Origin of the sequence: Rhizobium sp. YJ-22, assembly GCF_029601685.1 — a bacterium.
In the GTDB taxonomy this organism is placed as follows: Bacteria; Pseudomonadota; Alphaproteobacteria; order Rhizobiales; family Rhizobiaceae; genus Metarhizobium.
The window spans coordinates 655,861-706,154 of sequence record NZ_JARRIR010000002.1; the positions used below are offsets into that span (position 1 = coordinate 655,861).

Below are 50,294 nucleotides of genomic sequence, written 5' to 3' on the forward strand. Positions count from 1 at the left end.
CCAGACGCCGCGCCAGAACAGGATCGTTGCCGTATCCATGGTAATCAGCCGGGTCATCAGGCCGGCCGTGCTGAGCAGCACGGTGGAGACCGCCACCAGAACGAGGCCGAGGGTGTAGCTGGACAATTTCATGCGCGGACCGATACGAGAAAGCAGACAAAGCCCGTCATAGCAGATTGCTGCTGACAACGCGGTGTCAGCAGGGTTTAATCCCAGACGGAATTTGTAGGCCGGGAGGCGGCGATGGCGCGAACGGTGCGGATGTTCGAGATCGTGCAGATGCTGCGCGCCGCGCGCGCGCCGCTGACGGCGCAAAGCATGGCGACGCGGCTGGAAGTCACGCGTCGCACCATCTATCGCGATATTGCCGCACTTCAGGCATCCGGCGTCCCGGTCGAGGGTGAAGCCGGCATCGGCTATCTGCTGCGCGGCGCTCTCGATCTGCCGCCGATGCGCTTCACCGCCGACGAGATGGAGGCGATCGTCGTCGGCCTTTCGCTCGTCGGGCGCACCGGCGATGCGCTGCTGGCGGCGGCCGGCGAAAGCGCGCTCGCCAAGATCGCCGACGCCGCGCCACCGGGCGGTCCCTGCCTCGATCTCGGCGGCACGCTGGTTTCCGGCTGGCACGCGATCCCGCCGGGCGCCACCGAGGCCCGGCTCCTGCGCCGGGCGATCCGCGACGAACGCAAGGTGCGGCTTGCCTATCGCGACGCCGAGGACCGCGTCACGGAACGCATTGTCTGCCCGCTCGCCATGCTCTATTATGTCGATTGCCTGTTGCTGGCGGCTTACTGCGAATTGCGTGGCGACTTCCGGCATTTTCGCCATGATCGGATCGAGCGCTGCGAGCCGCTGGACATGTCGTTCGCGGCCCATGGGCACGCCTTGCGCCGCCGCTGGCGGGCGCAGAACCGGGAAAAGATTCCCGCCATGAGCGGCTGAGCGCCGCTTTCGCGGGCTTGCGAATAACGGCCTTGTGATGCGCCGTGAAACTTGAATCGCTTTTATGCCGTACTTATCTGTACATTGGAAAAGTGCGGGGTCGGATAGACCTGTGCTTGAAAAGGCCTGCTCGGAGAGGATGGATTTTCCGTCCGGAGGGGCCGAAGATCTCGAAAGGGGGGCGCAATCATGGCCCGCAATTCATTGCCGTCGATCACTGCCGGAGAAGGCGGCCTCAACCGCTATCTCGATGAAATTCGTAAATTTCCGATGCTTGAGCCGCAGGAAGAATACATGCTGGCCAAGCGTTACCAGGAGCATGGCGACCGCAACGCCGCCCATAAGCTCGTGACCAGCCACCTGCGCCTCGTGGCGAAGATTGCCATGGGGTATCGCGGCTATGGCCTGCCGATCGGCGAAGTCGTCTCCGAAGGCAATGTCGGCCTGATGCAGGCCGTCAAGAAGTTCGATCCCGAGCGCGGCTTCCGCCTGGCCACCTATGCCATGTGGTGGATCAAGGCGTCGATTCAAGAGTATATCCTGCGATCCTGGTCGCTGGTGAAGATGGGCACGACCGCCAACCAGAAGCGCCTGTTCTTCAACCTGCGCCGCCTCAAGGGCCGCATCCAGGCCATCGACGACGGCGACCTGAAGCCGGAGCACGTCACCGAGATCGCCAACAAGCTGAACGTCAGCGAGGAAGAGGTCGTCTCGATGAATCGCCGCCTCTCCGGCGACGCTTCGCTGAATGCGCCGATCAAGGCTTCGGAAGGTGATTCCGGCCAGTGGCAGGATTGGCTGGTCGACGACCACGACAGCCAGGAAGCCGTGCTGATCGAGCAGGACGAACTGGACACGCGTCGGCGGATGCTGGCCCGCGCCATGGGCGTGCTGAACGACCGCGAACGCCGCATCTTCGAGGCCCGTCGCCTCGCGGAAGACCCGGTGACGCTGGAGGAACTCTCCTCCGAGTTCGACATCAGCCGCGAACGCGTGCGCCAGATCGAGGTCCGCGCCTTCGAAAAGGTCCAGGAGGCCGTGCGCAAGGATGCGCTCGAACGCGCCAATGCGCTGCGCGTGGTGGACGCGACCGCGTAAGGGCTTAGCCGGCATCCATGCCGGCGGCACTCTATTCAAAAAACCCTCGCGGAGCCGGCTTCGCGAGGGTTTTTATCTTATACGGTCAGTGTCAGATCCTTCTCGAAATAGACACGACCGAACCCGTCTTCCACGCGCCGGTCGATCTCGACATAGCCAAGCCGGGGATAGATCGAGAGATTGTCCACCATCTTTTCATTTGTATAGAGACGCACTGCGCCAAAGCCCCGGGCGCGGGCCGTATCCTCGCAGAAAAGGATCAGGGATTTGCCGATCCCCTGCCCGGCCGCCGCCGGCAGCACCGCGACATTTTCGAGAAGGACATGATCGTCCTCGGGAAAGAAGGCGATGAAGCCCTGCAGCCTGTCTTCGGCATCCACCGCCACATGGATGTCTCCAGCGGCGATCTGGGCGGCATAATCGGCGGTCATCGGCGCCGGCTTGCGGCCGATGGCAGCGACATAGCGGGCATAGGCGCATTCGGCGCAGGCCCGGATCGCCGCTTCATCCCTCTTGACGGCGATCCGTATCATGCCGGCGCCTCCGGTTACTGGTCGGCGCTGACGGGACCGAGCGCGTTCCAGGCCTGAATGGCCTTGTTGAACGCGTCCGTGCCGGCCTGGCCTTTTTCCAGGGTCAGCAACGCCCGGCGGCCGTTGCGGTAGGTCACCGGCATGTCGATCCAGTTGCGGGTGCGCAGCAGTTCGAGATTGGTGGCGCGCGCCTCCGGGAAATCGTTGAGGGCGATCATGTGGAAATCGTCGGTGATCTTGGCCGGCACGGCGATCAGCGGATTGCCGCGATCCTGCTCGGTCGTCTTCATGGCGATGCGCTGGACGCTGTCGATGGCGCCGCCCTCGAAATTCGGGGGCAGCGAGAAGACGATCTCCACCAGATGGCTCGCCGGCAGCGACGGATCGGCATTGCGCTTGAAGGTCATCAGCGCCGAAAGGCCGCGCTCCGGCACATTGATCTGCGCCTGCACGGTCGGCTCCGGCTTGCCGTTCTCGCCGGCTTCCTCCTGCAGCGACCAGGTGACGCTGCCGCTGATCGCGGTCGGGACCGACTGGCCGAGACGTTCTTCATAGAGGAACATCTTGCCGCCCTGGCCGGGAACGGCAGGCGGCGTCTGCTGGGCGGGCTGCGTCTGCGGCGCCGTCGGCGTTTGCGTCTGGGCGGTCGGCGTGCCGGCGGTTGCCGGCGGCGGCACATTGGCGGCGACGTTCTGCTCGGCGACCGACTTGCCTTCGGTCGCGGACGGCTGGCCGGCGACCTGCGCCGGGCCGGAATCCTTCTCGCTGCCATCCGCCAGCAGGCGCTGCGTGAATTTGGTGATCTCCGGCTGGGTATTGCCGGCGGAGGCGACTTCCGTGCCGTTCGAGGCACCGGCATTGACGGCAGTGCCGTTGGCCGGCGCGGTGGTCGACGATGCAGTGCCATTGTTGGCAGCCGGCGTCGTCGCCGGCTTCTGCGCGGTTTCCGGCAGCGCCGGACCGGTCTTGACCATGCTCTTGGCCAGTTCGACGATGCGATCGCGATAGAGCCACCCGCCGTAACCGGCGCCACCGAGAAGGGCAACGAGCAGCACGCCGGTGAAAATGCCCTTGTAATTGCGGCGCTTCGGTTCGGCCCGGTAGGAGATCGGCGCAACGGTCGGCGCGCCGACGGCGGCATCGCCAAGCCCGCCAGCATCGGCCGTGCGCGCATGGCTGCGGCCGGTTGGCGACATCAGGTCGTCGAATTCGCTCCAGCCGTCATCCAGCGTCGAGGCCGGCTTTGGCGCGCCGGTCGCTGCCGACTTGGCGGCCGGACTGTCGGGCGCAGCGACTTGCGGTGTTGCGGCCTGCGGCGCGTCAAAGGCGCTCTCATCCCAATCCAGCAGGTCGAGCGCCTGCGGCATCGCCGGTTGCTGCGCCGCCGGCTCAGGGGCCGCAGGCGAGGTTTCGTCCTTGCCGGGAGCCGATTCAGGTTCCGGCTGCGGCGCCGGCTCCGACGGGCTGTCGACGCTGGGGGCAGCGGTCAGCACTTCCGGCTCGAAATGGCCGGAGACGCTGAAATCCCGGCCGGCATGCAGCAGTGGCTCGTGATCGGTCAGCCCGTCGAGAAGCGGATCGGCGAGATAAGGGCGCGGCGCGGTGTCGATCTCGGCCTCGGCGACCGCCGCCGCTTCGGGTTCCGGCTCGACGGGCTGCGGGGCGTCGATGGCCAGCGGCTCCGGCTCGTCCTGCCAGGCCTCGTCGGCGACCGGGGCAGACGGCGTGGCGGCGGCCTCATGGGCAATTTCCCAGGGCTCACGCTGCGGCTCGGCGGCGGCAGGCTCGATCGTTTCCTCGTGCGCCTCGGCATAGACGGTCTCTTCCCGAACCGGTTCGGGCGCGGACACCTCTTCCGGCAGCGGCTCCTGCCACAGGCCGATCTGACGGTCGTCGGGCACCATGCCGGTCGAGGATTGCTCCTCGGCCGGCTCCTGCGGCTGCTCGACGGGTTCGTCCCAGGGCTCGCGGGCTTCTTCGGCCGGTGCAGCCTGTTCCGGCTCTTGCGCATGAACGGGCGGCTCGGGCTGTGGCATGGGCTCGACCGCGACATAGGTCTCGTCCTCGTCCTCCAGAGCCTCGGGCTCGTCGGAGGGCGTTTCCTCGTCCTGCTGTTCGGCCTCGTCCGCCTCGGAAGACGTCTCCTCCCAGGCCGCCGCATCGTCCTGATCGGAAAGGTCTTCCTCGTCCTCGCCGGATGCGGGCAAGGCCTCGGCATGTTCATTCTCGACCTCGGTGATCGCCAGCTCGAGCTTGTCGAGCTGGCGGCGCAACATGTCTTCCGGCGGGCGCGGCTTCATGCTTTCGAGCTGGCGCTGGACGGCTCCGCGCGCCTTTTCGTAAACCTTCACCCGCATCTCTGGAGTATTTTCGGCCAGCCCATCCACGGCGCGCCGAATGACTGCTGCAAAATCTGCCATCAGGTCTTTCTCATGAGTATCGGCGTGCCGCCGACCAAGTTATTCTGACTCGAAGCGCCGCGAGATTATCCCTCAAACGGGTCGGTCACAAGTATCGTGTCCTCGCGCTCGGGGCTGGTCGACAAGAGCGCCACCGGCGCGCCGATCAGTTCCTCGACCTGGCGGACATATTTGATTGCCTGTGCCGGAAGATCGGCCCATTTGCGGGCGCCGACCGTCGATTCCTTCCAGCCTTCGAGCGTGATGTAGATCGGCTCGACGCGGGCCTGCGCGCCCTGGCTCGCCGGCAGGTAGTCGATTTCCTTGCCGTCGAGCCTGTAGCCGACGCAGATTTTCAGTTCGTCCAGCCCGTCGAGGACATCGAGCTTGGTCAGCGCGATGCCGGTGATGCCCGAGGTCTTGACCGTCTGGCGCACCAGCACGGCATCGAACCAGCCGCAACGGCGCGGACGGCCGGTGTTGACGCCGACCTCGCGCCCGACCGTCGAGAGATGCTTGCCGATCTCGTCGTCGAGTTCGCAGGGGAACGGCCCCTCGCCGACGCGGGTGGTATAGGCCTTGGTGATGCCGAGCACGTAGGAAATCGCCGTCGGACCGAGGCCCGAGCCGGCCGAAGCCTGACCGGCGACAGTGTTCGACGAGGTGACGAAAGGATAGGTGCCGTGGTCGTTGTCAAGCAACGCCCCTTGCGCGCCTTCGAACAGGATGCGCGCGCCCGCCTTGCGCTGCTCGGCCAGCAGGTCCCAGACACGGTCGATATACGGAAGGATGTGCGCGGCGACCGAGGTCAGCTCTTCCTCGATCGATTCGACCGAGATTTCGGGCAGGCCCATGCCGCGACGCAGGGCATTGTGATGGGTCAGCAGACGCTCGATCTTCGGGCGCAGGGTTTCCGGCTCGGTCAGGTCGATGACGCGGATGGCGCGGCGGCCGACCTTGTCCTCATAGGCCGGGCCGATGCCGCGGCGCGTGGTGCCGATCTTGGTGCCGTTGCTGGAGGCGGCGTCTTCGCGCAAGCCGTCGAGATCGCGGTGCAGCGACAGGATGAGCGGCGCGTTGTCGGCGATGCGCAGCACCTCCGGCGTCACCGCCACGCCCTGCGCGCGCAGCTTCTCGACCTCGGTGACGAAGTGATGGGGATCGACGACGACGCCGTTGCCGATCACCGAAAGCTTGCCGCGCACCAGGCCGGAGGGCAGCAGCGCCAGCTTGTAGCTGGTGCCGTCGATGACGAGGGTATGGCCCGCATTGTGGCCGCCCTGGTAGCGCACGATCACCTCGGCGCGTTCCGAAAGCCAGTCGACAATCTTGCCCTTGCCTTCGTCTCCCCACTGCGAACCGACAACCACGACACTCGTCATTTACCAATTTCCTGTTGCTGGAGCGCCTCTGCGCCATCTCAAACCCGCGCATCTATACTGGTTTGCGGGACGGAAAGCGACCCTATTTGAATGCGACATTTGGCTTTTTGCGTGACAAAACCGATTGCGCCGCTCTATTTCTGCGCACGCCCCGATACGTCCCCGCTGCAGGAAGTCGCCCCTTGTCCGCCCGCTCCTATGTTTACCTTATCATCGCGACTTTGTGCTGGGGCGCCAATGCCGTGGCCGGCAAAATCGCCATAGGCCACGTCAGCCCGATGATGCTGACCTTCTGGCGCTGGACGCTGGCCTTCGTGATCGCCGTCATCATCTGGTTGCCGCAACTGAAGGAAGATTGGCCGGCCATGAAGCGGCAGTGGGCCTTGCTGATGCTGCTCGGCGTCATCGGCTATACCGGCTTCAACGCCTTTCTCTACAGCGCCGTGCTCTATACCTCCGCGACCAATGTCGCCATCGAGCAGGCGGGCATTCCCGCTCTGATCTTCCTCGGTAATTTCCTGCTGTTTCGCACCCGTGTGTCGCTGGCGCAGATCGCCGGCTTTGCCATGGCGCTGCTCGGCGTGGCGCTGACCGCCACCCATGGCGACCTGCCGCGCATCCTCAGCCTGGAGCTGAATCGCGGCGATGCGCTGATGCTGCTCGCCATCGTCGCCTATGCCGCCTACACGATCCTGCTGCGCTGGCGCCCGGCGGTGCATTGGAAAAGCGTCATGACGCTTTCGGCTTTCGGCGCCATGCTGGCCGCGCTGCCGCTGGTCGGCTGGGAAATCGCCGCCGGCGCGGTGACCTGGCCGGATGCCGAAGGTTGGGCGATCGCGCTGTGGACCAGCATCTTCGCCTCGCTGATCGCCCAAGTGCTGTTCATCCTCGGCGTCGAAGGCATCGGCGCCAATCGCGCCGGGCTGTTCATCAATCTCGTGCCGGTCTTCGGCACGCTGATCTCGCTGATGGTCGGCGAACCGCTGCAACTCTTCCATGTCATCGCGCTGGCGCTGGCGCTCGGCGGCATTGCGATTGCCGAACGCGGGCGGCCACGCTGAACCTGAGATAAACGAAAAAAGGGCACGGTCTTGCGCTCGCCCAAGGGACAAAGGGCGTCGCAGACCGTGCCAGGCTTCAGGCAGTCACTTCAGCAGACCAGCCGCCGAATTCGAGAGGATGAAGAACCATGCGCCGCGGGGCGCTTCGTTCTCCCGTGAAAGAGACAATAGCGCCGGGGCTTTGCAACGCGTTTAAGTAAATCGCTACAATTTTATCGAAGCTGCGTTTTGTACCGTTCCGTGACAGGCGACGCGGCTCATTCCGCCCTGGAAAGCAGGATCTTGTCGATGCGGCGGCCGTCGAGGTCGATGACCTCGAAACGCCAACCGTTCTTGGTGAAATGTTCGCCCAGTTCCGGCAGACGGCGCAATTCGGCCAGCACCAGGCCGGCGACGGTTTCGAATTCCGGGTCTTCGCCGGGATTGAAGCCCATCTGGTCGGCGAATTCGTCGATCGGCATCCAGCCGGCCACCAGATAGGAGCCGTCCTCGCGCGCCACCATCGCCGGCTCCTCGGCTTCGCTTTCCTGGAAGACGCCGGTGATCGCCTCCAGCACGTCGCCCGAGGTGATGATGCCTTCGAAATGACCATATTCGTCATAGACCAGCACCAGATGCACGGTCGATTTTCGCAACGCCTGGATGACGTCGATGGCGCTGGTCAGATCCGAGACGACAGGCACCTCGCGCATCACGGCGCGTACGTCGCGCTCGTTGCGCAGGAAGAAGGCGTCATAGGCGTCCTTGACGAAGATGACACCGAGAATCTCGTCGGAACTGCCGTTGCGCACCGGCAGGCGCGAGCGGTTGGTGGAGCGAAGCTGAGCGCGAATCTCCTCGAAATCGTCCTCGATGTCGATCACCTCGACCTCGCGGCGCGGCGTCATCAGCGCCCGAGCCGTGCGGTCGGCCAGGCGCATGACGCCGGAGATCATCGCCGATTCCTCGGTTTCGATGACGCCGGCGCTATGGGCTTCGGCCAGCACGGTCTTGATTTCCTCGTCAGTGACCTTGTCGCTGGAAGCGCCGCTCTGGCCGAGCAGCAACAGCACCAGCCGGCCGGAGCGATCCAGCAGCCAGACGAGCGGCGCGCCGAATTTCGACATCAGGCTCATGGTCGGAGAGACGCGGGCGGCAATCGCTTCCGGGTCGCGCAACGCGATCTGCTTCGGCACGAGTTCGCCGACGATCAACGACAGATAGGTGATGACGACGACGACCGTGCCGACGCCCAGCGCATCCGACAGGCTGGGGCTGACGCCCTGCGCCAGCAGCCATTGCGAAAAGCGCGAGCCGAGCGTGGCGCCTGAAAAGGCGCCGGAGAGAATGCCGACCAGCGTGATGCCGATCTGAACCGTCGACAGGAAGCGGCCGGGATCCTCCGCCAGCCGGATGGCGATCGCCGCACCGCGATTGCCCTGATCGGCGAGAACCTTCAATCGTGCCGTTCGGGAGGAGACCACCGCCAGCTCGGACATAGCCAGCACACCGTTGAGAACGGTGAGGAAGATGACGATCAGAATCTCGGTAAGCAAAAGGCACTCTTTGAATTGTTGACGGACATGCGCGCAGGCGACATGAACCACACATAACACAGTCTTGCCAAGACGTGTGAAAAACTACGGCGACGAATTTACCGTTCGAACCTACGACGCCTCATCCAGCGAACCGATGGCGCCCCGCGAAAACAGAACTTCCGGCTGACCGCCATCGCCATGCATGCGCCAGGCGGCGGCGCCCGCATAGGTTTCGGCCAGCACCATCGCGGCGCGGATCGCGTGGTCGCGATTTTCCGCCCGGCGCGGTGCAAACATCTGCAACACCTCCCCCGCATCCGTGATTTCGAACGCCACATAACGGAAGGTTTCGATTTCGCCCGGCACCCGCATTCCTCGACCGTTTCGCCCCTGTCGCTTCCGGCCACCCGCAGCCACCGACGACCAGGAGCTTTTCGCAGGAGTTTGGGCAAACAAAGGCGAAAATCCGGCGCATTCACGGAAATTTTCTCTGCCGAAACAAGAGCATCCCGGCGGTCTGGCAACGATTGCGCCCGGTATGCAGGCACATCCCGGGCAGCAAGACGCCAGAGATTTACAGGTGATTTCCTCCAATTGCCGGCATTTAAGGAAAACTTTACAGATTAGCCATGTTCGCCAGTCGATGCGGAGACAGGCGAAGAGGGCCGCGGTTCACGAGGAACCGCGGCCCGTTTTTCAGGTCGCCCCTTTTTTGCGGCTCTCGGCACGCCACGTGCAATTGACAAATGCGCCCGCCAATGCTCGACCCGTAGCGCCGACGAAAATTCGATCCTGCGCGAAGGGAGCTGCTGCCATGAACGACATTCCGGTGCTGCCGATAGGCTTTTCCGCCGTTCCCGCCGGCAAGGTGGCGACCGTCGTCACCTGCCTCGAAATGCATGCCCGTCCCGCGCCACGCGACCTTCGTGCCGGCTCGCTGCGGCTGGAGCGCTGGAAGCCGTCGATCGAGGCCTACCGAGCGCTGTTTCGCCGCATCGGCGCGGAATGGATGTGGGTGTCGCGGCTGGTGATGCCGGATGCCGAGCTGGAAGCGATCCTCAACGACGGGAAGGTCGAGATCTTCATGTTGATAGACGGCGAGCGCCAGGCCGGGCTGCTGGAACTGGATTTCCGGCAGGAGGGGGATTGCGAACTGGCCTTCTTCGGCCTGGTGGCGGATGCGATTGGCCAGGGCGCCGGCCGTTTCCTGATGGAACAGGCGATCACAAAAGCCTGGACCGCGCCGATCCGGCGCTTCTGGGTCCATACCTGCCATCTCGACCATCCCGCTGCGCTCTCTTTCTACCGCCGCTCCGGCTTCGTTCCCTATGCCACGCTGGTGGAGGTGATGGACGATCCGCGCCTGAGCGGGGTCATTGCCCGCGAGGCTGCTCCGCATGTGCCGCTGATCGATCCTTGAGAGGCTGGCCGCCGGGTCATCCGCAGCGCGGATGTGTCCGCGAGGCCGCCCCGCGAAATCGCCATCGGGCCCGATCAGTCGGCACGTCCGACGCTGGTATAGCTGAAACCGTGGCGGGCGACCTCTTCCGGCCGGTAGATATTGCGCAGGTCGATGAGGATCGGCGCCTTCATCACCGTCTTCAGCCGCGTAAAATCCAGCGCCCGGAACTGGTTCCATTCGGTAACGATCACCACCGCATCCGCGCCTTCGCTGGCGTGATAGGCATTGTCGGCGTAATCGACGCCCTCGATCAGCTTGCGGGCATTGTCGATGCCCTCGGGGTCGTAGGCGACGATCGCCGCGCCGGCATCCTGCAGCGCCTGGATGATGGCGATCGCCGGGCTGTCGCGCATGTCGTCGGTGTTCGGCTTGAAAGTGAGGCCGAGCACGGCGATGCGCTTGCCGCGCACGTCGCCGCCGACCGCATGGATGATCTTGCGGCCCATGGCGCGCTTGCGGTTGTCGTTGACGGCGACGGTGGTCTCGATCAGCCGCACCGGCGAATCGTAGTCCTGCGCCGTCTTGACCAGCGCCAGCGTGTCCTTGGGAAAGCAGGAGCCACCGTAGCCCGGCCCGGCATGGAGAAATTTCGGGCCGATGCGCCCATCGAGCCCGATGCCGCGCGCCACTTCCTGCACATTGGCACCGACCTTTTCGCAGAGATCGGCCATCTCGTTGATGAAAGTGATCTTCAGCGCCAGAAAGGCATTGCTGGCATATTTGATCAGTTCCGAGGTGCGGCGCGTGGTGAACAGCAGCGGCGCCTGGTTGAGGTAGAGCGGCCGGTAGGCTTCGGTCATCACCGCCCGCGCCCGCTCGTCGTCCAGACCGACGACGATGCGGTCCGGCCGCTTGAAATCGTCGATCGCAGCGCCCTCGCGCAGGAATTCCGGGTTCGAGACCACGGCGATATCGGCTTCAGGGTTCGTTTCGCGCATGATGCGCTCGACCTCGTCGCCAGTGCCGACCGGCACGGTCGACTTGGTGACGACGACGGTGAAGCCGCTGACATTCTCGGCGATTTCGCGGGCTGCGCCATAGACATAGCTCAGATCCGCATGGCCGTCGCCCCGCCGCGAGGGCGTACCCACCGCGATGAACACCACATCGGCCTCGCGCACGCAGGTGGCGATATCGGTGGAGAAAGCAAGCCGCCCGGCCGCGACATTGGCCGCCACCAGCCCATCGAGGCCGGGTTCGAAGATCGGAATCCGGCCGGCCTTCAACGCCTCGATCTTGCCCGCATCCTTGTCGACGCAGGTGACATCATGGCCGAAATCCGCAAAACAGGCGCCGGAAACCAGGCCGACATAGCCAGAGCCGATCATCGTAATCTTCATCGCAGTCGATACCTTCCAGAGCATTTCCAAGGAAAAGGGCGCAACAGTTTTCCATGCGGAAATGCGATAAAGCATAGGGTCATCCCCATATAGGCTTTCGATTGCGAAATCACGACTGTTGTCGACGACGCTTGCCGCACGGACAAAAGCGCGCATTGTCATGCCGGCCGGCATCGGGCATAGGGGATGTTCACGGCGGGCGGGGCATTCATGCGTTATCTGATCACGGGCACGGCAGGCTTCATCGGTTTCCACCTGGCGAAACGCCTGCTGGACGAGGGCCATTTCGTCGTCGGTTTCGACGGCATGACCAACTATTACGATCCGGCGCTGAAGGAAGAACGCCACGCGCGCCTCGCGCGCTCCAACGGTTTTCGCCCGGTCATCGGCATGCTGGAGGATGCCGGCGCATTGGAACGGGCAGCCGAACTTGCCGAGCCAGACATCATCATCCACCTAGCAGCGCAGGCCGGCGTCCGCTACAGCCTCGAAAATCCGAGGGCCTATGTGGAGTCCAACCTCATCGGCTCCTGGAACATGCTGGAACTGGCGAAGGCGATCGCCCCGCGCCACCTGCTGCTCGCCTCGACCTCGTCGATCTACGGCGCCAACGAGAAGATCCCCTTTGCCGAAAGCGACCGCGCCGACGAGCCGATGACGCTTTATGCGGCCTCGAAGAAATCCATGGAACTGATGGCGCACAGCTATGCGCATCTCTACAAGGTGCCCACGACCGCCTTCCGCTTCTTCACCGTCTACGGCCCCTGGGGACGGCCGGACATGGCGCTGTTCAAGTTCGTCGACGCCATTCTCAACGGACGGCCGATCGACATCTATGGCGAAGGCCGCATGAGCCGCGACTTCACCTATATCGACGATCTCGTGGAAGGCATCCTGCGCCTTGCCGACATCATTCCGAGCGAGGAAACCCGCGTCACCGCCCCCGGCGTCACCGACACGCTTTCCCCACAGGCGCCCTTCCGCATCGTCAACATCGGCGGCGGCCAGCCGGTCGAACTGATGCGCTTCGTCGAAACCGTCGAAGCGGCGCTTGGCCGCCCGGCGCTGCGCAACATGCTGCCTATGCAACAGGGCGACGTCCCCCGCACCTATGCCTCTCCCGACCTCCTGCATGCCCTCACCGGTTTTCACCCGCAGATCGGCCTCGAAGAGGGCGTGGCGAAATTCATCGACTGGTATCGGGAGTTTTACGGGCGGTAAGAGCGCCGTCGCGGCAAGGCTCATACCTTACCAACCCGATGCCGAATTCATGCCCAGAAAAATTGCACGCCGCTGCGACGGAACGCAGCGCGATCCGCCGTCAATCGCGCCGGACGATCGGCCTGGCCGGGTTTCCGGCAACCGTCGTGCCCGCCGCGACATCGCGGGTCACCAGCGAGCCGGCCCCGACGATAGCGCCATCGCCGATGGTGATGCCGCCGAGCAGGATCGCCCCGCCGCCGATCCAGACATCCTGGCCGAGCGTGACCGGTCGCGCCCGTTCCATCCCACGGCTGCGCAACAGCGGATCGCGATGATGATCGGCACAATAGATCTGTACGGCCGGCCCCAGCATCGAACGATCCCCGATCGTCACCCGCGCATTGTCGAGAACCACGCAGCCGGCATTCAGATAGACGCTTTCCCCGAGGAACAGATTGAACCCATAGGCGCAGTGAAACGGAGCCTCCAGATAAGCCCCTTCGCCCACACCTCCCAAAAGCGACCGAAGCCCTGCCGCCATCGCTCCTCGCTCCCCCGGCGGCATCGTGTTCTGCACATGGCAAGCGACCCGCGCCGCATCGCGCAACGCGTCGAGTTCCGGATCGAGGCAGCAATACCACTCCCCCGCCGCCATCTTTTCACGCTCACCCGGCATCACTCTCGCCCTCGCCGCATCCATCGGGAACTGTCATCCAGGCGCACAGCTTCGCCGATCAGACGAGGATCATCAAATGAAATAGAAGGGATACGACCCGGCTCGACCATCCGACGCATGGCGACTTTAAAGACTTGGTAGCGGGAGAGGGACTTGAACCCCCGACACGCGGATTATGATTCCGCTGCTCTAACCACCTGAGCTACCCCGCCAACCTGTCGCTGCGAAGCCGTTGAAGGCGTCGCCGTGGTGCGATGAGCGGCTTATAAGGCGGCTTTCACATTGGTGTCAAGCATGGTTTTCCAGAAAAAATCATGGTTTTTTCCAGGCCTTGGGAACAGGCCCGGAGGAGCGGTCTCAGGCTGCGGCCGGTGTCGAGAGGATGGCCTGCAGCGATGCTTCGGCTTCCATCGAGCGTTCCGAGCGGTCGATGAACCCGCCGCCAAAGACGCGGGCGTCCGGTCCTTCAGCCGAATAGAGCACGCAGGCCTGGCCGGAGGCGACGCCGGCCTCACCGACCGTCAGGTCGACATAGACGCCGCGTTGATCGGCATGCAGGATTGCCGGCGCGGGCGGGCGCGTCGAGCGCACCTTGGCAAAGCAGGCGAAACCTTCGGCCGCATCGATCTCCAGCGCCTCGTCGCCCAGCCAGTTGACGTCGCGCAGGTAGACGCGATGGGTTTCCAGCGCCTCCTTCGGACCGACGATGACGCGGCGCGAGCGGGCGTCGAGATAGACGACATAGAGCGGCTCACCAGTGGCGATGCCGATGCCGCGCCGTTGGCCGATGGTGTAATGCAAAATGCCGTCATGGCGGCCGAGCACGCGGCCGTCGAGATGGACGATCTCGCCCGAGAGCGCCGCGTTCGGCTTCAGCTTGGCGACGATATCGGAATATTTGCCCTGCGGCACAAAACAGATGTCCTGGCTGTCGGCCTTTTTGGCGACGACCAGCCCCATCTCTTCGGCCAGTTCCCGCGTTTCGGCCTTGGAGAGATGTCCCAACGGAAAGCGCAGGTAATCGATCTGCTCCTGCGTGGTCGCGAACAGGAAATAGCTCTGGTCGCGATCACTATCGATCGGCCGGTGCAGGCTGCGCCGGCCCGGCGCATTCGCTGTCGGGTTGGGGCGCGAACGGATGTAATGGCCGGTCGCCAGCGCGTCAGCCCCAAGCTCCTTCGCCGTCGCCAGCAGATCGGCGAACTTGACGGTCTGGTTGCAGGCGACGCAGGGGATCGGGGTTTCGCCGGCAATATAGCTTTCGGCGAAAGGATTGATCACGGTTTCGCGGAAGCGCGCCTCGTAATCCAGCACGTAGTGGGGAATGCCGAGCGTTTCGCAGACGCGGCGGGCATCGTCGATATCCTGCCCCGCGCAGCAGGAGCCGGCGCGATGCACGGCCGCGCCGTGATCGTAGAGCTGCAGCGTGATGCCGAGAACGTCATAGCCCTCGCGCTTGAGAATACCGGCGACAACGGAACTGTCCACGCCGCCGGACATGGCGACGACGACGCGCGTATCCTCCGGCCTCTTGTCGAAATCGAGCGTATTCACGGGGCTTTCCGCCAATCCTTGTCTTCGTGGTCGGCAATGGGCCTTTTCCACGGGATGTCATGAGGAAATCATAACCGGCCCTCGGGCCGGAGGCAAATTGTCGCCCGGATATAGAAAGGAAGGGGCGACGGCGCAAGAGCAACCGGCTTTCAACGACAAAACCCGGCCGTCCTGACGGACGACCGGGCTTCGATGCAAAGGACTTCGACCGATCAATCGATGTTGAAGCTCAACAGCTTCGCCTGGCGGATCGCCGGATTGGCGCGCAGCTTTTCCAGCACCTCCTCGGAGACCGGACCGTCGACATAAAGAAGCGCGATGGCGTCGCCGCCTTCCTTTTCGCGGCCGAGCTGGAAGTTGGCGATGTTGACCTTGGCTTCGCCGAGCGTGGTGCCCATGAAGCCGATCATACCGGGCACGTCGGTATTGGTGATGTAGATCATGTGCGGACCGACATCGGCATCCATGTTGATGCCCTTGATCTGGATGAAGCGCGGCTTGCCATCAGAGAACACGGTGCCGGCAACCGAACGGGTCTGGTTGGCGGTCTTCACCGTCAACTTGATGTAGCCGTCATAGACGCCGGTCTTGTCGCGCTTGACCTCGGAAAGGATGACCCCCTTTTCCTTGATCATCACCGGGGCCGAAACCATGTTGACGTCCGCCACCTGCGGGCGGATGAGGCCGGCGAGCAGCGCCGACGTCAGCGCCTTGGTGTTCATGCCGGCGGTGGCGCCGTCATAGAGGATCTCGATTTCCTTGATCGCGCTTTCCGTCACCTGGCCGACGAAGGCGCCGAGCACGTCCGCAAGCCTGATGAACGGCTTCAGGCGCGGCGCTTCGTCCGCAGTGATCGAGGGCATGTTGATGGCGTTGGAAACCGCGCCCTTCATCAGGTAATCCGACATCTGCTCGGCGACCTGAAGCGCGACGTTTTCCTGGGCTTCCGTGGTGGAGGCGCCGAGATGCGGCGTGCAGACGACGTTGGCCAAGCCGAAAAGCGGGCTTTCGGTGGCAGGCTCGACCTCGAAGACGTCGAAACCGGCGCCGGCGACATGACCGGACTTGATGGCATCGGCCAGAGCCGCCTCATCGACGAGACCGCCGCGGGCGCAATTGACGATGCGCACGCCGGGCTTGGTCTTGGCCAGCGCCTCGCGGGAGAGAATGCCGCGCGTCTTGTCGGTCATCGGCACATGCAGGGTGATGAAATCGGCCTGGGCGAGCAGCTCGTCCAGTTCCACCTTGGTGACGCCCATTTCCTCGGCGCGCTCGGCCGAAAGGAAGGGGTCATAGGCCAGAACGTTCATGCGCAACCCGATGGCGCGCGAGCAGACGATGGAGCCGATATTGCCGGCGCCGATGACGCCGAGCGTCTTGCCGGTGATTTCGACACCCATGAACTTCGACTTTTCCCACTTGCCGGCCTGCGTCGAGGTATCGGCGGCCGGAAGCTGGCGAGCGACGGCGAACATCAGCGCGATGGCGTGTTCGGCGGTCGTGATCGAATTGCCGAAGGGCGTGTTCATGACGATGATACCGCGGCGCGAGGCGGCGGGGATATCGACATTGTCGACGCCGATGCCGGCGCGGCCGATGACCTTGAGATTGGTCGCCGCCGCAATCAGTTTCTCGGTCGCCTTGGTGGCGGAGCGGATGGCGAGACCATCGTAATTGCCGATGATTTCGGCGAGCTTGTCCTTGTCCTTGCCGAGCTTCGGCTGGAAATCGACTTCGACGCCGCGATCGCGGAAAATCTGGACGGCGGTTTCCGACAGTTCGTCGGACACGAGTACGCGCGGTGCCATGACGGCCTCCTCAAGAATTCTATCGATTGGAAAAGAAGATCAAAGGCTTCGCCCTATCAGGGCGAAGCAGGAGAGGCTCAGGCCGCAGCCTTGCCCAAGGTCGCCTTCTGGGTCTCGAAGGCCCAGGTCAGCCAGGGCATCAGCGCCTGCATGTCCGATGTCTCGATCGTGGCGCCGGCCCAGATGCGCAGACCCGAGGGAGCGTCGCGATAGGCGCCGATATCGAAGGCCACGCCTTCCTTTTCGAGAAGGGCGACGACGCCCTTGGCGAAATCGGCCTGGCCGGCGGCGTCGAGAGCGGTGACGTCCGTGTCGACGATCTTCAGGCAGACCGAGGTGTTGGACCGCGTCGCCGGATCGACGGCCAGATTGGCGATCCAGTCATTGGCTTCGACGAAATCGAAGATGACCTTGGCATTGGCATCGGCACGGGAGAACAGGGCCTTGAGGCCGCCAATCGACTTCGCCCATTGCAGCGCATCGATATAGTCCTCGACGCAGAGCATGGAGGGCGTGTTGATGGTTTCGCCGGCAAAAATGCCTTCGATCAGCTTGCCGCCCTTGGTCAGGCGGAAGATCTTCGGCAGCGGCCAGGCCGGCTCGTAGGATTGCAGGCGCTCGACGGCGCGGGGGCTGAGGATGAGAATGCCATGCGCGCCCTCGCCGCCCAGAACCTTCTGCCAGGAGAAGGTGACGACATCGAGCTTGGCAAAGTCCATGTCCTGGGCAAAAGCGGCCGAGGTGGCGTCGCAGATCGTCAGGCCCTGGCGTTCCGCGGGAATGAAATCGCCGTTCGGCACACGCACGCCGGAGGTGGTGCCGTTCCAGGTGAAGACCACGTCGCGGTCGAAATCGATCTTGGCAAGGTCCGGAAGCTGGCCGTAGTCGGCGGAGAGCTTGCGAACATCGGGAAGTTTCAATTCCTTGACGACATCGGAAACCCAGCCGGAGCCGAAGCTTTCCCAGGCGACCATGTCGACGCCGCGCTGGCCCAGCAACGACCAAAGCGCCATTTCGACGGCGCCGGTGTCGGAAGCCGGCACGATGCCGATGCGATAATCGGCAGGCACGTTCAGAACCTCACGGGTGAGGTCGATCGCCAGCTTGAGCTTGGTCTTGCCGATTTTTGCGCGGTGGGAGCGGCCCAGTGCTGCATCTTGCAGGGCTTCGAGCGACCAACCGGGACGCTTCGAGCAGGGGCCAGAAGAAAAATGGGTATTGCCCGGACGGATGTCCGGCTTCACTGTCGTCGTCATGATCTATCCTTCCAGATAGTAGCTCCTCGTTAGGGAGGAGTGTCCTGACGCCGTTGCTATAGAAAATGGCGCAGAGGCGCAAGTGAAATTCGCAGCGCCTGCGAAAATTTCGCAAGAGGCCCGGCACCGGCAGGAAAGCTCGGCATGCCCCGGAAAGGCCGCAGACGCGTCATGCTTGCGCCGCCTTGATCGCATCAAAAGGTGACAGGGATAATCGACTCTTTGGAGACAGGGATGCAGATCGCGCTGATTGCCATGACGATTCTCGGCTGCGACGACGCCGTCACGCAATGCCACTACATCGCCACCGCCCCGAAGCAATATGCGTCGGTGGAACTGTGCGACGCCGCCTCGCAAAAGGAGTTGTCGCGCGTCGGCAATGTCAATTATCCAAGCGTGGTCGCCGTTTGCGAGAAGCGCGAGGCGAAGGCGGCCCAAGAGACCGCAGCGGCAAAACCGGCCCCTGCGCCGCAGCCGCTGGCTGCAAACGCCCCGCAGCCAGTGGCGCAGGCGGAAGAGCCCGGGCTGATCGCCCATGCGATGACGCTGGTCTCCGGCGCCGGCAGCAGCGCCGCCTCGATAGGCGGCGCGGTGGTGCGCTGGCCGACGCATGTGGTGTCGAAAAGCTATTCCTGGTTGATCGAGCGCGTGACGCCGTAAGAAGCAACTCTTACCAGAGCGCGACGCGCACGCCGGCGCGGAATTCGTGACGGGCAAAGCCGTCATCCTCGCCACGGGCAGCGCCTGCCCGGAACATATCGCCGCCGGCCATGTCGGAGTAGCGGTAGCCCAGATCCAGTTTGACCCGGTCGGTCAGCGCATAGGAAACGCCGGCCATCAGCGCGTAGGTGAAGCGCCAGTCGGCATTGCCGTCGAAGGACTCGCCGCCGCAATTTACCGCGCCGCAGGTATAGGTCGCCTCGGCATCCGACCATTTCAGCCGCGTCGCACCCAGGCCGGCGCCGAGATAGGGCGTGAAGCCGGCAATGGTGGCCAGATCGACATAGCCATTGGCCATGACGCCGATGCCGCGATAATCTGCGCCATAGCTTGCCGAGCAGGCCACGCCGCAACTGCCCTCCGCGCCGAACCGGTCCTTGAACGTATCGACGGTGACATCGGCGCGCAGCACGTCGGTCACCTGGTAACCGATGCCGACTCCATAGGAGACGGGATGGGAGAAGCGTCCTTCGTCGAAGCCGCGATAAGTGCCGGCGCCATCGACGAGACCGGCATCCTCGTCGGCGGTCCAGCCGGCAAAGCCGAGATCGGCGCGCAGGTAAGGCCCGGTGCCGGCGCTGACCGTGCCGGCTTCGGCAAGGGTGATTTCCGGGGCTAGGTCCGCCGCCGATGCGCCATGGCAGAAGCCGACGGCACATGCCGCCGCCAGAGAAATCGTCGCCAACCGGACCATCGAAACACCCCGCACCGTTTCAGGAATGGCTTCAGTATCGGCGCAAATGGTTAACGATGCGTTAACCATATTTCTTAAGCCTATGGAAACCACGATCCCGACGCGAAACGGCCGCCCGGAGGAACCTCCGGACGGCCGTTTCGGACAGTCGAATGCGCAGGATTTACTTGTAGACCGGCGGCTGCATGGGGATTTCCGCCGGCGGCACATAGGCCTGCTGGTCGCAGCCGTTGAAGATATAGCGCATGCCGACGCGGCCTTCATGCGAGGAAATGCTCTTGTCGTAGCCCGGCCCGCCGCTCTCGGCATAACCGAACATGTTGCCGCCGTTGATGTGGCGGTAGCGATAACCGACATCGGCCTTCAGATTGCAGGTGACGTCGATGGAGGCGCCCGCCATCAGCGCATAGGTGAAGCGCCAGCCGCCCTTGCCGTCATGCGAGACGGAATCGTCGCAATTGGTGGGATCGCCGTCGGCGCAGGACGTGTTGTTGAGGTTGCTCCACTTGACATAGGTGCCGCCGATGCCGGCGCCGACATAAGGCGTGACCGAACCATAGGTGCCGATATCGACATAAGCGTTGGCCAGCAGGCTGTAGGCGGTCAGCGAGGCATAGTCGCGCGAGGTGCAGCGATCGAAGCAGGCGCCGAAATCGGCGCCGCCGCCGCTGGTCGAGCCTTCGAACTTCGACCGCGACAGGTAGTCGAAGGTCAGATCGGTGCGCAGGTAGGAATTGACCTGGTAACCGACACCGGCGCCGACCGTGAAGGCATTGCGCAGCTTGACGTGATCGAAATCACGCTCATAGCCGTTGCTGCCCTGGAAGAAGCGGGCGCCGCGAAGGCGGTTGAAGGAATAACCGGCATCGCCGCGCAGATACCAGCCCGATGTCGAGGCGACCTGGACCGGCTCCTCGATCGGCTGCATGGGAACGGGTTCCGGCTGGTACAGATCGGCTGAAAGCGCCGGGCTGCTGGCAAGAAGAGCGGCAAAAATGCCGATCAGGCTTTTCTTCATGGCTTCGACTCCAAGACGATGTGTGGATTGGCAAAGCCGCGGCCAGCCAACTGTCCCATTTGTCTTGGATAATGAAATGAAAAGGTTAAGACCCGATTAACTACGCTCGTTTACCGAGAATCTTCCCTGCCACCAGGCATGGCGGCGGCCTTATTCAATCATTCGAATGCTGGCCACGGCCGCGATGAAGTCGGCTTGTCGGTTCAAACCGGACTTGGTCAGAATGGATTTGACCTGGCTTCGAACCGTTTCGCGGCTGACGCCGATCTGTGCCGCGGCAGCATTCACATCGACACCGCCGGCCAGCAGTCTGGCGACCCGCGCTTCTGCCGGCGACAAGTCGAAAAGCCCCTGGATAGTTTCGGCCGTCGGCACGAGCGAACGGTCCACCGGCGTAATGATCACGAAGAAAACCGCGTGTGTGAAAATATCCCGGGCATTGCCGCGCACAGGTACGAGGTGAACGACAGCCGGCATTTGCGTTTCATGGGCCGGTAAGGGAAAGGACAGGCTGCGGTAATCCTTGCTGGCAATCCCCTCCTTCGAGCGCAGAAGAGCGGTCTTGAGCAGATCGTTGGCCGGCGCGTGACGAAAATACAGGCGATCGGAGGCTCCGATCTGCACTTGCGCAAAATTCTCCATCAATGCGTTACAAGCCATCAGCTTGCCGTCCATACCGAGAACCGCCGATGGCAAGCCGGTCATGGCAAGTGTTTCGACCGCAGCTCGAACCCTTTCGAATTCCAGGCGACTGGACATCATCGCCGCTCGCGCCAAATGTGGACGGATACCGTCCAGAAACGCAATGGCGGAGGCTTCGACGGGGCCTGTCACGCTCTTCTTTTCCAAAGCGAAAATGATCTTATCGCCGCTGGGCACATTGATGACCGTCGATGTGCCGAAACCGTAACCCAGGGGTCGAAAAACCTCCATGATGATGGGATGCCGTTGGCATTCCTCTTCGGTGAAATGTCTGGCCTCATCGACAAAACCGTCATGCTCGATATTGAGCAGATGTGCCGCCCGCGTATTCCGCGTCATCCAGCCCTCGGCCAGGATTTTCTGGGTGATGTCGTCAAGCGATCTCGATGCCAAGGCGCGGCTACCGCGCGCACTGGCATTGAAAAGCGCCGTGCCGTGAAAGCCATTCATCCGGGCCATGTCATCGAGAATGGAAAGCCAGTTTTCGGGAAAGAAAGCGGCTTCATAGATGGCATCGATGAGATCGGCAGCAGTCTCTGTACTCATTCCGGATCCGGAGATATTCCAATCACAGTGTCTTTACCACAAATTTGCCATATTCGGATAACTTCGCAAGCATCGACAACGACGATTTGCGGTTCGTCAGCGAAAGAATTCCTGCACCTTGTTAATTTGCTGCAGAGCCATTCCCTTATGCTGCCCCGCCCGCCGGTTTGGTCCTGTTTCGACTGCAACTGGCCGCCCGAGAGCATTTCCAGCCGAGGCGTGATCGCTTCGGCGTCGGACAATGCGGCAAAAGGAAAAAGTTAGAGCATTTCCGGGAAACCAGTGTTCACCGGAATGCTCTAGGGGCAGCCATCGAAAAGATCTACGCGATGAATTTCGCGATCAGGCTGCGGTGCGGACGTTGGCGATGATGCCGACGAGGTCGTTGACGATGCGTTCGATCTGGTTGCGATCGTCGCCCTCGGCCATGACGCGGATCAGCGGCTCGGTCCCGGATGGGCGGATCACCAGGCGGCCGTGGCGGGAAAGCTCCTGCTCGGCATCGGCGATCGCCTGGCGCACGATCGTATCCTCCAGCGGCTTGCCGCCGGAATAGCGCACGTTCTTGAGCAGTTGCGGAACCGGCTCGAAGCGGCGGCAGACCTCGCTGACCGTTTTTCCGGTGCGCTTGACGCAGGCGAGAATCTGCAAGGCGGCCACAAGGCCATCGCCGGTTGTGCCGAAATCGGACAGCACGATATGGCCGGACTGCTCGCCGCCGATATTGTAACCGTGCTGGCGCATATGCTCGACCACATAGCGGTCGCCGACCTTGGTGCGGGCGAGATTGAGGCCCTTGGATTGCAGGAAGCGCTCCAGCCCGAGATTGGACATGATGGTAGCGACGATGCCGTCGCCCTTCAGCGTCTCGTCCTCGGCCCAGCTTTCGGCGACGACGGCCATCAACTGGTCGCCGTCGATGATGTCGCCGTTCTCGTCGATAATGATGACGCGGTCGGCGTCGCCATCGAGCGCGATGCCGATATCGGCGCGCACCTCATCCACCTTTTTCTGCAAGGCGGCGGGATGGGTCGAGCCGCAATTCAGGTTGATGTTGGTGCCGTTGGGCTCATTGCCGATGGTCACGACGTCGGCGCCCAGCTCCCAGAGCACGGCAGGCGCCACCTTGTAGGCGGCGCCGTTGGCGCAATCGATGGCGACGCGCAGGCCCTGCAGCGTCACGTCGCGCGGCAGCGTGCGCTTGGCGAATTCGATATAGCGGTCATGCACGCCGTCGATGCGCTTGGCGCGGCCGATATTGTCGGCGGTGGCGAGTTGCGGCCCGAGATCCCTTTCCAGCAGATCCTCGATCTGCATTTCGAGATCGTCGGAAAGCTTGTAACCGTCAGGGCCGAACAGCTTGATGCCGTTGTCTTCGTAAGGATTGTGCGAGGCGGAGATCATCACGCCGATATCGGCGCGCAGCGAACGCGTCAGCATGGCGACGGCCGGCGTCGGGATCGGGCCGAGAACGAATGCATCGATACCGGCGGCGGTGAAGCCGGCGACCATGGCGTTCTCCAGCATATAGCCGGACAGGCGCGTATCCTTGCCGATGACGACGCGGTGGCGATGCGAGCCGCGGCGGAAAATCGTACCGACGGCGATGCCGACCCGCATGGCGAGATCAGGCGTCATCGGGAACGTGTTGGATTGTCCCCGGATGCCATCGGTCCCGAAATAACGTCTTTTCATGAAGGCCCCCGAAAAGGAGCAGCGCAACGGCGCCGCAAAAGGTCACAAATCCGGCGTCACGACGGTAAAAAGCCGGAGCATGGATGCGAAATCGAAAAAAGGGCGACGCAGTACCTGCGCCCCTCAGACATGCTCTCATGCCACAAAGCACCGGAGCCGGCACGTAAAATAACGTCAATCCCGCTTACATCCCGTTACCCAGGGAACAGCAGAGCAGAAAAAAAACGCCCGCCGGGAAGGCGGGCGTCCGGGAGAACCGGGGATCAACGTGGTTGCGGCTCGAAACCGCCTTCGGGCTCGTCTCCCTTGGCGACCGGGCCGTCCTTCTTGGCGCCGGTCTTCGGCACGGCTGAGCCACGGCTGGGCGGGGCGTCGTCGCCAAGATCGCGCGCCGGCTTTTCGCCGCGGATCAGCGCCTTGATCTCGTCGCCGGTCAGGGTTTCGTATTCGAGCAGGCCTTCGGCGATGGCAACGAACGCATCGTGGTCATCGGTGAGAATGCGGCGCGCCTCTGAATAGGCTTCGTCGATGAGACGGCGCACTTCGATGTCGATCTTCTGGGCCGTAGCTTCGGAGACGTTCTTCGACTGCGAAACCGAATGACCGAGGAAGACTTCCTGCTGGTTTTCACCATAGGCGACCTGGCCGAGTTCGTCGGAGAAGCCCCATTGCGTGACCATGGCGCGGGCAAGCTTGGTGGCCTGCTCGATATCCGAGGAGGCGCCGGAGGTGATGTTCTCCTTGCCGAAGGTCAGTTCCTCGGCAACGCGGCCGCCCATCATGATGACGAGGCGCGAGACCATCCACTTGTAGCTCATCGAGTAGCGGTCGCCTTCCGGCAACTGCATGACCATGCCCAGCGCGCGACCGCGCGGAATGATCGTCGCCTTGTGCAGGGGATCGGCGACCGGCACCTTCAGCGCGGTGATCGCATGGCCGGCCTCGTGATAGGCGGTCAGCTTCTTCTCGGCTTCGGTCATGGCGGTGGTGCGGCGCTCCGCACCCATCATGATCTTGTCCTTGGCGTCCTCGAATTCCTGCATGGTGACGACGCGCTTGTTGCGCCGCGCCGCCGTCAGGGCCGCCTCGTTGACGAGGTTCATCAGGTCCGCGCCGGAAAAGCCGGGCGTGCCGCGTGCCAGAACCTTGAGGTCGACATTCGGGGCAAGCGGCACGTTGCGGACATGCACCTTGAGGATGCGCTCGCGGCCGACGATGTCGGGGTTCGGCACCACGACCTGGCGGTCGAAACGGCCGGGACGCAAGAGCGCCGGATCGAGCACATCGGGACGGTTGGTGGCGGCGATGAGGATGATGCCCTCGTTCGCCTCGAAGCCGTCCATTTCGACCAGCAGCTGGTTCAGCGTCTGCTCGCGCTCGTCATTGCCGCCGCCGAGACCGGCGCCGCGATGACGGCCGACCGCATCGATTTCGTCGATGAAGATGATGCAGGGCGCGTTCTTCTTGGCCTGCTCGAACATGTCGCGGACACGGGATGCGCCGACGCCGACGAACATTTCGACGAAATCCGAACCGGAAATGGTGAAGAATGGCACATTGGCCTCGCCCGCGACCGAACGCGCCAGGAGGGTCTTACCCGTGCCCGGAGGGCCGACAAGCAGCACGCCGCGCGGAATGCGGCCGCCAAGGCGCTGGAATTTCTGCGGATCGCGCAGGAATTCGACGATTTCCTCGAGATCCTGCTTGGCCTCGTCGACACCGGCGACGTCGTCGAAGGTGACGCGGCCATGCGCCTCGGTCAAAAGCTTGGCCTTGGACTTGCCGAAGCCCATGGCGCCGCGCGAACCACCCTGCATCTGCCGCATGAAGAACAGCCAGACGCCGAGGATCAGGAGCATCGGCAACAGCGTGCCGATATAGCTCAGGAATCCGGAAGAACCGTCGCTTTCCGGCCGGGCGGCAATGGTCACACCCTTGTTCTGCAGGCGATCGATCAGCGAATCGTCGATGACAGGCGAATAGGTCTGGAAGGTCGTGCCGTTCTCGACATAGCTGCCGACGACGCGGTTGCCGGTGACGGTCACATCGCGGACGCGGCCGGAATCGACTTCGCGGAGGAACTGCGAATAGGGAATTTCACGAGAACCCGTTTGCGCCGGCGCGGTCTGAAACATGCTGAAAAGCGCAATCAGCAAGAGGGCGATGATCGCCCATAATGCGATATTTCTGAAATTTGGGTTCATCGAACTCCCCAAAGCGTGAAACGTCGGCCTGTGTCAGGCACAATACTTGGCCCTTAACATAGGGTGCCGGCGAGGTATTGCCAAGGATAAGCGGATGTCAACATTCGTTTTCCGTCGACAGGCCGCGAAACGGTATGCCGGCGCATGGCCGGGCGAATTTCAAGGCAATCTCGCGGGCGAGCATCGCATCGAACAATGGCAAAAAGCGGTCGAAGGGGGCGAGAAAATAACCGACCGTCAACCATGACGGCCGGGGCGGCCCGGTGAGCGGAACGGGCCCGGCCGCGCTGGAACAGGCAGGAAGCGCCGCTGCGGCGCGGAGGGCGACGCCGGAAGGCACGTCCGGAAACAGGCTCGGCGCGATCCTTTGCCCTGGGCTGCCGGCGGCAAGGACGGTGACGGGAGAATCGCCTGCATTTTCGACACGGTAGCGTCCGTCCCAGATGCCGCTGCCCCCTGCCGCCAGCGTCAGCGACAAAATACCGCGCGCCTCGCGGGTCAGGAACAGCGCCTCGCGGCGCTGGTCGAAGACGACGCGGCCGATGTTGAGACGGGTCAGTTCCTCCGTGCGGCAGAGGCCGACGACCTGCAACATGCGGTTCGCCGACAGCGGATGCGGCCGGCCGCCGATGACGGCGGCAAGGGCGGCAAGACCATAGGCCAGCACATCGTCGTCCACATCTTGCAAGGCCGTGCGCTCCACCACCGCGACCGCGCCGCCATGCACCGTCACGCCATCGCGAATGAAAGAAGCCGCCGCCGCCGACAGCGCGTAGCGGCGCCGTTGCGCACGGCGGATGTCGTCCAGCGCGGCCGCCATGTCGGCGCCCCGAAGGCGGCGGCGCTGGCGGGGACGCTCATAGGCGGCATTGTCGTTGGAGGGGTCGTCGAACCAGCCGATGCCGCTGTCTTCGAGCAGCGCGCGAATATGGGCACGGCGGCAATCGAGCAGCGGGCGCACGAGCCAGACGCGGCCGCCGAGCAGCACGGCCGGGGCCATGCCGGCAAGGCCGGGGCTCAAGGCATCGCCGTTGCGCTCGGCCCGCATCGCGGCCGTCTCGACCTGGTCGTCAGCGGTGTGGGCGGAGAGGATCAGGCCGGCGCCAAAGACCTCGGCGGCATCGGCCAGCAGGCCGTAGCGCGCCTCGCGCGCGGCGGCGGCAAGGCCGCTGACCGGTTTCGGCCCTTCCCAGACGAGGATGCGATGCTGAATGGCGCGTTCTTCGCAGAAGGCAGCGACGGCGGCGGCTTCCGCCGACGATTCCGGCCGCAGGCCGTGATCGACCGTTGCCGCGCAGAGCGAGACATGCGGATGGCGGCCGTCGCGCATCGCTTCATGCAGGAAAAACAGCAGTCCGATCGAATCGCCGCCGCCGGAAACGGCGACCATCAGGCGAGCGGGTTCGGTGAGGCTGGAGAGAAAGCGGTCGACCGCCGCTTGCGGCGTGACGGAAAACGTCACCGGAAATCAGCAGGCAAGGCGTTTCTGCTCGGCCGCGACCTTGCCGATGACGGCGCGCGATGCCTTCGGATAACGCTTGGGCACTTCGCGCAGCGTGGCGCAGGCCATGTCCTTGTTGTCGAGCGCGGCCAGCGACATGCCGAGTTTCAGCAGCATTTCCGGCGCCTTGGGCGATTTGCCGTAGCTCTTGTGAGCGTTGAGGAAGGTCTTTGCCGCCTCGTTGTATTTGCCCTGGCTGTAGAAAGCCTCGCCCAGCCAGAAATTGGCGTCCGCCGCCTTGGCGCTGGAGGGGTAGCTGGCGATATAATCCTGGAATTCCTTCTCGGCGACCGAATAATCGCCCGAGAGCACATGGCCATAGGCGGCCTGATAATCCTGGCCTTCCTTGCCGCTGAGTGACGCAACCTCACCGCTCGACGCCGAACCGCTGTCGCTCAGCGGAGCCGAGGCATTTTCGCCGCTCTTGTTGATCGTCGCGCCGACCGGGTTTCCACCGGCATCCATCTCGATGGAGCCGAGTTCCATGGCCGGCTTGCCGCCGGCAGTGCCGGTTGCGGCCGTCGTGTTGCCGTCGGTCGCGGGCGCCTGGCCGGAGCCGGACGCGGCGCCCGGCTCCTCGATGATGCGGGCAACGTCGTCCGCCGGCTTCTGGGAGGGCGTCTCCAGCGAACCCGACTTCTTGTTGGCATTGCCACCTTTGCGTTCGATTTCCTGGAAGCGGAACTCGTTGTCCTCCTGGAACTTGCGGATCTGCTCCTGCATCTGCAGGAGCTGGTAGCTCATTTCCTCGATGCGGCCGTTGAGCGAACGGATCTGCTCCTGAAGCTGCTGCACCTCCATGGTGGCGCTCTGGACGCGGATGACCGGCAGATTGCTCTCTCCAGCTTTTACCGGTGCGCCAGGCACCCAGAGCGGCGCGGAATGGGCCACGGCCTGAAAACCGCAGGAGGCCGCCAGAGCCATCATTCCCGCCACGACAAGTCTTTTCATGTCCCTCTTTCCTGTCATCGTGAATCGGCGCGCCATCGATGGCGCGGCTGGAGAGTTTTCCAATTACCGCCAAAAAGCAACGGAGTTCGGCCAAAGTATGGTAAAAAATGCGGTTTTTGGAGGTCCCGCCGCCGGAAAGAGAAAACCCCGCCGCGCGGAACGCGGCGGGGTCTTTCGAAAAGATAAAATCGCTTCTTGGCGATTACATGCCGGCGCCGCCGAGGACGGTGACGGCGCGACGGTTCTGCGACCAGCAGGAGATGTCGTCGCAGACGGCGACCGGACGTTCCTTGCCGTAGGAGATCGTCTTCATGCGGTTGGCCGGAACGCCGCGCGAGGACAGATACTGCTTGGCGGCGGCCGCACGGCGGGCGCCGAGCGCCAGGTTGTATTCGCGCGTGCCGCGTTCGTCGGCATGGCCTTCGACCGTGATCGCATATTTCGGATACTGGGCGAGCCATTGGGCCTGACGGTCGAGCGTCTGGGCGGCGCTGGCATTGATCGAGGACGAGTCGGTATCGAAGAAGATGCGGTCGCCGACATTGACGGTGAAGTCCTGCGGCGAGCCGGGGGTGGCGGAGCCCGCGCCGTTCAGGCCATTGGCGCCGTTGAGGCCGAGCTCGTTGGCGTTGTTCGGCAGGTTCTTCTTCGATGCACAGCCGGCAAGAGCCAGAGACAGCGCCAGGGCGACGAAAGCGGGGCTGCGGGCGATGGACTGCATGCGGCTGTATGCCGGGGTAATCGTTCGGCTCATGGCCTCGGGTCTCCTTGAAAACTTCAAATTCAGCGTTGCCAGACTTTAACCAATCTCGGTTAACCGGCCCTCAACGAGTATGGTTAACGAACTGACAATTTGATTTTTCGACGCTGCCAGTTCCGGTTTTTTCACGTCAGAAGGCGCGGCCATGCCGGCCCCGCCTCCGCATTGTTTCATTCTGGCCGCATCACGCGCCAAGGTGTCAGGCCGCGCATCACTCCAGGAGCGGCGACCAGGCAGGGTCGGATGCATAACCCGGGGTCTTGACCGGCTGCTCGTTATAGCCGGTGATGTCGATGGAGTAGATCTGCGGACCGCCCGCGCCCGCCGACTGGCGGAAGAACATCAACACGCGGCCATTCGGCGCCCAGGTCGGGCCCTCGTTGTGGAAACCCGTGGTCAGGATGCGTTCGCCCGAACCGTCCGGCTTCATCACGCCGATGGAGAATTTTCCGCCCGCCTGCTTGGTGAAGGCGATGAGGTCGCCGCGCGGCGACCAGACCGGCGTCGAATAGGAGCCGTCGCCGAAAGAGATGCGGTGCTGGTTGGAGCCGTTGGCGCCCATGACATAGAGCTGCGGCTTGCCGCCCCGGTCGCTCTCGAACACCACCTGGCTGCCATCGGGTGAATAGGAAGGCGAGGTATCGATCGCCGCCGTCGAGGTCAGGCGCGTCGTGGTGCGCGAGCGCAGATCCATGGTGTAGATGTTGGCGTTGCCTTCCTGCTGCAGGCTCATGATGACCCGTTGGCCATCCGGCGAGAAGCGCGGCGAAAACGTCATGCCCGGAAAGTTGCCGACGACCTCGCGCTGGCCGGTTTCGAGCTGCAGGAGGTAGACACGCGGCTGGTCGCCTTCGAAGGACATGTAGGTCACTTCCTGGCGGTTCGGTGAAAACCGCGGCGTCAGCACGATGGAGTTGGAATTGGTGAGCGTGCGAACGTTGAAGCCGTCCTGATCCATGATGGCGAGCTGGCGCTTGCGGTCTGTCTTCGGGCCGCTTTCGGACACGAAGACGACGCGGGTATCGAAATAGCCGTCCTCACCGGTGATCTGCTTGTAGATGGCATCGGCGATGATATGGGCGACGCGGCGCCAGTTCTCCGGCTGGGTGTAGAATTGCTGGCCGGCCATCTGCTTGCCGGCAAACGTATCCCACAGGCGGAATTCGGCACGCAGGCGACCATCACCTTCACGCGTGACGCGGCCGGTGACCAGCGCCTGCGCATTGATGACCTTCCAGTCCTCGAAGCGCGGCACCTGGCCCGGATCGGCGATCTTTTCGATGAAGGCCTGTTTGTTGATCGGCGCGAACAGGCCGGAGCGCTTCAGGTCGGCGGCAACGACGGCCGACACCTGGGCGCCGAGATCGCCGTTCGACAGGAAATCCGTGATCGCGATCGGCAGGGGCTCGACATTGCCCTTGTTGATATTGATCTCGACGACCGCATAAGCGGGCGCGACATATGCCGCCATCAAGCCCGCCACGAGGGCGAAAAGACGGATCAGGTTGGTTTTGAACATCATCCTTGGCCTTCACTCAAAGCAATTGGCTGGGGTCGAAGTTGACGACGACTTCGCTCCAGGCATCATATTTGTCTCGCGGCAGGCCCTTGAAGGGCCGCGACTTCATGATCGCGCGCAGGGCGCTGCCTTCCAGTGTGCGGCGGGCCGTATCCGAGCCGCCGGAGGCGACCACTTGCGGATCGCCGATGATATCGCCGTTCTCGTCGAGGCGCATGGTGACCTTGATGGTCACGCCCTGGGCGCCGTCGATCCCCGAGATGATCGACCAGTTGTTCTCGATCTGGCCGCGCAACGCATCCATTTCGCTCTGGCTGAGCTTGGAGCCGCCATTGCTCTTCTTGGTGCCGAGCGCGGCCGTCTGCGTCGACCGCTTGGCGCCGCTCGACTTCGCATCGGTCTTGTTGAGAAGCGCGGAAATATCGTCGGCGTTGAAATCGCTCTCCTTGGAGGATTTCGACTTGGCCGTTTCCTGCTTCTTCTTGTCGTCCTTGCTCTTGCTGTCGCTCTTGATCGAAGCGGTCTTGGTCGGCTCGACCTTCTTGTCGACCGGCTTTTCCTCGACCTTCTTTTCCGGCGGCTTCTCGACCGGCTTTTCCTGCGGTTTCGTCTCGGGCTTGGCTTCCGCCTGCTTCGGCTTGAATTCCGGCACCGGCACGTTGGTCGGCAGCGCTTCCTCCGCCGGCTTTTCCGGCGCGGGCTCGGGCTTGGCCTCCGGCGTCACTTCCGGCTTGGGCTCGGGCTTCACCACCGGCTCGGCTTTCGCCATTTCCTGCGGCGGCGGCGGTTCGGAAGCGGCTTCCTGCTCCTGCTGGACGTCCTTGACGTCGTTGGTCTCGTTGTCCTGCTTGGGCTGGACCTTCTCGACCTTTTCGGGGGCGGCAGCCTGCTCGACATTGGTCGGCTTGGTTATCGGCGTCGGCGCGCTCTTCAGGTCGACGTCGTTGTCGCCGATGTTCTGGGCATTGTCGACGGTCTGCGGGCGGGTCGTCGGGATCGGCGCGGAAACGTCCTTCTTCTCGGCCTTTTCCGCGCCCTGCTGCGTCTGGGTCAGCTCTTCCACCGGCACGATATCGACCGGCAGCGCCTCGACATCGGCGACTTCGAACGATGCCGGAGCACTGATCGAAAGTATCGCCCATGCCAGCACCACGCAGTGCAATATGGTGGATGTGATGACACTACTTCTCATGACGCCCTGACTTGCCCCGACCCTTATCCCGACCTTCGTCCTTGTTTTGTTACTTGCTCTGTTCCTGCAGCGTCACCAGGCCGATATTCTTGAAACCGGCGGCCGAGATGCGCGCCATCACCTGCATCACCGTGCCGTAGCCGGCATTGGTGTCGCCGCGCACATAGATGCGCTCGTTGTAGCCGGTGGTGGCGATGGCTTCGAGCTTCGGCACGACCTCCTCGATGGCGATCTTGCTTTCCTGCAGGTAGATTTCGCCGGCCGGATTGACCGAGACGGTGATCGGCTGCGTATCCGAATTCATCGGCTTGGCCTGCGTTTCCGGCAGGTCGATCGGCACGCCGACCGTCATCATCGGCGCCGCCACCATGAAGATGATGAGCAGCACCAGCATGACGTCGACGAGCGGCGTCACGTTGATTTCGCTGATGGCCCCGCCATGCCGCGAGCCGCGACGGCGTCGTCCGCCGCCCGAGCCGCCGCCCTGTCCACCGAGATTCATACCCATGCGCGTTACTCCCCGTAACCAGTTCTTACTGGGCAGCCGCGCGCGGCTGCAACTTCTCGTCGATCTGGCGCGACAGGATCGCGGAGAATTCGTCGGCGAAGCCTTCCATGCGTGCCGTCAGCTTGCCGGCATCGCCCGAGAACTTGTTGTAGGCGATAACCGCGGGAATAGCGGCGACGAGGCCGATGGCGGTGGCGAGCAGCGCTTCGGCGATACCGGGGGCGACGACCGCGAGATTGGTCGACTTCGAGCCGGCGATCGCCTGGAACGAGGTCATGATACCGATGACGGTGCCGAACAGGCCGACGAAGGGACCGGCCGAGCCGATGGTTGCCAAGGACGACAGCCGCGCGATCAGGTGCTCCGATTCACGCGCAAGCGTCACGTCCATCGCCCGGTCGATACGCATCTGCAGGCCGATGGGCGAACGCGCGCCGCGCTCGAAGCTCTTCTTCCATTCGCGCATCGCCGAAACGAAGATCGCGGCAAGCCCGTGGTTCTGGCGCTCGGACAGCGTGCGATACAGCTCTTCCAGCGACTGGCCCGACCAGAAGACCTGCTCGAACTGGTCGAACTGCCGCCGCGCGCGGCCGAAATTCACATATTTGTCGATGGCGATCGCCCACGTCCAGACCGACGCACCGAGCAGCCCGATCATCACCAGCTTCACGACAAAGCCGGCCTGCATGAAGAGGCCCAAGAGGCTCACGTCGTGCGTCGCTGCTTCCAATGCAACCTGTTCCATAGATGTAAAATCCCCGAATCCAAACGCCCGGCGCTTGACCGGGCGGCTCCAAAGTAAACCTGCAAGAAAGCACCCGGCCGCGACTTGTGGTCACCTTGGTTTCCAAGCGAAAGCTTCAGCCTCGCCTTCTTGCTGTCAAATTTGGTTAAAGGAAGGCGTGCGGCGCACAATATCCTTACAGGGCCAGTAAGACACTATTATCGTTAAAAGAGTGTTAGTGTCCGCGACAGCAGGGCCGGCCGGCGCCTTTTCCGGGCGCGGCCGGCGGATCCAGAAATGTCCACATCGCTGCGGATGCGGCTTGCGCCACAAAACTTTACTTTCACGGTTTAGTTTTATTTGCAAGAGCCGCAACGCCGCAGGCTTTCGCTGCAACGCAAAAAATATGCGGCTCAGAGCGTGGCGCGGGCCAGAAACTGGGCGGAAAGCCCTTCCGGCAGGCGGCGCGGGCGGCCGCTGGCATTGATGACGGCGATGGTCACGCGGGCGGCAATGAGCAGCGTCTCGCCGCGTAAAATCTGCTGGCCGAGCACCAGCTTCGCCCCGCCGGCCTTCTCGGTCCAGGTCAGCACGGTGACGATGTCGTCCATGCGCGCCGGGCTCTTGAAATCGATCTCCATGCGATGGACGACGAAGACCAGCCCCTCCTCGTCGATGCTGACGAGCCGGCTCTGTTCCACACCGAGACAGCGCAGGTAATCGGTGCGGCCGCGTTCGAGGAAATGCAGGTAGCGGGCATGGTAAACGAGGCCGGAGAAATCCGTGTCTTCATAATACACCCGCTGCACCAGCCGGTGGCCGGCCTCGGACATCTCGCCGCTGAGATGGGTCGGAATTTCCGTCATGCGTACTCCTTGGGACGCGTCGCCCCTGACTTTCCAAGCCGCCAGATTCCACGGGGATTGGCCGACTTTATGGCAGCTTGCCGTCGTCCCAGACGAGATGGCGCGTCTCCTGCGGCAGGTTCTCGATCTCGGCGGCAATGAAATAGGGCGGAATATCCAAGGCTTCGAGGGCGGCGCGCGTCGCCGGCACCCATTTGAATTCGAGATCGTTGTCGCCGTCCTGCACCCGATGCACGATGCCCTCGGGCGCGAAAGGAAAACTCTCCGGCACGGTCATCAGGTAATAGAAGCCGAGTTCGTGCCAGCGGCGCTTTTCGAAATGGAAGAAATTCTCGACCACCCAAAGCAGCCGCCCGACTTCGACGTCGACGCCGAGTTCCTCGACCATCTCGCGCTGCAGCGTCTCGGCGGAGGTCTCGCCGATCTCGGCCCGGCCGCCGGGAAAGGTCCAGAAGGTCTCGTGGGTGGCGCGGTGGACGAGCACATGGCGATCGCGAAAACCGAGGCCGGCGATGCGATAGTTGAAGCGGCGCCTGCCGCTGGTCAGGCGGATCAGCGTTCTCTTCGCCATGGGGTCACTCATCGTCCTGCTGGAACAGGCGGAACTGCGCCGCCTCCAGATCCTTGGGCGGCTGCAGGCCGAGATGCTTCCAGGCATTGGCGGTCAGCACGCGCCCGCGCGGGGTGCGCTGGATCAGGCCCTGCTGGATCATGTAGGGCTCGATGATGTCCTCGATGGCGTCGCGCGGCTCCGAAAGACCGGCGGCGATGGTCTCGATGCCGACCGGGCCGCCGCCGAAATTGACGGCGATCATCTTGAGGTAGCGGGTGTCGAGCTGGTCGAGGCCGATATTGTCGACCAGCAGCCGCGTCAGCGCCTCGTCGGCGATCTCGCGGGTCACCGCCTCGGCGCGCGCCACCTCGGCGAAATCGCGCACGCGGCGCAGCAGGCGGCCGGCGATGCGCGGCGTGCCGCGCGCCCGGCGGGCGATCTCGCGGGCGCCGCCATCGGTGATCGGCAGGTTCATCAACCGCGCCCCGCGCCGCACGATCAGTTCCAGCTCATCGACGGTATAGAAGCTGAGCCGCACCGGAATGCCGAACCGGTCGCGCAGTGGCGTGGTCAGCAGGCCAAGGCGGGTGGTGGCGGCGACCAGCGTGAATTTCGACAGGTCGATCTTCACCGAACGCGCCGCCGGCCCCTCGCCGATGATCAGGTCGAGTTGAAAGTCCTCCATCGCCGGATAGAGGATTTCCTCGACCGCCGGATTGAGGCGATGGATTTCGTCGATGAACAGCACGTCGCGTTCTTCGAGATTGGTGAGCAGCGCTGCGAGATCGCCGGCCTTGGCGATGACCGGGCCGGAGGTCGAGCGAAAATTGACGCCGAGTTCCTTGGCCATGATCTGCGCCAGCGTCGTCTTGCCGAGGCCGGGCGGGCCAACGAACAGCACATGGTCGAGCGCCTCGCCACGGTTCTTCGCCGCCTCGATGAAGATCTTCAGGTTGGCGCGCGCCTCCGCCTGGCCGGTGAAATCGTCCAGCGTCTGCGGCCTCAGCGCCGTATCCAGATCCTCGCCGCGCTTTTCCGGCGAAATGAGCCGGTCTGCATCACTCATGGCATTCACTTTCCCTAGCGATCACGGCATTCGTTGCTCATAGCAACTGGCAGAGCAAAAGCAAAACGCCTTACGAGATCGACGACAACCTGCCCTCCGCACGACGTCATCCTCGGCCTTGTGCCGAGGATCTGCCGACCTATCGTCAAATCGGCCGTTTGCAGATGCTTGGGGCACAAGCCCGAGCATGACGAAGGAGAAGTTTTCGACTTGGAAATCATCAAGCTGTCTACCGCGACAATTCCTTCAGGCCAAGGCGGATGAGCTTGGCGCTATCCGCCCCCTCACCCGCATTTTTCAACGCGGCGGCGACCGCATTGGCGGCCTGGTCGCGCGAATAGCCGAGATTGGTGAGCGCCGAGACGGCATCGGCGACCGGCGCGGGGGCGACGCCCTCGCCCAGTTCCTGCTTCAGCCCGATATTCTGCGCCGCCTCGCCACCAAAGGCCGGGGCCTTGTTCTTAAGTTCCGTGACGATGCGGGTCGCGACCTTGGGGCCGACGCCCGGCGCACGCGCCACCGACGCCTTGTCCTGCAACGCAATGGCATTGGCAAGCTCGGAGGGCGTCAGCGTCGACAGGATCGCCAGCGCCACCTTGGAGCCGACCCCCTGCACGCTCTGCAGCAGGTTGAACCATTCCCGCTCCAGCCCCGAGAGGAAGCCGAACAGTTTCAGTTGGTCCTCGCGCACATAGGTCTCGATGAACAGCACCACCGCCTCGCCCGGCGAGCCCAGCCGCGACAGGGTGCGGCTGGAGCAATGAGCGACGTAACAGACGCCATGGACATCGACCAGCACATAATCGTCGCCGATCTCCTCGATCGTGCCCTTTAGCTTGCCGATCATCGCGAAATGCCCCCAACAGAAATCAAGGAATAGGTCTCATCATGCGCTCGCCGCCAGCGCCGCCATGCGCAGGCGTGCGGCGCCGCGATTATGGGCGTGGCAGATGGCGATCGCCAGCGCGTCGGCGGCGTCGTTGCCCTTGAAGGTGGCCTTCGGCATCAGGATCTTCAGCATCATATGGATCTGCTGCTTCTCACCATGACCGACGCCGATCACCGCCTTCTTGACCGCATTCGGCGCATATTCGGCCACCGGCAGGCCGGCGCGGGCCGGGACCAGCATGGCGACGCCGCGCGCCTGGCCGAGCTTCAGCGTTGCCACCGCATCCTTGTTGACGAAGGTCTGCTCCACCGCCGCCTCGTCGGGCTTGTGCGCGTGGATGATATCGGCAAGGCCGTCATGGAGCTGGCAGAGCCGCGAGGCGAGATCAGCGTCCCCATCCGACGTCACCGTGCCCGAAGCGACGAAACGCAGGGAATTGCCGAGCGCCTCGATCACCCCCCAGCCGGTGCGCCGCAAGCCGGGATCGATCCCGATGATTCGAATCGTGTTCTGCATGGCCAATCCTATCCGTCCTTATCGAGCAGTGCCAGACAAATGTGAACAAACCAGAAACACCCTTCTCGACCCCCACCATTTACGGGGAATTAAGGATGCGCACCCAACATGACAGCCAAAGTCCGGCTCCGATGCGGAACAGTTGGGAACCATGCACAAGACACGACATTCTCTGGCCTTCAAGGTCACGGCGATCTTCCTGCTCCTGACCGTGGTTTCGGTCGGCGTGTTGAACGTCACCGCCTATATCGGCAGCAGCGGGATCTTTCAGAGCGAGAAGCTGCAAGCGATGAAGGGCGTGCTGACCTTCCGCGGCGACATGCTGCGCGACCAGCTGGCGCAGATGGAAGGCCAGGCCGTCTCCATCGCCCGCATCGAATCGCTGCAGATGGCGATCACCTCCTTCCGCAGCGGCTGGAAAACCATCGAGAAGAATTCCGGCAATGCCGGCAAGGAACTGATCGACGTCTTCATCACCAAAAACACCAATGCCGACCGCGCCGCGCTGGTGAAACCGGAGGGGCCGAGCGGCTTCTACTATTCGACGCATGAGAAGGCGCAGCCGGAAGTGGCTGGCTACCTCAAGGGCTCCGCCTTCAGCGACCTGATGATCGCCGACATGGACGGCAACATCATCTATTCCTACCGCAAGAGCGACGTTTTCGCCCGCAATGTCGCCTCCGGCGAACTGGCCTCCACCGCGCTCGGCAACGCCTTCCGCCGCGCCGCCGACAATGCCGCCAAGGCCGGCGAAGACCAGGCCCCGGCCGGCTTTTCCGGCCTGACGGCCGAGGCCACCGGCAAGGAGCCCGGTATCTTCTTCGGCGTCCCGGTCCTCAAGATGGGCGCGCCGAAAGGCGTCATCCTGTTCCAGGTGCGCAACGACCTGATCGCCGCCATCCTCGCCAAGGGCATCGATCCGCAAAGCTCGGAACGCTCCGCCATCGTCGGCACCGGCGGCAGCGCCATCGGCCTCGACGGTCAGGGCCGCCTGACCGGCATCAAGGCGCCCGCCGTCGCTACGGCCAGCGAAGCGATGACCGTCACCGATTTCACCCGCGCCGATGGCGCGGCGCGCAGCTATGCCCGTTCGGTCGGCTATGGCGGCGAAACCATGCTGGTGGTCGAAAGCATCCTGCTTTCGGAGCTGGAAGCCGGCTCGCTGCAACTCGCCGGCCTGCTGGTTGTCAGCGGCCTGATCGGGCTGGCGCTGCTGTCGCTGGTGGTCAGCGTCTTTTCGAACCGCATGTTCGCGCCGCTGGCGCGTCTTGCCGGGCTGACGGAAACCGTCGCCGCCGGCAAGCTCGACGTCGAGATCGGCGCCCAGAGCCGCAAGGACGAGATCGGCACGCTGGCGCGGGCATTGGAAAGTTTCCGCCGCTCGCTGACCGAGCAGCGCCAACTCGAAGCCGCCGGCATCGAAAACCGCGAACGCGCCGAGGCCGAGCGCCTGCAACGCCTCGCCGAACGCGAGGCCGAGGCGCGCCAATTGCAAGACGTCGTCGCCGAACTCGACAAGGGCCTTGGCAACCTCGCCGGCGGCAATCTCGTTTATCGCATCGATGGCCAGTTCCCGGCCGCACTCGAACCGCTGCGGGTCAATTTCAACCATGCCATCGAGACGCTGCGCCAGACGTTGTCGGCCATCGGCGGAAATTCTCTGGCCGTACATCGCGATTCCGAGGAGATGCGCGGCGGCGCCGACCAACTCGCCCAGCGCACCGAACGCCAGGCCGCCTCGATCACCGAGACGGTGACCGCCATCGGCACGATTTCGCAGGCCGTGCGCTCGCAGATCGAGCGCGGCAGCCAGGCGGAAAAGATCGCCGCCGCCGCCAGGGCCGATACGCTGCACAGCGGCAAGATCATGACCGACACCATCTCGGCCATGGAAGCCATCCAGTCCTCGTCGCGACAGATCAACCAGATCATCGACGTCATCGACGACATCGCCTTTCAGACGAATCTTCTGGCGCTGAATGCCGGGGTCGAGGCGGCGCGCGCCGGCGAAAGCGGCAAGGGTTTCGCCGTCGTCGCGCAGGAAGTGCGCGAACTGGCGCAACGCTCCTCCGCCGCCGCCCAGCAGATTTCCGAGCTCTTAAAGAAATCGACTGCCGAGGTCGAAACCGGCGTGTCGCTGGTCGAAAAGGCTGGCAGCGCGCTGAAAAACATCGGCGATCAGGTGGAAGCGATCGACGCCCGCATCCGCGAGATCATGGCCTCGACCCGCGACGAAGCTGAAACGCTGCGCGCCGTCAACGGCGTCGTTTCCGAGCTCGATGGCATGACCCGCCAGAACGCCGCCATGGTGCAGGATACCACCAGCGCCATCCATCGCCTCGCCAGCGAAGCCGGCGAGATGGACCGCCAGCTCGGCCAGTTCGTGCTCGCCGAAGAGCGCTGGCGTATGGCGGGATAAGCCTCCGCCCTCCCCTTTTCTATCCAAATCGCCGTGCGGAGTGAAAAACTTTGCGCGGCAATTTTGTTTTGCGGGCTGACGCTCCCTAGATAGGAAGCAACGCTTATTTTTTTCAGGAACATCCTCATGGTCAGCCTTTCCATTCTCGATCTCTCGCCGGTTGCCGAAGGCAGCACGCTGACGAAGGCGCTGGACGACACGCGCCGCATGGCCCGCAAGGCGGAAGAGCTGGGTTATGCCCGCTTCTGGCTGGCCGAGCATCACGGCATGCCGGGCATCGCCAGCGCCGCGACCGCCGTCGTCATCGCCCATGTCGGCCAGGCGACGTCGAAAATCCGCATCGGCTCGGGCGGCATCATGCTGCCGAACCATTCGCCGCTGGTCATCGCCGAGCAGTTCGGCACGCTGGAAGCGCTGTTTCCGGGACGCATCGATCTCGGCATCGGCCGCGCGCCCGGCACCGACATGCGCACCGCCCAGGCGCTGCGCCGCAATCTCGAAGCCGGCGCCCAGAGTTTCCCGCAGGATATTCTCGAGCTGAAGCAGTTGCTCGGCGCGCCGGTCGAAAACCAGGCGATCCTCGCCGTGCCCGGCGCGAATTCCAATGTGCCGATCTGGCTGCTCGGATCGAGCATGTACAGCGCCCATCTCGCCGCCATGCTCGGCCTGCCTTACGCCTTCGCCTCGCATTTCGCGCCCGATCTGCTGCTCGATGCGATCTCCGTCTATCGCGAACGCTTCACGCCGTCAGACGAACTCGACCGACCCTATGTGATGGCCGGCGTCATGGGCGTCGCGGCGGAAACCGACGAGGAGGCGCGCTATCTCTTCACCTCGTCGCAGCAGCAATTCGTCAACCTGCGCCGCAACATCCGCACGCAGTTCCCCAGACCCGTGCGTGACATGAACGCGATCTGGAGCGAGCAGGAGCGGATCAATGTCGAGCATACGTTGCGTTATGCGGCGGTGGGCTCGAAGGCGACAATATCGGACCATCTCGACCGCTTTACCGCCGCCACGGGCGCAGACGAGATCATCGTCTCGATGCCGATCCACGACGTCGAGGCGCGGCTGCGCTCGCTGGAGCTGTTTGCAGACGTGCGCGACGCCTCTAAGGCTGCGGCCTGAAACGAGAAAAGCCCGGCGGTCGTGAGACAGCCGGGCCTTTTGGAAAAATGGCGAGGTCGGCTCAGGCCGAAAGCTTCGCCATGACTTCGTCGGAGACTTCGAAGTTGGAATAGACGTTCTGGACGTCGTCGTCGTCCTCGAGGCTGTCGATCAGCTTCATCAGCGACTGGGCCTTTTCCTCGTCGACCGGCACGGTGTTCTGCGCCTTCCAGATGGCCTTGACGGTTTCGGCTTCGCCGAGGGTGGCTTCCAGCGCCTTGGAGACTTCGCCGATGGCTTCGAAACCGCAGATGATCGTGTGGCCGTCCTCGTCGGTGGTCACATCATCGGCGCCGGCTTCGATGGCCGCTTCCATCACCGCATCGGCGCTGCCGGCAGCGAGCTTGTAGACGATTTCGCCGACATGATCGAAGGAGAAGGATACCGAGCCGGTTTCGCCGAGCGCGCCGCCGGCCTTGGTGAAGGTCGAGCGGACGTTGGAGGCGGTGCGGTTGCGGTTGTCGGTCAGGGCCTCGACGATGACGGCGACGCCACCCGGGCCGTAGCCTTCGTAGCGGACTTCATCGTAGTTCTCGCTGTCGGCGCCGGCGGCCTTCTTGATGGCGCGCTCGATATTGTCCTTCGGCATCGACTGGGCCTTGGCGTTCTGGATCGCCAGGCGCAGACGCGCGTTCATCGTCGGGTCGGGCAGGCCCGTCTTGGCGGCGACGGTGATTTCGCGCGCCAGCTTGGAGAACATTTTCGACCGCACGGCATCCTGACGGCCCTTGCGGTGCATGATGTTTTTAAACTGTGAATGGCCAGCCATGGCACCTTTGATCCAGGTCTTCTTGGTTTGGGAATGGCGCCTTATAGAGCAATTCCGGCGAAGCTGTGAAGCCGTTTTGCCGGCAATTGCGACAAACAACCGGTGAAAACCACGCCATTGCCGCAAAATTCGCTCAAAAACGGCGGGTTGCGGCGTCGGCGACGGCCGGAACATTTTCCGTTTTCGCCACGTTTGAGAGCGCGACGCCAATGGGAAAGGACCACGCACATGGCCAGTTTTACCGACGCACGGGAAGCGCCCGCCACACAGCTCTGGGATGAAATCGACAAGATCCATGCCGGCATGCTCGGCATCGAGAATTCCGGCCTTCTGATGCAGCCCATGGCGCCGCAGACCGACCGCAAGACCAACACCATCTGGTTCTATACCAAGACGGACGCCGAGATCGTCAAGGCAATCAAGCCGGGCGCGCGCGCCACCTTCTGCATCGTCGGCAAGGATCACGATTACCATGCCTGCCTCGCCGGCCAGATCGAGCAGCGCAGGGATCCGGCCCGCATCGATGAATTCTGGAATTCCGTCGTCGCCGCCTGGTACGAGGACGGCAAGAACGATCCGCGCCTCACCATGCTCGCCATGCATGTCGACGACGCCGAGATCTGGGCCTCGACCGACAGCACCCTGAAATTCGGCTGGGAAATCGCCAAGGCCAATCTGGAAGATCACAAGACGCCGGATGTCGGCGTCCACAACCGCCTGCGCTTCGCCTGACAGGCGCCTAGAACCCGCGCGGGATGAGGATCAGCGGCCGTTTCGGCAGGCTGTTCAGCGAGACGGTGACGACATCCGTCTCGCTGCGCGCCACGTCGAAGCGGCCGTCGAACATGTCGAGGAAGCGGTCGAGCAGGCCGGGACGGTGCATGGGCAGGATGATGGACGCGTTCAGGCGCTTCACCACTCGGCTCATGCTGTCGAGCCCCATGGTCAGCCCGCCGTCGACCGGCACCATCAGGATGTCGAGCCGGCCGATTTCGGCATAATGGGCATCGGTCAGCTCGTGATGCAGATGGCCGAGATGGCCGATGCACAGACCGGCGGTCTCGAAAATGAAGATCGAATTGCCGTCATGCTCCATCGCGCCGCTGCCGAAGGCGCGGATATCGGTGGTGACGTTGCGGATATAGGTATCGCCGACAACCACGTCATGATCGGCCTTTTCGCCGGGCACGTCGCTCCAGCCCTTCAGCACGTAACGGATCGCCGGGTCCGGCGTCAGCGTGTAATGGGTCGAATGCGCCTTGTTCATGGTCACCACGACGGGCGTCACTGGCGGCTGGTACCAGCCGTTGTAATCGGTGGCGATGGTGACGCCGCCGGGCGTTTCGAGGAAAAAGGTGGAATGGCCGAGATAGGAGATCTTCACCGGCTCGTCCTTCACCGCAGCCGGGGAAAAGCGGGCGAAGACGACATGCGGCAGGCCTTGCGCGATCGCCTGGCACTGGCTGACGGGCTGATTCGCCCCACCCGACTGGGCAAGGGCGGTGCCGGTCATGGCAAGGATCGAAAAGATCAGGGCGAGCATTCGCAGCATCATGCCGTCTCCCCAGCCGTTATCCGCGCCGAGGATGCGCCTCACATGCCGCGCGGTCCAGCCGCCCGGAGCTTCACAATTGCGTTAGCGGTCTCTCAGCGCCAGAAATCCGGGATGGTTTCGGCAAGGCGCGGACCGAGCCGCAACGGGGCGATCTTTTCCGCAAGACCGGTCGAGTCGGAAATCTCGACGCCGACGCCGCAGATGGTCGCCGGGCCGGAGGCTGCCTCGAAGCGGCCCTTCGGCATCTTCGAGATGAACCGGTTCAGCGGCTCTTCCTTGTCCATGCCGAGGGAGGAGTCGTAATCGCCGCACATGCCGGCATCCGAGAGATAGGCGGTGCCGCCATTGAGGATCTGGTGATCGGCCGTCGGCACATGCGTGTGCGTGCCGACCACGAAACTGGCGCGGCCATCGACGAAATGGCCGAAGCATTGCTTCTCGCTGGTGGCTTCCGCATGGAAATCGAAGACGATGGCGTCGGCCTGTTCCTTCAGCGGCGCGGCGTCGAGAATGGCTTCGGCCGCCTTGAACGGGTCGTCGAGTTCCGGGTGCATGAACACGCGGCCCATGACATTGGCGACCAGCACGCGGGCGCCGTTGCGGGCGTAATAAAGGCCCGAGCCGCGCCCCGGCGTGCCCGCGGGGTAATTCGCCGGGCGCAGGAACTGATCGTGGCGCTCGCAGAAAACGACCGCTTCCTTCTGGTCCCAGACATGGTTGCCGGTGGTGACGACATCGGCGCCGGCATTGATGGTTTCGAGGAAGATATCCTCGGTGATGCCGAAGCCGCCGGCGGCGTTCTCGCCGTTGACGATGACGAAGTCGAGCTTCAGATCGGAGACGAGGCCCGGCAGGCGGTCCCAGACCGCCGTGCGTCCGGTTTTGCCGACCATGTCCCCGAGAAAAAGCAGTCGCATTCTATTCCACCCGCCTGTTGAACCGCCGGACCCCGCTTTCGGTGAGCACGGCGTTCAGGCCGATATCATGCGGTTCCGCGGGCACAAATGCCACTTCCTGGCAATCGAAGGCAATGCCGATCAGCTGCGGGTCCATATCTTTTTTGTGAAGGCGGTCGATGGCGCGGTCGTAATAACCGCCGCCGTAGCCGATGCGGTTGCCGAGGCGGTCGAAGGCCGAGAGCGGCACCAGCATGATGTCGGGATCGAGTTCGGGAGCATCAGCCCCGGGGGCCAAAGTGCCAAAACCGTTGCCGACGAGCTCGGCGCCGGCCAGCAGCTCGCGAAACACGATGGTTTCCTTGTCGAGGATGACGGGCACGCAGAGCCGCGCCCCCCGCTCGCGCAACAGCGCCATCAGCGGGCGCAGATCCGGCTCGGAGCGGATCGGCAGGAAGGCGGAGAGGATCGTGCCCGGCACGAAACGCAACTCGGTCTCGGCATGCGCGGCCATATCGAGGCTTTTCTCGATGCGCATATCGACGGCGAGCGCATCGCGCGCCTCCAGTCTTTCCTTGCGTATCCGGCCTTTTTCGTCTTTCAGCGTCATTCACCTGCCCCCCACACCGGGCGACATTCTAACCACGCGGACGCAGAGGAAAAGGCGTTGATGCGACGCCTTTGCGGACAAAATGCTCAATCAGCGCTGCTGGATGCGCGAGAAGCTGCGGGCATCGATGCCGAGGATGTCGAGATCGCGGCCGCTGGGGCTGCGATGAGCTTCGACGGCGGCGGCTGCCGAGGCGGCAGCGCCGAAAACGGCGATCGCACGACCGAGGAAGCCGCCGCGAACGGGACGTTGACGATTGGTCATGACAGGTCTCCTTGCTGTGTATGGCTGCATACTCGCGGATGCGTGAAAATTGTGCAACGCACAATACCAGAGGGGAGCCATGCAGCAAGCGGGAGGCCGGTTAACGCCCAAAGCAATTCCAGCAAAAGTGTGGAGCGGTTCTGCTGCCGGGATTGCGAAAAACTAAAACTAGAACTGCAATTTTCCCAGCCTGCCCATCACGAGGAACACGGCGGCGATGTGCATCGCATTGGCCATGGCGCCCGACACGGCGGCACGCCCCACCGCCTCCACCGACATCAGCTCGACCGCCACTTCCTCCCCCGCTTCCGGGGCGGGTTCACCGATGCGGACCGCATTGCGCAGCAGCGTCACATGCACGTAATTGGTCTGTAGCGCCGGATTGGCGGCGAAGCGGCCGAGATAGTCCGCCTCGTCGGAATCGTATCCAGTCTCCTCGCGCAATTCGCGGCGAGAGGCGAGCAGCGGCGTGGCGTCTTCCGGGTCGACGCAGCCGCCCGGCAGTTCCAGGTCGATCAGCGCCGCCGCATGGCGATACTGGCGGATCATCACCACCTGCCCCTCCGGCGTCAGCGCGAAGGCGACGGCCCAGTCGGGATAGGCCAGCGTATAATAGGGATCGAGCACCGCGCCGGTCGCCGTCGTCACCCGCTCGGCCGACAGATCCACCCAGCGATCCCGGTGAATCGTCCGCCTGCCGTCCGCAGTCCAGGGCCGGATCACCATGCTCGCCTCTTCGAATGGATGGTTTCGGGGCACCCACGGCCCGAAAGAAGATGAAGTGCGATCCGTGGCATCCGATGGATGTTTACGATCCTGGGCGCCTACAAAAGTAGGTGGGCAAAATGCGAAAAAATCCAATGACTTCAATCACAACTTCGACAGAAGTGTGGCATAAAGTGTCGCAAGAAGCAATGCAAAAAGCGTGTCTGTAAGCCTGCAGAAGACTCAATGAAAATGCGTAGCTGGATTACTGGGCGGCTCAGATGAAACCGTTATCACGCGGTGAATCGATATTTCGATAGCGGTGTGCCGAGAAGGAAATTCACGCGAGAATACGCACCGCTGGCTCCCAAGGTTTGCAAATGTGAAATGGCGTTGAAATCACCGCGTGTACTGGTTGTTTGTCAACGACCTCCAAATTTCCAACTGGAATACCGCGTCCTACTATTCTCCATTTAGCATCGGAGAATTCCGTTTCGTATCGCCGATTTTACAGTCCGTCCGCCTCATTACCTTTCATCACAAGCTTTCGCAATAACGCGATCCGAGCATAGTCTCGATGTCCAAAAATTGAAAATATTCATATTTTCAGTTGCTTAATGGGAGAACGCAAAGGGGATGCCTTGCTTTCACGCTAAGCTATGCTATGCAAGCATACCGAGTATTTGGGAGCAATAGGTGAGATATGGCGAAACGACAAAAGCCGAAAACGCTGAAGCAGGTAAAATCCGAAATTATTGATGAGGAATATGAAGCTGTAGACGACAAACGCGGTTTGGGTTGGCTGCTATTTCGCGCACCTGGACAACTTTTTTTGTGGTTGCAATACCTTAATCCGTCGAATGGCCGCGTGCTTGTCTCAGCACGTCAAAAGGGCCATGTGGTGATGGAGGTGTGGTACTCGCTTGTCTTTTGGGCTGTATTGGCTTTCGCCTTTTACTTTTTATTCATTAAAGAGCGCGCCCTCGGCTAAGCCTTTGAACCATATTGTTTTTCGAAATTTCTCCAATTTGAATTTCGAATAATAAGCGAATGGACCAGCACCCCAATTCTTCGAATTGGGGTGCTGGTCCATTTAAAATAGAGCTATTGTGCAAAAAAATAAATATTGATTTTCAAACTTAAAAAATATTTGAAAACATAGAACAGCCAAGAAGCAAAAGATCAATTTGTAATTTGCAAACTCACTTAATATTTAAATGAAATTTGAGAGCACATTACGCGCAACTTTAGCAAGCCGCCAAAGCGCTGGGTAAACAAGCTGTGAGCAGCCATCTTTATTACAGCCCCATTGGCACCTGCTATCAACGATAATGCTGAAGGGCACGCATAACCGTCGCCCGGCTTACGCCCAAACGTCTTGCCAGTTCTGAGTTCGTTACGCCTTCTGCTGATCCCGCGATCAGTTCGTCGCATTCCCGTTTTGAGAGAGCCTTTGGCCTTCCGAGTGTCTTTCCCTCCGCTTAAGCTCTTTTCAAACCAGTATGCGTTCTTTCGACAAGCAATTCCCTTTCGAACTGGGCAAATGCCATGATTACGTTGAGCATCATCTTGCCGATAGCCGTCTGCAATTCGAAGCCAGATAGGGCAAGGCAATGGACTTCAATACCCAAATCGGAAAGATGGCTCATTGTCCGGTTGACGTCTGCAACATCCCTTCCAAGGCGGTCGAGCTTGGTAACGATTAAGCGATCACCCTTCTCAAGCTTCAACAGCAGCGTTTTAAAGCCTGCGCGCTCCAACGCGGATTATGAACCGTAAACCGTTTCCGTGACAATCCTGTGCTTCTCAATTTGGAAACCCTTGGCTTCGATTTCCCTGACTTGGTTCTCAGTTGTCTGCTCGTTTGTAGAAACACGGCAATAGGCAAAAGTGCGGCTCATCAATTCACCCGTTCAAAATCGATGGGCAAAATGTACCCGTGTTCAAAACCAAAGTAAATGGTTTTTGAACAGTGAAATACTGCACATTTCCACTGTTCAAATACGTTCGTTATTGGACATTGTTCCAATTGAGCATAGACGCCAGGAAAGCAATTTCTACGGAACATTTAACCAGCGCGTTTAATCTGATCCAGGCCTAGGTGTAATCCGCTGGCTTCTGAAGGACACGCCAATTTTCAAGGGCACAGCAATTCCCATGCCGCGGTCCTGGCGCACCACCGATTATTTAGATGCTACGCATCCTGTTGTTCTTATATATGACCCATATGGTTTATGCGGAAATGACCTGTCGCACATACCCTTAATAATATATAAGCCCTTTGCGACAATTCATTTTCTGAACCGTTATTCGCAACAAGAAAGCACAAGAAGCACATCCAAAGACGAAACGTCGTAATGCGTGTATTTTATGAGCGAAGCGAAGAAAATACAAAGCATTATGCGTTTCGCCGTCGATGTCAGCCGCGAAGCGATGCTGACGTCGCGCAATTCGATTTATCTTGAGTTTTCCACAAAATTTATGATAAATAAACATATATGGACAGCAGCCTGATGTACTGACTTGTTCCAATCAAGTCAACAATGGTTGCTCATCCATTTATTCCGAATACTTAGGATCAAATGGTGCTCATCAGGCCGCTATTTGATCCTATTTATTTTGGAGATAACAATGTTGAATATAAATTATATAGATAGCCCAATCGGTTCAGGAAAAACTCATTTCATTATCGACACGATTGAGCAGTCGCCTGAAAAAACAACAGTAGGAACGCAAACTAACGCGTTGAGCAACGAATATCAGAGACGCCTGGGGCAGGTGGAGAACAAAATAATCTCGACCGAGACCGTCGAAAAAGTCAATCACTCTTACCAAAAGAGCCTCAACACAAAGCGTGTCATCATCGCGAACCAGAACGTCGTTTTCAATACTCCGAGCACCAATCGAGCGGTATTTCTTGACGAAATTCCAGACCCCTATAGCTTCATCAAGATCAACAAAATGAATGCCACAGCAGCCTACTGGGCTTCTGCATTTTCATATGCCAGTACAAGCAACTCTGGATATTATCGCCTTGCACCAACAGATAAAATGCGCAGTCTCGCTACAGCGCGAGATGATGAACATATTAGCCGTACGGCATTGCAAAATTTGTTTCAGAAAATCTGCAATGAATACAACCACGTTTACGTCAATGCAGCGCATTTTAACGAGTTGCAGCAAGGCAAGAGAGAACAGCTCCAAGCTCACGTCGTCATGCAGCCTACAATGTTGCAATACCGATCACTGACCGTCGCTGGCGCAAATTTCACCGACTCCATTTTCTACCAGCTGTGGTCACGTCAAGTTGGATTTACTCAACTTGCTGCTCCGCTGCGTTATGGCAACTTGAGCCATAAAGCCGCTCTCACGAGCATCTTCTATCTGTCGGAGGTCGATATGAGCCGACGATTGATGGACGCAATTGGATATCAAAAGTTTCTCGACGAAGCAGCCAAAGCAATCAGGCACAAGTTCGGAGAACAGCCTCATATCTATTGCTTAAACAATGAGAAGGGAGATGATGGAGAGCTCGTTTGGCCCCTACCGAGCGGAACACGAATTTCGCCTGATCCTCGGGGCGAGGACAAATACAGTCACTTCAATATGGCCGTACATCTCGCCAATCTGAATGACGACCCAGCTTCGTTCTCCTTCTTGGCGGACTTCTACAATTTAGATAGCCGAACAGTGAAAATTGCTAGGACATATGAGCGCCAGCACCAATTTCTCGGGCGTACTTCGTTGCGCGACATGAGTTGCCAGAAGCCTGTTGTACTTATTTTTCTCGACAAGGCCGCAGCCTTTCATCAACGCGATCTAATTGGTTGCGCCGATCCCGAGTTCATCGACCTCTCCATTCCAGAACTTTACGCAATTGAAGAGAAGAAAGTACGCACCGCAACGGAAAAGAAGGAATATAATAGACTACGGCAAAAAGCACTGCGCGAAAGGAAGAGAGAGATTGCAAATGATCACGGTACAACATTTCAGTATACCGATTTCGATTTAAGGATATGGACGAATTTTAATGACGTCAAGCCCACGACATACACATGCAAATGGAATGACATTGTCAATTTGCTTTTATATTATTCAAAAATCAAAGTACATTCGAATTTAAATAACGCAAAACACAGTGACCATAAGAAAGCGTGCCAACTGTTTCGGGAGGGTCATTTTGTGGACGTGAACAAACCCACTTTAAAAGATAATATTCTTTCTTCCAATTTGTTAATTCTCGACATCGACGATGCAGAGGGAAGTCCGGAGCAGCTGTCGATCTTTCTAAAGAAAAAAAATATAACTCATCTTATCGTGCATTCGTTTTCACGAAAAAATAACTACAACAGCTTCAGAGTGATCATTCCCATGGACGAGGCTGCTAATAAAAATAACTACAAGCAGATATTGAATAATTTGGAATTAGATATAAATGCGACCTATCCCTATCAATATCCAATTGACTACAACTGCAGGAACATAACTAAGTGGTTTTTTCTGCCTTCACGATCTCATTTCGAATGCGATATATTTATTGACGGTACTGTTAAGGTCAATGAATTCGTCGATATGCCGAAATTTCTCAGTGTCTCGAGGGAACTTTCGCGGAATATAAAAGTATCAACCAAGATAACGAAGCCAAAACAATTTACCGGCAGTCCAAATACGCAATGCGCTGACGATATTCTCAATTACTGGGCTGTTTCGCCAGGGCAAGGAAAAGGAAACCAAAATTTCTTCCTTGCTGGCCGCCATCTGAAGAATGCCGGCTATTCTGAAGAAGACATAAGGTTTCTCTTGGAGAGCAATAAGAGCATGTTTGGTAATGGCAACGACCGCGATACGAGTTCTGTTATTAAAACATTGTTTTATAAGTAATTTTGGGGGGCCAGTGCCCCCATTTTCCCTGCTCCTAGAAGCGGCTTCAGTTCTCTGTAGCCATCATTGTCTAAAGAGCTGCATGACGTTCTCGGCGTATCCATCCGGCGAAGGCCGCGGGGCTTATGATTTCGGCTCGTCTGCCATGATGCGTTTGATGACTTCCGGGTCAC

General features: G+C 61.6%; 45 protein-coding genes, 1 tRNA gene and 2 pseudogenes (1 of these 48 running past the window's edge). 11 read left to right on the forward strand and 37 right to left on the reverse strand.

All coding sequences use genetic code 11. The features are described from left to right. Window positions 1-132, reverse strand: the 5' portion of a protein-coding gene (locus P7F60_RS07825) for a DMT family transporter (protein ID WP_277917141.1). 768 nt of this gene lie to the left of the window's left edge; the window shows 132 of its 900 coding nt (coding positions 1-132); it begins with the start codon at window positions 130-132; its stop codon lies off the left edge, out of view. A 111-nt stretch (window positions 133-243) separates the two neighbouring features. Here P7F60_RS07825 and P7F60_RS07830 point away from each other — a divergent pair, with 111 nt between their 5' ends. Both P7F60_RS07830 and rpoH read left to right on the forward strand, forming a co-directional pair. Then, window positions 244-942 carry a YafY family protein gene (locus P7F60_RS07830; protein WP_277917142.1) on the forward strand — a complete coding sequence of 233 codons (699 nt, stop codon included), beginning with the start codon at window positions 244-246 and terminating at the stop codon, window positions 940-942. 189 nt (window positions 943-1,131) lie between these two features. Continuing rightward, complete coding sequence (rpoH, locus tag P7F60_RS07835; protein ID WP_277917143.1) at window positions 1,132-2,040, forward strand: RNA polymerase sigma factor RpoH; 909 nt, start codon at window positions 1,132-1,134, stop codon at window positions 2,038-2,040. A gap of 77 nt (window positions 2,041-2,117) precedes the next feature. On the opposite strand, the gene P7F60_RS07840 is transcribed toward rpoH, so the two are convergent. The 3 genes from P7F60_RS07840 to P7F60_RS07850 all read right to left on the reverse strand — a co-directional run bounded on the left by P7F60_RS07840 (window position 2,118) and on the right by P7F60_RS07850 (window position 6,354). Beyond that, entirely contained in the window at window positions 2,118-2,573 is a 456-nt protein-coding gene (locus P7F60_RS07840; RefSeq protein ID WP_277917144.1) for a GNAT family N-acetyltransferase, read from the reverse strand. A gap of 14 nt (window positions 2,574-2,587) precedes the next feature. Continuing rightward, on the reverse strand, window positions 2,588-4,993 hold the full coding sequence (locus tag P7F60_RS07845) for a hypothetical protein (protein WP_277917145.1): 2,406 nt from the start codon (window positions 4,991-4,993) through the stop codon (window positions 2,588-2,590). Between the two features lie 65 nt (window positions 4,994-5,058). Continuing rightward, complete coding sequence (locus P7F60_RS07850) at window positions 5,059-6,354, reverse strand: adenylosuccinate synthase (protein ID WP_277917146.1); 1,296 nt, start codon at window positions 6,352-6,354, stop codon at window positions 5,059-5,061. Window positions 6,355-6,536: 182 nt separating this feature from the next. Between P7F60_RS07850 and P7F60_RS07855 the strand changes: the two genes are divergently transcribed. Then, on the forward strand, window positions 6,537-7,415 hold the full coding sequence (locus tag P7F60_RS07855; RefSeq protein WP_277917147.1) for a DMT family transporter: 879 nt from the start codon (window positions 6,537-6,539) through the stop codon (window positions 7,413-7,415). A 257-nt stretch (window positions 7,416-7,672) separates the two neighbouring features. Here P7F60_RS07855 and P7F60_RS07860 read toward each other — a convergent pair whose 3' ends face one another. Together P7F60_RS07860 and P7F60_RS07865 are read right to left on the reverse strand one after the other, a co-directional pair. Beyond that, window positions 7,673-8,935, reverse strand: a complete 1,263-nt coding sequence (locus tag P7F60_RS07860; protein ID WP_347276857.1) for a hemolysin family protein — start codon at window positions 8,933-8,935, stop codon at window positions 7,673-7,675. Window positions 8,936-9,061: 126 nt separating this feature from the next. Further along, complete coding sequence (locus tag P7F60_RS07865; RefSeq protein WP_277917149.1) at window positions 9,062-9,298, reverse strand: hypothetical protein; 237 nt, start codon at window positions 9,296-9,298, stop codon at window positions 9,062-9,064. A 448-nt stretch (window positions 9,299-9,746) separates the two neighbouring features. Between P7F60_RS07865 and P7F60_RS07870 the strand changes: the two genes are divergently transcribed. Beyond that, a complete protein-coding gene (locus tag P7F60_RS07870; protein ID WP_277917150.1) occupies window positions 9,747-10,352 on the forward strand; it encodes a GNAT family N-acetyltransferase in 606 nt (201 codons plus the stop codon). Between the two features lie 74 nt (window positions 10,353-10,426). On the opposite strand, the gene P7F60_RS07875 is transcribed toward P7F60_RS07870, so the two are convergent. Next, on the reverse strand, window positions 10,427-11,734 hold the full coding sequence (locus P7F60_RS07875; protein WP_277917151.1) for a UDP-glucose/GDP-mannose dehydrogenase family protein: 1,308 nt from the start codon (window positions 11,732-11,734) through the stop codon (window positions 10,427-10,429). A gap of 210 nt (window positions 11,735-11,944) precedes the next feature. Between P7F60_RS07875 and P7F60_RS07880 the strand changes: the two genes are divergently transcribed. Then, a complete protein-coding gene (locus tag P7F60_RS07880) occupies window positions 11,945-12,955 on the forward strand; it encodes an NAD-dependent epimerase (protein ID WP_277917152.1) in 1,011 nt (336 codons plus the stop codon). Between the two features lie 100 nt (window positions 12,956-13,055). Here P7F60_RS07880 and P7F60_RS07885 read toward each other — a convergent pair whose 3' ends face one another. The 5 genes from P7F60_RS07885 to P7F60_RS07905 form a co-directional block, all read right to left on the reverse strand. Then, window positions 13,056-13,613 carry a sugar O-acetyltransferase gene (locus P7F60_RS07885; protein WP_277917153.1) on the reverse strand — a complete coding sequence of 186 codons (558 nt, stop codon included), beginning with the start codon at window positions 13,611-13,613 and terminating at the stop codon, window positions 13,056-13,058. 135 nt (window positions 13,614-13,748) lie between these two features. Next, window positions 13,749-13,825, reverse strand: a tRNA-Met gene (locus P7F60_RS07890). A 145-nt stretch (window positions 13,826-13,970) separates the two neighbouring features. Beyond that, window positions 13,971-15,167, reverse strand: coding sequence for a tRNA 2-thiouridine(34) synthase MnmA (gene mnmA / locus P7F60_RS07895; RefSeq protein ID WP_277917154.1), 1,197 nt, complete (start codon window positions 15,165-15,167; stop codon window positions 13,971-13,973). Window positions 15,168-15,379: 212 nt separating this feature from the next. Next, a complete protein-coding gene (gene serA / locus P7F60_RS07900; RefSeq protein WP_277917155.1) occupies window positions 15,380-16,975 on the reverse strand; it encodes a phosphoglycerate dehydrogenase in 1,596 nt (531 codons plus the stop codon). 77 nt (window positions 16,976-17,052) lie between these two features. Next, complete coding sequence (locus P7F60_RS07905; RefSeq protein WP_277917156.1) at window positions 17,053-18,231, reverse strand: phosphoserine transaminase; 1,179 nt, start codon at window positions 18,229-18,231, stop codon at window positions 17,053-17,055. A gap of 234 nt (window positions 18,232-18,465) precedes the next feature. On the opposite strand from P7F60_RS07905, the gene P7F60_RS07910 reads away from it, so the two are divergent. Next, window positions 18,466-18,891, forward strand: a complete 426-nt coding sequence (locus P7F60_RS07910; protein WP_277917157.1) for a hypothetical protein — start codon at window positions 18,466-18,468, stop codon at window positions 18,889-18,891. A 10-nt stretch (window positions 18,892-18,901) separates the two neighbouring features. On the opposite strand, the gene P7F60_RS07915 is transcribed toward P7F60_RS07910, so the two are convergent. The 17 genes from P7F60_RS07915 to ruvC all read right to left on the reverse strand — a co-directional run bounded on the left by P7F60_RS07915 (window position 18,902) and on the right by ruvC (window position 36,855). Continuing rightward, window positions 18,902-19,636 carry an outer membrane protein gene (locus P7F60_RS07915; RefSeq protein ID WP_277917158.1) on the reverse strand — a complete coding sequence of 245 codons (735 nt, stop codon included), beginning with the start codon at window positions 19,634-19,636 and terminating at the stop codon, window positions 18,902-18,904. Window positions 19,637-19,808: 172 nt separating this feature from the next. Continuing rightward, window positions 19,809-20,663: an outer membrane protein gene (locus P7F60_RS07920; RefSeq protein ID WP_277917159.1), complete on the reverse strand. Its 855-nt coding sequence runs from the start codon at window positions 20,661-20,663 to the stop codon at window positions 19,809-19,811. 150 nt (window positions 20,664-20,813) lie between these two features. Beyond that, a complete protein-coding gene (locus tag P7F60_RS07925) occupies window positions 20,814-21,911 on the reverse strand; it encodes a helix-turn-helix transcriptional regulator (RefSeq protein ID WP_277917160.1) in 1,098 nt (365 codons plus the stop codon). Window positions 21,912-22,253: 342 nt separating this feature from the next. After that, window positions 22,254-23,606 (reverse strand): phosphoglucosamine mutase, encoded by a 1,353-nt coding sequence (glmM, locus tag P7F60_RS07930; protein ID WP_277917161.1) that lies wholly within the window; start codon window positions 23,604-23,606, stop codon window positions 22,254-22,256. A gap of 263 nt (window positions 23,607-23,869) precedes the next feature. After that, window positions 23,870-25,810, reverse strand: coding sequence for an ATP-dependent zinc metalloprotease FtsH (gene ftsH / locus P7F60_RS07935; RefSeq protein ID WP_277917162.1), 1,941 nt, complete (start codon window positions 25,808-25,810; stop codon window positions 23,870-23,872). Between the two features lie 97 nt (window positions 25,811-25,907). Continuing rightward, window positions 25,908-27,272, reverse strand: coding sequence for a tRNA lysidine(34) synthetase TilS (gene tilS, locus P7F60_RS07940; protein WP_277917163.1), 1,365 nt, complete (start codon window positions 27,270-27,272; stop codon window positions 25,908-25,910). Between the two features lie 6 nt (window positions 27,273-27,278). After that, window positions 27,279-28,262 (reverse strand): tol-pal system protein YbgF, encoded by a 984-nt coding sequence (gene ybgF / locus P7F60_RS07945; protein WP_277917164.1) that lies wholly within the window; start codon window positions 28,260-28,262, stop codon window positions 27,279-27,281. A gap of 202 nt (window positions 28,263-28,464) precedes the next feature. Further along, complete coding sequence (pal, locus tag P7F60_RS07950; RefSeq protein ID WP_277917165.1) at window positions 28,465-29,016, reverse strand: peptidoglycan-associated lipoprotein Pal; 552 nt, start codon at window positions 29,014-29,016, stop codon at window positions 28,465-28,467. Between the two features lie 217 nt (window positions 29,017-29,233). Further along, the gene (tolB, locus tag P7F60_RS07955; protein ID WP_277917216.1) at window positions 29,234-30,541 is read right to left on the reverse strand and encodes a Tol-Pal system beta propeller repeat protein TolB; all 1,308 of its coding nucleotides are present in this window, start codon (window positions 30,539-30,541) and stop codon (window positions 29,234-29,236) included. 16 nt (window positions 30,542-30,557) lie between these two features. Further along, entirely contained in the window at window positions 30,558-31,733 is a 1,176-nt protein-coding gene (locus tag P7F60_RS07960) for a hypothetical protein (RefSeq protein WP_277917166.1), read from the reverse strand. Window positions 31,734-31,782: 49 nt separating this feature from the next. Continuing rightward, a complete protein-coding gene (gene tolR / locus P7F60_RS07965) occupies window positions 31,783-32,241 on the reverse strand; it encodes a protein TolR (RefSeq protein WP_277917167.1) in 459 nt (152 codons plus the stop codon). Between the two features lie 25 nt (window positions 32,242-32,266). Then, complete coding sequence (gene tolQ / locus P7F60_RS07970) at window positions 32,267-32,986, reverse strand: protein TolQ (RefSeq protein WP_277917168.1); 720 nt, start codon at window positions 32,984-32,986, stop codon at window positions 32,267-32,269. Window positions 32,987-33,378: 392 nt separating this feature from the next. After that, window positions 33,379-33,831: a tol-pal system-associated acyl-CoA thioesterase gene (gene ybgC / locus P7F60_RS07975; protein ID WP_277917169.1), complete on the reverse strand. Its 453-nt coding sequence runs from the start codon at window positions 33,829-33,831 to the stop codon at window positions 33,379-33,381. Between the two features lie 67 nt (window positions 33,832-33,898). Beyond that, entirely contained in the window at window positions 33,899-34,402 is a 504-nt protein-coding gene (locus P7F60_RS07980; protein ID WP_277917170.1) for an NUDIX hydrolase, read from the reverse strand. A gap of 4 nt (window positions 34,403-34,406) precedes the next feature. Continuing rightward, on the reverse strand, window positions 34,407-35,450 hold the full coding sequence (gene ruvB, locus P7F60_RS07985; protein ID WP_277917171.1) for a Holliday junction branch migration DNA helicase RuvB: 1,044 nt from the start codon (window positions 35,448-35,450) through the stop codon (window positions 34,407-34,409). Window positions 35,451-35,679: 229 nt separating this feature from the next. Beyond that, complete coding sequence (ruvA, locus tag P7F60_RS07990) at window positions 35,680-36,297, reverse strand: Holliday junction branch migration protein RuvA (protein ID WP_277917172.1); 618 nt, start codon at window positions 36,295-36,297, stop codon at window positions 35,680-35,682. Window positions 36,298-36,336: 39 nt separating this feature from the next. Further along, window positions 36,337-36,855: a crossover junction endodeoxyribonuclease RuvC gene (gene ruvC / locus P7F60_RS07995; RefSeq protein WP_277917173.1), complete on the reverse strand. Its 519-nt coding sequence runs from the start codon at window positions 36,853-36,855 to the stop codon at window positions 36,337-36,339. A gap of 151 nt (window positions 36,856-37,006) precedes the next feature. Between ruvC and P7F60_RS08000 the strand changes: the two genes are divergently transcribed. Further along, the gene (locus tag P7F60_RS08000; protein ID WP_277917174.1) at window positions 37,007-39,274 is read left to right on the forward strand and encodes a methyl-accepting chemotaxis protein; all 2,268 of its coding nucleotides are present in this window, start codon (window positions 37,007-37,009) and stop codon (window positions 39,272-39,274) included. 126 nt (window positions 39,275-39,400) lie between these two features. After that, window positions 39,401-40,402, forward strand: coding sequence for an LLM class flavin-dependent oxidoreductase (locus P7F60_RS08005; protein ID WP_277917175.1), 1,002 nt, complete (start codon window positions 39,401-39,403; stop codon window positions 40,400-40,402). A 61-nt stretch (window positions 40,403-40,463) separates the two neighbouring features. Here P7F60_RS08005 and P7F60_RS08010 read toward each other — a convergent pair whose 3' ends face one another. Further along, a complete protein-coding gene (locus tag P7F60_RS08010) occupies window positions 40,464-41,210 on the reverse strand; it encodes a YebC/PmpR family DNA-binding transcriptional regulator (protein WP_277917176.1) in 747 nt (248 codons plus the stop codon). Between the two features lie 228 nt (window positions 41,211-41,438). Here P7F60_RS08010 and P7F60_RS08015 point away from each other — a divergent pair, with 228 nt between their 5' ends. Then, window positions 41,439-41,942 (forward strand): pyridoxamine 5'-phosphate oxidase family protein, encoded by a 504-nt coding sequence (locus P7F60_RS08015; protein ID WP_277917177.1) that lies wholly within the window; start codon window positions 41,439-41,441, stop codon window positions 41,940-41,942. A gap of 7 nt (window positions 41,943-41,949) precedes the next feature. Here P7F60_RS08015 and P7F60_RS08020 read toward each other — a convergent pair whose 3' ends face one another. The 5 genes from P7F60_RS08020 to P7F60_RS08040 form a co-directional block, all read right to left on the reverse strand. Further along, window positions 41,950-42,723 carry an MBL fold metallo-hydrolase gene (locus P7F60_RS08020; RefSeq protein ID WP_277917217.1) on the reverse strand — a complete coding sequence of 258 codons (774 nt, stop codon included), beginning with the start codon at window positions 42,721-42,723 and terminating at the stop codon, window positions 41,950-41,952. Between the two features lie 134 nt (window positions 42,724-42,857). After that, complete coding sequence (locus tag P7F60_RS08025; protein WP_277917178.1) at window positions 42,858-43,682, reverse strand: TIGR00282 family metallophosphoesterase; 825 nt, start codon at window positions 43,680-43,682, stop codon at window positions 42,858-42,860. 1 nt (window position 43,683) lies between these two features. Then, window positions 43,684-44,271, reverse strand: coding sequence for a 5-formyltetrahydrofolate cyclo-ligase (locus tag P7F60_RS08030; RefSeq protein WP_166096674.1), 588 nt, complete (start codon window positions 44,269-44,271; stop codon window positions 43,684-43,686). Between the two features lie 90 nt (window positions 44,272-44,361). Continuing rightward, window positions 44,362-44,535, reverse strand: coding sequence for a hypothetical protein (locus tag P7F60_RS08035; protein ID WP_166096672.1), 174 nt, complete (start codon window positions 44,533-44,535; stop codon window positions 44,362-44,364). A gap of 168 nt (window positions 44,536-44,703) precedes the next feature. Continuing rightward, the gene (locus P7F60_RS08040; protein WP_277917179.1) at window positions 44,704-45,261 is read right to left on the reverse strand and encodes an NUDIX hydrolase; all 558 of its coding nucleotides are present in this window, start codon (window positions 45,259-45,261) and stop codon (window positions 44,704-44,706) included. A gap of 682 nt (window positions 45,262-45,943) precedes the next feature. Here P7F60_RS08040 and P7F60_RS08045 point away from each other — a divergent pair. After that, window positions 45,944-46,231 (forward strand): hypothetical protein, encoded by a 288-nt coding sequence (locus P7F60_RS08045; RefSeq protein WP_166096669.1) that lies wholly within the window; start codon window positions 45,944-45,946, stop codon window positions 46,229-46,231. Between the two features lie 331 nt (window positions 46,232-46,562). Here the strand turns inward: P7F60_RS08045 and P7F60_RS30815 are convergent. Together P7F60_RS30815 and P7F60_RS08050 are read right to left on the reverse strand one after the other, a co-directional pair. Further along, a pseudogene (locus tag P7F60_RS30815) lies at window positions 46,563-46,691 on the reverse strand (helix-turn-helix domain-containing protein); the annotation flags it as partial. A gap of 30 nt (window positions 46,692-46,721) precedes the next feature. Beyond that, window positions 46,722-47,141 (reverse strand): annotated as a pseudogene (locus P7F60_RS08050) (recombinase family protein). 730 nt (window positions 47,142-47,871) lie between these two features. Between P7F60_RS08050 and P7F60_RS08055 the strand changes: the two are divergent. Continuing rightward, window positions 47,872-50,121, forward strand: coding sequence for a hypothetical protein (locus P7F60_RS08055; RefSeq protein WP_166096668.1), 2,250 nt, complete (start codon window positions 47,872-47,874; stop codon window positions 50,119-50,121). The last annotated feature ends 173 nt before the right edge of the window (window positions 50,122-50,294 follow it).

What these genes read in the sequence shown, in the direction of transcription:
- P7F60_RS07980 (WP_277917170.1), bottom strand. Translation starts at nt 34,402, where the DNA reads ATGGCGAAGAGAACGCTGATCCGCCTGACCAGCGGCAGGCGCCGCTTC.
- pal (WP_277917165.1), bottom strand. Translation starts at nt 29,016, where the DNA reads ATGAGCCGAACGATTACCCCGGCATACAGCCGCATGCAGTCCATCGCC.
- P7F60_RS08035 (WP_166096672.1), bottom strand. Translation starts at nt 44,535, where the DNA reads ATGACCAATCGTCAACGTCCCGTTCGCGGCGGCTTCCTCGGTCGTGCG.
- P7F60_RS08045 (WP_166096669.1), top strand. Translation starts at nt 45,944, where the DNA reads ATGGCGAAACGACAAAAGCCGAAAACGCTGAAGCAGGTAAAATCCGAA.
- P7F60_RS07880 (WP_277917152.1), top strand. Translation starts at nt 11,945, where the DNA reads ATGCGTTATCTGATCACGGGCACGGCAGGCTTCATCGGTTTCCACCTG.
- P7F60_RS08055 (WP_166096668.1), top strand. Translation starts at nt 47,872, where the DNA reads ATGTTGAATATAAATTATATAGATAGCCCAATCGGTTCAGGAAAAACT.
- P7F60_RS07920 (WP_277917159.1), bottom strand. Translation starts at nt 20,663, where the DNA reads ATGAAGAAAAGCCTGATCGGCATTTTTGCCGCTCTTCTTGCCAGCAGC.
- P7F60_RS07925 (WP_277917160.1), bottom strand. Translation starts at nt 21,911, where the DNA reads ATGAGTACAGAGACTGCTGCCGATCTCATCGATGCCATCTATGAAGCC.
- P7F60_RS08005 (WP_277917175.1), top strand. Translation starts at nt 39,401, where the DNA reads ATGGTCAGCCTTTCCATTCTCGATCTCTCGCCGGTTGCCGAAGGCAGC.
- ruvC (WP_277917173.1), bottom strand. Translation starts at nt 36,855, where the DNA reads ATGCAGAACACGATTCGAATCATCGGGATCGATCCCGGCTTGCGGCGC.
- tolB (WP_277917216.1), bottom strand. Translation starts at nt 30,541, where the DNA reads ATGTTCAAAACCAACCTGATCCGTCTTTTCGCCCTCGTGGCGGGCTTG.
- P7F60_RS08015 (WP_277917177.1), top strand. Translation starts at nt 41,439, where the DNA reads ATGGCCAGTTTTACCGACGCACGGGAAGCGCCCGCCACACAGCTCTGG.
- P7F60_RS07885 (WP_277917153.1), bottom strand. Translation starts at nt 13,613, where the DNA reads ATGCCGGGTGAGCGTGAAAAGATGGCGGCGGGGGAGTGGTATTGCTGC.
- P7F60_RS08010 (WP_277917176.1), bottom strand. Translation starts at nt 41,210, where the DNA reads ATGGCTGGCCATTCACAGTTTAAAAACATCATGCACCGCAAGGGCCGT.
- P7F60_RS07960 (WP_277917166.1), bottom strand. Translation starts at nt 31,733, where the DNA reads ATGAGAAGTAGTGTCATCACATCCACCATATTGCACTGCGTGGTGCTG.
- ybgF (WP_277917164.1), bottom strand. Translation starts at nt 28,262, where the DNA reads ATGAAAAGACTTGTCGTGGCGGGAATGATGGCTCTGGCGGCCTCCTGC.
- P7F60_RS07875 (WP_277917151.1), bottom strand. Translation starts at nt 11,734, where the DNA reads ATGAAGATTACGATGATCGGCTCTGGCTATGTCGGCCTGGTTTCCGGC.
- P7F60_RS07870 (WP_277917150.1), top strand. Translation starts at nt 9,747, where the DNA reads ATGAACGACATTCCGGTGCTGCCGATAGGCTTTTCCGCCGTTCCCGCC.
- serA (WP_277917155.1), bottom strand. Translation starts at nt 16,975, where the DNA reads ATGGCACCGCGCGTACTCGTGTCCGACGAACTGTCGGAAACCGCCGTC.
- P7F60_RS08000 (WP_277917174.1), top strand. Translation starts at nt 37,007, where the DNA reads ATGCACAAGACACGACATTCTCTGGCCTTCAAGGTCACGGCGATCTTC.
- rpoH (WP_277917143.1), top strand. Translation starts at nt 1,132, where the DNA reads ATGGCCCGCAATTCATTGCCGTCGATCACTGCCGGAGAAGGCGGCCTC.
- P7F60_RS08040 (WP_277917179.1), bottom strand. Translation starts at nt 45,261, where the DNA reads ATGGTGATCCGGCCCTGGACTGCGGACGGCAGGCGGACGATTCACCGG.
- P7F60_RS08020 (WP_277917217.1), bottom strand. Translation starts at nt 42,723, where the DNA reads ATGACCGGCACCGCCCTTGCCCAGTCGGGTGGGGCGAATCAGCCCGTC.
- ruvB (WP_277917171.1), bottom strand. Translation starts at nt 35,450, where the DNA reads ATGAGTGATGCAGACCGGCTCATTTCGCCGGAAAAGCGCGGCGAGGAT.
- P7F60_RS07845 (WP_277917145.1), bottom strand. Translation starts at nt 4,993, where the DNA reads ATGGCAGATTTTGCAGCAGTCATTCGGCGCGCCGTGGATGGGCTGGCC.
- ybgC (WP_277917169.1), bottom strand. Translation starts at nt 33,831, where the DNA reads ATGACGGAAATTCCGACCCATCTCAGCGGCGAGATGTCCGAGGCCGGC.
- P7F60_RS07830 (WP_277917142.1), top strand. Translation starts at nt 244, where the DNA reads ATGGCGCGAACGGTGCGGATGTTCGAGATCGTGCAGATGCTGCGCGCC.
- ruvA (WP_277917172.1), bottom strand. Translation starts at nt 36,297, where the DNA reads ATGATCGGCAAGCTAAAGGGCACGATCGAGGAGATCGGCGACGATTAT.
- P7F60_RS07850 (WP_277917146.1), bottom strand. Translation starts at nt 6,354, where the DNA reads ATGACGAGTGTCGTGGTTGTCGGTTCGCAGTGGGGAGACGAAGGCAAG.
- P7F60_RS08025 (WP_277917178.1), bottom strand. Translation starts at nt 43,682, where the DNA reads ATGCGACTGCTTTTTCTCGGGGACATGGTCGGCAAAACCGGACGCACG.
- P7F60_RS07905 (WP_277917156.1), bottom strand. Translation starts at nt 18,231, where the DNA reads ATGACGACGACAGTGAAGCCGGACATCCGTCCGGGCAATACCCATTTT.
- P7F60_RS07910 (WP_277917157.1), top strand. Translation starts at nt 18,466, where the DNA reads ATGCAGATCGCGCTGATTGCCATGACGATTCTCGGCTGCGACGACGCC.
- P7F60_RS08030 (WP_166096674.1), bottom strand. Translation starts at nt 44,271, where the DNA reads ATGACGCTGAAAGACGAAAAAGGCCGGATACGCAAGGAAAGACTGGAG.
- tolQ (WP_277917168.1), bottom strand. Translation starts at nt 32,986, where the DNA reads ATGGAACAGGTTGCATTGGAAGCAGCGACGCACGACGTGAGCCTCTTG.
- ftsH (WP_277917162.1), bottom strand. Translation starts at nt 25,810, where the DNA reads ATGAACCCAAATTTCAGAAATATCGCATTATGGGCGATCATCGCCCTC.
- tolR (WP_277917167.1), bottom strand. Translation starts at nt 32,241, where the DNA reads ATGGGTATGAATCTCGGTGGACAGGGCGGCGGCTCGGGCGGCGGACGA.
- P7F60_RS07840 (WP_277917144.1), bottom strand. Translation starts at nt 2,573, where the DNA reads ATGATACGGATCGCCGTCAAGAGGGATGAAGCGGCGATCCGGGCCTGC.
- glmM (WP_277917161.1), bottom strand. Translation starts at nt 23,606, where the DNA reads ATGAAAAGACGTTATTTCGGGACCGATGGCATCCGGGGACAATCCAAC.